Consider the following 56,745-nt stretch of genomic DNA (forward strand, 5'->3'; position numbering starts at 1 on the left):
CCTCGGCGGGCCTGGGTTCGGTCCACCACACCTCGTCCCCGACGAAGCCCAGCCATTCGGGGTGTCCGTCGTGCGCGGCCGCGAGCGCCGCGTCGATGGGCGAGGGCCAGGAACCGTATGGCGACGTCTGCACGTTCTCCCCCACTCGCTCAGGCCGTTCGCAGGAAGCGGTCGAGTACCCGCACACCGAAGTGGAGTGCTTCGACGGGGACGCGCTCGTCGACCCCGTGGAACAGGGCCTGGTAGTCGAAGCCCTCCGGGAGCTTCAGGGGCGCGAACCCGTACCCGGTGACGCCCAGCCGGGAGAACTGCTTGGCGTCCGTGCCGCCGGACATGCAGTACGGCACCACATGCCCCTCGGGCGCGAACTCCTCGACGGCGGCACGCATCCGGGCGTACGTCGGCGAGTCGACCGGCGCCTGGAGGGCGACCTCGCGGTGGCTGAACTCCCAGTTCACCTCGGACCCGGTGAGTTGGTCCAGGGTCGCGCGGAACTCGTCCTCGCCGCCGGGCAGATAGCGGCCGTCGACGTAGGCCACGGCCTCCCCCGGGATCACGTTGAGCTTGTAACCGGCCTCCAGCATGGTCGGGTTGGCGCTGTTGCGGACGGTCGCCTCGACCAGCTGGGCGGCGGGGCCCAGCTTCTCCAGCACCCGGTCCACGTCGGTGAGGTCGGTCTCGATGCCGTAGAGCGCGGCGAGTTCGGTGAGGGCCGCGCGGACGGTCGGGGTGAGCCGCAGGGGCCACTCGTGCTCGCCGATGCGGGTCACGGCGGCGGCGAGCCGGGTGACCGCGTTCTCGTTGTTGACCTTGGAGCCGTGTCCGGCGCGGCCGCGCGCGGTGAGCTTGAGCCAGCCGGTGCCCCGCTCCCCCGCCGCGATGGGGTAGATCTGCTGCCCGGCGCCGTCGTGGAAGGTGAACGCCCCCGACTCGCTGACCCCCTCCGTGCAGCCCTCGAAGAGCTCGGGGTGCTCGTCGGCGAGGAACCCGGAGCCGTCCTCGGCGCTGGCCTCCTCGTCGGCGGTGAACGCGATCACGAGGTCCCGCCGGGGCCGGACGCCCTGCCGTGCCCACGCCCGCACCACGGCCAGGATCATCGCGTCCATGTTCTTCATGTCGACCGCCCCGCGCCCCCAGACGACCCCGTCGCGGACCTCCCCGGAGAAGGGGTGCACGCTCCAGTCCGCGGCCTCGGCGGGCACCACGTCCAGATGACCGTGGACGAGCAGCGCGTCCGCCGACGGGTCGGTGCCCTCGATACGGGCGACGACGTTCGTACGGCCCTTGGTGCGCTCCAGCATCAGGGGCACGAGGCCCGCCCCGGCCAGCTGCTCGGCCGCGTACTCGGCGGCGGGGCGTTCCTGGCAGTCGCCGCCGCCCCGGTTGGTGGTGTCGATGCGGATGAGGTCGGAGGTGAACCGGACGACCTCGTCCAGTGCCTGCTGGTCAGCCATACTGCTCCTCCACGGCGGCCGAGACGATGGTGGTGACCGCCTTGAACGTGCGGATTCCCGCGTACATGGTCTCGCTGGTGTACGCCACCTTCCGCGCCCCGATCCGCCGCACGCCCGGCACCACGGTGGCGGCCATGGCGAGGTGCTCGGCGTCGAACTCGACGGCGATCGTGAACGGCCCTGCCTGCACGGGCTCCTGACGGACCGCCAGCTGGGCCGCTTCCTTGGCCGCGGCCCTGATGTCCGCGGCGGTGCGGGCCGGTGTGCGGCACACGGCGGCATAGCGGGAGACGTGGTCCTTGACGGCGACCTTCAGCGCCTCGGGGGCGTAGCCGAGGGCGTCCTCGCAGGCCACATCGTCCCCGGTGACGAGGACGACGGGCACGCCGTACTCCGCCACCACCTGCGCGTTGAGGTACCCCTCGCTCGCGGGCACGTCGTTCAGCCAGACCCCGGTGATGGAGTTGGCGAGGTAGGTGTGGGCGAGGACGCCCTCCTGGCCGGCGCCCGCGTGGTAGCCGAGGAACGCGATGCCGTCGACGTCGCCGTGCTGGACGCCCTCGACCATGGAGAGGTCCTTGTGCCGTCCGGTGAGCATCTGCGCCCGCTCGTCGAGCCGCTCCAGGAGCAGGTTGCGCATGGTCCAGTGGGCCTCGTTGACGAGCACCTCGTCGGCGCCTCCGTCGAAGAAGCCCAGCACGGCGGCGTTCACATCCGAGGTGAACATCGACCGGCACCGCTCCCACTGCGGTGTGCCCGGCAGCACGTCGGCCGGCCAGGTCACGCCGGTGGCGCCCTCCATGTCGGCGCTGATCAGGATCTTCATGGTCCGCCACGTTACGCGTCGCGGAGGTTTGCGTCGCCCGCAAGGGGTCAGGCGAGCCCCATGGCGCTCACCCCTGCCGCACAGGTAACTCCCAGGAGACGCGTATCCTCCCTCGCGGATTCCATAGGAGACGGTCGAGGAGAAGAGTGAGCGACACTGCACAGCCGGTCCGGCCGGCACGGCCCACGACGGCGACCGCCGCGCCGGGAAGCGCGCCCGGACGACCGAAGCAGCGCGACGCGTTCTTCGACAACGCCAAGTACCTGGCGATCGTGCTGGTGGCCATGGGACACGCCTGGGAGCCGCTGCGCTCCGGCAGCCGTACCGTCACCGCGCTGTACACGCTCGTCTACGCCTTCCACATGCCGGCGTTCATCATCGTCTCGGGCTACTTCTCCCGCTCCTTCGACGCGAGCCCGGCGAAGATCAAGCGGCTGGTCACCGGGGTCGTCGTCCCCTACGTCGTGTTCGAGACGGCGTACACCTATTTCACCCGGTGGTCCGACGGCGTCCCGGACCGTGCGATCAGTCTGCTGGACCCGCTGTACCTGACGTGGTTCCTCGCCGCCCTGTTCATCTGGCGGCTCACCACCCCGATCTGGCGCGTCGTGCGGTGGCCGCTGCCGATCGCCCTCACCATCGCCGCGCTCGCCACGCTCAGCCCGTCCATCGGCCACGACCTGGACCTCCAGCGCACTCTGCAGTTCCTGCCGTACTTCGTGCTCGGCCTGTGTCTGCGCCCGGAGCACTTCTCGCTGGTACGCCGGTGGCGGGTGCGGCTGCTCGCGGTTCCGGTCTTCGCCGGGGCGGTCGTGTTCTCGTACTGGGCGGTCCCGCGCATGGACTACGCCTGGTTCTTCCACCGCGACGACGCCGAGCACTTCGGCGTGCCGGCCTGGTACGGGCCGCCGATGACGCTGGCGCTCTTCGCCTGCTCGCTCGTCCTGGTCGCCTGCTTCCTGTCCTGGGTGCCGGGGCGCCGCATGTGGTTCACGACGCTGGGCGCGGGCACGCTCTACGGCTATCTGCTGCACGGTTTCGTCGTGCAGGCCGGCAACCACGTCGACTGGGCCGGTCACCGGTGGGCGCACACCCCGGTCGGCGAGATCGCCGTCACGCTGGTGGCCGGTGCGGTGGTGACCGCGCTGTGCACCGCGCCCGTGCGGCGGGTCTTCCGGTGCGTGATGGAACCGCGGATGGAGTGGGCGTTCCGGAAGACCCCGCCCGGCACGGTCCGGGTGCCCTCCCAGGGGCACCGCTAGGCCGGCCGGCGCGCAGGGCGCTCAGACGGTGCGGCCCACCGCCCACCACTTCGACGGCAGTTCGATCCGGGTGCCGTCGGAGCGGTACTCGGTGGTCATGAGCGGCAGTTCACCGCCGGCCACGATCGTCAGCCCGGCCGCCCCGAGGTACACGGGCACCGCCTCGTCGGCCACCTCTCCCGGTGCGATGCCGTGCGCGAAGACGGGTGCCAGCTTGGCGGGCGGTCCGTCGGGGCTCTGCGCCAGGCCCACCAGGACGGCCTTGGCGGCCTCGGAGAGCTCGACGAGGAAGGCCCGGCCGCGCTCCCCGACGAGCGTGGCGATCCCGTCGACCAGCTGCTGCCGGTCCTCGGGCGCGACCTGGTGCAGCACGCCCCGCATGTAGACGTTGACGTCGCCGAGTTCGGCGTGCAGGTTCTCCGGCTCGCTCTTGTCGGAGGCGTCCAGCAGCCGGTAGGTCACCTGTCCCTCCGGGTCGGCGTCGCGGGCGCGGTCGAGGGCGGCGGCGGCCAGGTCGACGCCGATGACCTGGGTGAAGTGGGCGGCGAGGAAGCGGCTCTGGGTGCCGTTCCCGCAGCCCAGGTCCACGAGGGGCAGTCCCGGATCGACCAGGAGCGGCTCGAAGTGGGCGAGGTGGACTCCGGCGGTCAACACCGGTTCCGCGTCCCAGAACACGGCCCCCTGCCGCCCCGGGGCCTCCCGCCAGAAGCCCTCCCAGGACTCCCGGTACCGACCAGTCACGCTCATGCCCCAACTCCCCAGGATGTGCCACAAACCCGTCACACTTGACGGGCCAGTACGGTGTATCGCGCCGGGCTCACGCGGACAAGCGCACGGCGCATTCCTTCACTGCCAGTTCGAGAGACACGCCCCCTGTGGGGGCCGCTCAGCGGCGCGGCAGGGTCAGTTCGAACCAGACGGTCTTCCCGGCCTTCGTACGGCTCGCCCCCCACTCCCGGGCCAGTGTGCTGACCACTCTGAGCCCTCGTCCCCGCTCATCGGCGGGCCCCGCGCTCAGCAGGTTCGGCAGCTCGTGGTCGTCGTCGTCCACCTCGCACAGCAAGGTGTCCTTCCGCACGAGCCGCAGCTCGACGGGCCGGCTGTGCGAGTGCCGTACGGCGTTGGTGACCAGCTCGCTCACCATGAGCTCCGCGCCGTCCGCCAGCTTCGCCAGGCCCCAGTCGTGGAGCTGCTCCCGCACCACCGCGCGGGCCCGCCCCACCTCGGCCGGGTCGAGCAAGATCCGCCACTCGGCCACGTCGTCCGGCTCGATGCCGTTGAGCCTGGCCATGAGCAGCGCCACGTCGTCCTTGCGTCCCCCGCGCGGGTTGAGCGCACGGATGATCGCGTCGCAGGCGTCGTCCATGGACGCGGCCGGATGCGCGGCGGACTCGGTGAGCGTCGCGAGCCCCACTCCGATGTCCTCGCCCCGCACCTCCACCAGCCCGTCGGTGCACATCAGCAGCCGGTCTCCGGGCGCCACGCGCACGCGTACCGCCTCGAACGGCACCCCTCCGACGCCGATGGGCGCGCCGGTGGGCAGGTCGAGCAGCGCGCTGCGCCCGTCCGCGGCCCGCACGATCACCGGCGGGATGTGGCCCGCGTTGGCGAGGTGGAGTTCGCTGGCGATCGGGTCGTAGACGGCGTAGAGACAGGTCGCGAGGTAGGTGTCGCCGAGGCGCTGGGCGAGGTCGTCGAGGTTGCGCAGCAGCTGGGCCGGCGGCAGGTCGAGCGCGGCCATGGTCTGCACGGCCGTGCGCAACTGGCCCATCATGGCGGCCGAGTTGAGCCCGTGCCCCATGACGTCCCCGACGACCAGGGCCGTGCGCGCGCCGGGCAGCTTCACGGAGTCGAACCAGTCGCCGCCGACGCGCCCGAGGAGCGTGCCCGGCAGATAGCGGGTGGCGATGTCGCAGCCCGCCATGCGCGGCGGGATGTGCGGCAGCATGCTGTCCTGGAGGGTCTCGGCGACGGACTCCTGGAAGGTGTACATGCGCGCGTTGTCCAGCACGAGTCCCGCGCGGGCGGCGAGTTCGGCGCCGGTGACGCGGTCCATGTCGTTGAACTCGACGCGCTCGGGGTGCCGTAGCAGGATCATGAACCCGAGGACCACATTGCGGGCCTTCAGCGGGACGACGAGCATGGAGCGGCCGGTGATCAGCGGCCTGATGTCCCGCTTCTCGAACTGCGAGGCGATGGCGTGCCCCATCTGTTCGCTGATGCGCGGCACGAGGACGGGCTCACCGGTGGTCATGCACTGGAAGAACGGGGTGTGCGCGGGAAACGGCATGGCCTCGCCGACCGGCACCACGTCGTCCCAGCGGCCGGGTTCGTCGGTGTGCTCCAGAGCCACCCGGTGCCACATCGTGGTGGTGTCGGGCACACCGTCCGGGAAGCCCTCGCCGGCGACGACCTGTTCGCGCAGATAGGTGCCGGCGACGTCGGTGAAGCGGGGCACGACGGCCCTGCTGACCTCCACGATGGTCTGCGAGAGGTCGAGGGAGGTGCCGATCTTCCCGCTGACCTCGTTGAGGAACTCCAGCCGTTCGCGCACGGCGACGTACTCGAGGTCCTCGCCCTCGTCCGGCTCGTCCTGCGACACTGGCAGGCCCTGCGCGGCCGCCCGGGCCGCCCGCTCGCGGCGGGCCCTGCGCTCGGCGCGCCGGGGCACACCCCAGTCGGGGGTGACGGGCACCCGGTCGTTCTGGCTGAACTCCAGGACCGGATAGCCCAGTTCGAGGATCTGCGCGACGATGCGGGCGCTTTCGCCGACGCTCATGCTGGGCAGGATTTCGGGGAGCCGGTGGGCGAGTTCGTCGGCGCCCGGGAAGTCGGTGTGCAGGGCGAAGGCGGGTGAGATCCGCTCGACGGCCGCTCCCTGCTCGTCCGGGTCGGGATCCCGGCGGAGTCCGCTCGCGTCGGCGGCCAGCACCAGCAGACGCTCCCGGCCGGGGCCGACCAGCGGGTAGGCCCACCACAGGACGTCGACGCGATCCGCGCCGGGCACGGTGAGACGGGCGCGGCCGGCGGCCGGGTAGGACAGACCGCCGTCGAGGGAGGACTCGAGATCGGGTCCGAGTCCGTCGTAGGCGGCGTACATGCCGTAGTCCCGCTCGGGGAGGGCTCCGGAGACGGGCAGCAGGTCGGCCGCGGTGCGGCCGATGGCCTCTTCCTTGCCGGCGCCGAACAGCCGGCTCGCGCCTCGGCTCCAGTGGGAGACCAGGCCGTCGCGGTCCACCACGACCACGGCCAGCGGGACACGTCCGGCGGCGGCGGGTCCGTCCGCCACGCCGTTCCCAGCTCCGCGGCTGGGAGGTACGCCCCTCTCGGTGCCACGGTCCATGGCCCAGGCCCTCTCTCCGCAAGATCTGTGCCGCCTGCTCCACCGTACGGCGCCGGGCCGTGACGGTGTGCGGCAACGCGGGAATTGGGACGGACCGGCTCACCCCGGCGCGCGCCCCGCGCTGACGCTCCGTCAGTCCTCGTGTCCCAGCTGCAGATCCCGCTCCGTGCGGCCGCCTCCGGCCACCTGGAGGACGGTGGCGACCGGCGGGTAACCGGCGGCGATGACGGTGTACTCACCGCCGGACAGGTCGCCGAAGCGGAAGGTGCCGTCGGGGCCGGTCGTGAGGGTGTCCACCACGTTGCCGGCGACGTCCAGCAGCGTCACGCGCGCGTCCTCGACGGACCGTCCGCCACCGGCCCGCACGGTGCCGCGCAGCACGGCGCCGCCGGCGAGTTCGACGTCCAGGCGGGTGTCGCGGGAGGCCCGGACGGTGACGGGGAGCGCGACCGGGCGGAACGCGGGTGCGCCGGCGGCGAGGGTGTACTCCCCCGCGACCAGTTCGGTGATGACGTAGACGCCGTCATGCCCGCTGCGGGTGGTGGCCACGACCTGGCCGTGCGCGTCGGTGAGGGTGACGGTGGCGTCCCGCACGGGTGTGCCGTCGGTGAGCACGCGGCCGGTGAGTCGTCCGGCGCCGCCGAGGACGATGTCCAGTTCGACGGGGCGCGCGCCGATCGTGACGGAGACGGCCTGCGGCTGATGGCCACTCGCGGCGGCGATGAGGACGTACGATCCCGCGCCGGGCGTCGACAGCGCGAACCGCCCGTCCTCGCCGCTGCTGCCGCGCCCGATCTGCGCTCCGGCCATGTCGATCAGGGTGAGGGCGGCCCGGGGCACGGCGGTCCCCTCGGTGTGCCGCACGGTGCCGCACACGGCGGCCCCCGCGGTGCGTGCCGCGCGGGCGTGCGGGACGGGGGCGGTGTCCGTGTCGACGGTGGGGTGGGTCACCAGCGGTTTCTCCTTGAGGAAGAAGGCGATGAGCAGACCGAGGACGAGCACCGGCACGAGGTAGAGGAAGATCCTCGGCATGGCGTCGGCGTAGGCCCGGATGTAGCCGTCGCGCAGCGCGGGGGGCAGGGCGTGGACGAGCTGCGGGGTGATGGACTCGGAATCGGGCAGCCCCTGCGCGGTGGGGAGCCGGTGTCGCAGCGAGTCCGCGAGCCGGTCGGCGAAGAGGGTGCCGAAGATCGCCGCTCCGACGCTGCCGCCGATCTGCCGGAAGTAGTTGTTGGCGCTGGTGGCGGTGCCGAGGTCGGCCGGGCGGGCGGAGTTCTGCACGGCGAGGATCAGCACCGGCATCACCATGCCGATCCCGGTGCCGAGGACGGCCATCCAGATGCTGTAGTGCAGCCGGGGCGTGTCGACCTCGAGCCGGGACAGCAGCCACATGCCGACGGCGGAGAGGGCGCTGCCGAGGATCGGCCAGATCCGGTAGTGCCCGGTGTGGCTGATGAGCTGTCCGGCGACGACGGACGCGCCGACGATGCCCGCCATCATGGGCAGCATCAGCAGGCCGGACTCGGTGGCGCTCGCCCCGTCGACCATCTGGAGGAAGGTCGGCAGGTAGCTGGCGGCCCCGAAGAGCGCGACCCCGATCGCCAGACCCACCAGGCCGGTCACGGTGAAGACGGAGTCCCTGAACAGCCGCAGCGGGATGAGGGGTTCGGCGGCGAAGTGCTCGGCGATCAGGAAGAGGGCGGTGGAGGCCGCCGCTCCGGCTCCGAGGCCGAGGATCACGCGTGAGTCCCAGGGGTACTCGGTGCCGCCCCAACTGGTCAGCAGCACCAGGCAGGTGGACGCCGCGGCGAGCAACAGTGCGCCGAGAACGTCGAACCGGGGCCGCACCAGCGGCTTCGGCAGCTTCAGCACGGCGGTGACGACGGCCAGGGTGAGCAGTCCGAAGGGCACGTTGATGTAGAAGCACCACCGCCAGGAGAGGTGGTCCGTGAAGTAACCGCCGAGCAGCGGGCCCGCGACGGAGGCGAGTCCGAAGGCGGCGCCGATCAGGCCCATGAAACGGCCGCGCTGCCGGGGCGGCACGATGTCGGCGACGATCGCCTGCACGCCGATCATGAGGCCGCCCGCGCCGACGCCCTGCACCGCGCGGAAGGCGATCAACTGGTCCATGGTCGCGGCCCGTCCGGCGAGGGCGGAGCCGGCGACGAAGACGAGGATCGCGAACTGGAAGACGCCCTTGCGGCCGAGGATGTCGCCGAGCTTGCCGTAGACCGGCAGTCCGATGGTGGCGGTGAGCAGGTAGGCGGTGATCGCCCAGGACATCCGGTCCAGGCCGTGCAGTTCACCGACGATCCTCGGGAGCGCGGTGGCGACGATCATCTGCTCCAGCGCGGCGAGGAGCAGCGCGAGCATCAGCCCGAAGAAGACGAACCGCACCCGCCGCGGGCCGAGTTCGACGGCCGGGGCGGGGGCCTGCGGTGGCGCTTCGACCCGTTCCCCGTGCGTCGCAGTGGTCACGCCCACGTCCCGCTCCCCTCGTCGCGCCTGCCACGCATTTCCCGCATAAGGCGACAACTACGAGCAAGCGCGACGAGTTACGGCGCACCGGTGGGCCGTACGGAGATCCACTCGATCCGGTGACCGAGGGCAACATCCGGCGGGTGCTGGGGACTTACTTCTCGACCTCGGCGGCGAGCCGGTCGAGCAGGGAGTCGTAGATCCGGCCGAGGCCCTTGGGGGCGAAGGTCTTCTCGAAGAAGCCGCCGATGCCGCCGGCGCCCTGCCAGGTGGTGGTCACCACGACCCGGGACTTGCCCTCACCGGCCGGGGTGACCCGCCAGGTGGTGACCATGGAGGAGTTGCGGTCCTTCTCGACGAGCTCGCCGTCGGTGGGCTCGGTGACCTCCAGGAGGCAGTCGCGGATCCGCTTGCTGGTGGCCTGGAGCTTCCAGTGGACGAGGGTGCCCTCGCCGTCGCCGCCCTCGCGCACCTCGTACTCGCTGAACTGCTCGGGGAGCACCTTCCCGCGTGTGCCGCTGTAGTCGGCGACGGCGTCGAACACCTTCTCCGCGTCCGCCGCGACGATCCGCTCCGTAGTGGCCTCGACCTGCGCCATCGACTTCCTCCAGGACTTCGGGTTCTCGGGTGTGCTCGGGCTGGGAGCAAGCCAACCACCCCCGCCCACGGGCGCCCAAATCGGGGTTGCGCAGAAAATCGAACAAGTGTTTCACTCGAAGGGCAGTGCTACCGAGGAGGCCTCATGCGCTGGGAGAACCTCACCGAGTCCGCGGAACACGGACGGGCCGACGCCGCTCTCTTCGGCGCCGACGCGGTGGTCAGCCGTACCTTCGACACACCCGAGTTCGCCGGGATCACGTTCCACGAGATCCGGGCCCGCTCGATCATCAACCGGGTGCCCGGCGCCTCCCGCATGCCCTTCGAGTGGACGGTGAACCCCTACCGCGGCTGCTCCCACGCGTGTGTGTACTGCTTCGCCCGCAAGACCCACAGCTATCTCGACCTGGACACCGGTCTCGGCTTCGACTCGCAGATCGTGGTCAAGGTGAACGCCCCGGAGCTGCTGCGCCGCCAGCTGGGCTCGCGCCGCTGGACCGGCGACCACATAGCGATGGGCACCAACGTCGACTGCTACCAGCGCGCGGAGGGCCGCTACCGGCTGATGCCGGGCATCCTCGCCGCCCTGCGCGACCGGGCGAACCCCTTCTCGATCCTGACGAAGGGCACCCTGATCCTGCGCGACCTCGACCTGCTCCGGCAGGCCGCCGCGGTGACGGACATCGGCATCTCGGTCTCGGTCGGCTTCACCGACCCGGAACTGTGGCGCACGGTGGAGCCGGGTACGCCCGCTCCGGAGCGGCGCCTGGACGTCGTCCGGACACTGGGCGAGCACGGCATCGGGTGCGGGGTGCTGATGGCGCCGGTGATCCCGTTCCTGAGCGACAGCCCCGCGCAACTGCGGGCCACCGTGCGCGCGATCGCCGCCGCGGGCGCCACGTCGGCCACCCCTCTGGTGCTGCATCTGCGGCCGGGCGCCCGCGAGTGGTTCATGGCCTGGCTGAACCGGGAGCACCCGTACCTGGTACGCCGTTACGAGCGGCTCTACGCGGACGGCTCCTACGCCCCGAAGTGGTACCAGCGCCGGATCACCCGTCAGGTGCATGAGCTGGCCCAGGAGTACGGCCTCGGTCCCGCGGGCGCGGGGATGCCCCGGCGGACCCGGGAGCCGGAGCCCGAGGTCGAGCCGGTGTCCGAACCTGTCCAACTCACGTTGATCTGAATGCATCCGAGCGCATCAACCTGACCAATCGGGTCAACTATTGTCAGAACACGTTCTTCCGGGCGGACTTTCCGGGACGATGCGGCGTGGACCGTGACCTTCGCGGTCCGGAAACCCTCCGTCCTGGGAGGACTGCATGAGAAAACGCGCAGCCGTGCTGTGCGGTGCGGCGGTCGTCGTGGCCGGGACCTTCACCGCCGTCCCCGCCGACGCCAGCGCCCCGCAGGCCACGCCATCCGCCCAAGCCGCGAAGCTCACCTGGAAGAAGTGCGGCACCGCCGACTACCCGACGCTCCAGTGCGCCTCCCTCAAGGTGCCGCTCGATCACGCCGACCCGCGCGGGCGGCAGATCACCCTGGCACTGTCCCGCCTCCCGCACACCGCGAAGAAGTACCAGGGCCCGCTGCTGGTCAACCCCGGCGGCCCCGGCGGCAGCGGTCTGACCTTCGCCGGGTTCATCGCCTCCGGCCTGCCCAAGGCGGTCGCGGCCCAGTACGACGTCATCGGCTTCGACCCGCGCGGGGTGGGCAGGAGCAAGCCCGCCCTGGACTGCAAGCCGGGCCACTTCAACCCGGTGCGCCCGAACTCCGTGCCGAGCACACCCGCGATCGAGCGGGCCAACCTCAAGCGCGCCAAGTCCTTCGCCGCCGCCTGCGGCCGGAAGTACGCGAGCGTGCTGCCGTACATCGACACCGTCAGTGCCGTGCGGGACATGGACTCCATCCGCCGGGCCCTTGGCGCCAGGAGGATCAACTACTTCGGCTACTCCTACGGCACCTATCTGGGCGCGGTCTACGCGAAGCTCTTCCCGCACCAGGTGCGCCGCCTGGTCCTGGACTCGAGCGTGGACCCGACCGGCGTCTGGTACGACGACAACCTCGCCCAGGACTACGCCTTCAACGACCGGCACCGGGCGCTGATGGCCTGGATCGCCAAGTACGACGCCAAGTACAGGCTCGGCACCGATCCGGAGGGGATCGAGGCCAAGTGGTACGCGATGCGGGCGGCCCTCGCCAAGAAGCCGGCGGGCGGCAAGGTCGGTGCCTCCGAGCTGGAGGACACCTTCATCCCGGGCGGCTACTACAACGGCTACTGGCCCTACCTGGCCGAGGCGTTCGCCGCGTACGTGAACGACAAGAAGGCCGATCCGCTGGTCGAGGCGTACGAGAACTTCGCCGCCGTCGACGCCTCCGGGGACAACGGCTACAGCATCTATACCTCGGTGCAGTGCCGTGACGCCTCCTGGCCGCGCGACTGGCGCCAGTGGCAGAAGGACAACTGGGACGTGTACGAGAAGGCGCCGTTCATGGCCTGGAACAACGCCTGGTACAACGCGCCCTGCGCGTTCTGGCCCACGAAGTCGCTGAGCCCGGTGAACATCGCCAACGGCAAGCTCCCGCCGGCGCTGCTCTTCCAGGCGACGAACGACGCGGCCACCCCGTACGAGGGCGGTGCGACGGTCCACCGCCTGCTGGCCGACTCCAGCCTGGTCGTCGAGGAGGGCGGCGGCAACCACGGCATCACACTGAGCGGGAACAAGTGCCTGGACACGTACCTGGCCGCGTATCTGACCGACGGCAAGGTGCCGCGTGGCGGCGGCGAAGCCGACGCGGTCTGCCAGGCGCTGCCCGATCCGAAGCCGCTGACCGCCAAGGCGGCGTCGACGTCCTCGCGCGGCGCGGCGCTGCACAGGCTGCTCGGCTCCCGCGGCTGAGTGCCTGACGCTCCGTCGGGGACGGGCGTTGTCAGTGCCGTGGTCCACCATGGACGCATGAGTGAGCTGACCAGGATTCCCGCCCCCGACGGCGTCGCCCCCGCGGCCCAGTACTCCCACGTGGTGCTGGGCCGCGGCCGTTTCGTCGCGGTCTCGGGCCAGGTCGCCCTCGACGAGGACGGCAAGCTCGTCGGGGACGGCGACGCGGAGGCCCAGGCCCGCCAGGTCTTCGAGAACCTCCGGCGCTGCCTGGCCGCCGCCGGAGCGACCTTCGACGATGTCGTCAAACTGACCTACTTCGTCACGGACATGGCCCATATGCCGGCGATCCGTACGGCCCGCGCCGAGCACATACCCGACGACCGGCTGCCGGCTGCCTCGGCCGTGCGGGTGGCGGGGCTGGTGCGGCCGGAGTTCCTGATGGAGATCGAGGCGTTCGCAGTGCTCGGCGAATAACGGGAGGCCGGTGTCGGCTGAGGTTGCCTAGGGTGCCGCCATGGACGACGACCGACTCCTCATCCGACCGATGACCCTCGCCGACTGCGACCGCGTGGCCGAGATCCGTGTCTGCGGCTGGCAGAGCGCTTACCAGGGCCTGATCCCGCAGTCGTACCTCGACGCGATGAGCGTGGCGCAGGACGCCGAGCGGCACCGCAGCCGCTTCGGGCAGGGGGACGGCAGCGTGGTGAACCTCGTGGCCGAGCGGGACGGCGAGGTCCTCGGCTGGGCCTGTCACGGCCCGTACCGGGACGGCGAAGTCCGCACCCCGGACGCCGAGTTGTACGCCGTCTACGTGGACCCCCGGCACTACGGCGCCGGCATCGGACACGCCCTGCTGCTGGAGTCCCTGCGCCACCGCGCGTCCGTGGGCCACGACCGCATGTTCCTGTGGGTGCTCAAGGACAACCGTCGTGCCCGGCGCTTCTACGAGCGGACGGGCTTCGCGGCCGACGGCACCGAGGAGCCCTTCGAGGCGGACGGCGTCCCGGTGCCGGAGGTGCGGTACGCACGGGCACTCAGCGCCTGACCGCCCGCCTGCTGTGCCGGAGCACGGACATCCTCACCGCGTCCGTACCCTCCGCCGGACCACTCCCCTGCGGCGTGGGCGCGCTGCCGGGCACGGAGCTCGCCGGCGGCGCCCGACGCGGACACCCCGCCGCCCGCCGGCTCACCGCTGCTTCGGAATCCGCGCCAGCGCGTGCACCGCCGCCTCCGCGAGCGCCGGATGCGCGAGGGCCTCGTTCAGTACGGCTCTGGCGCGGGCGTCGGCCAGGGTGCCGAGGCCCTCCACGCAGGCGAGCGCCACGCGACGGTAGGGGTCGTGCGGGCGCAGCCGGCGCTCCAGCGTGGTGATGAGGGCCGGCACGGACTCGGGGGCACGCAGCTCGGCCAGCAGCCGGACCGGGTGCAAGGCGTAGGCGACCCGGAGTTCGTTGGTGGCGAGGGTGGCGGCCGCGCGGGCGGTGCGCGGGTCGTCGAGCCGGGCGAGGGCGTACGCGGCGGCTGCGCAGCGCGGTGGATCGCGATGGTTGAGGAGCAGGACGAGCGACTCGAAGGCCCGGCGGTCCCCGGCGAGGCCGAGCCGGAACGCTGCCAGCTCCCGGGCCCACAACGGCTGTCCGGGTTCGGTGAGCACTGCGGCCAGTTCGTCCAGGTCCTCGGTCGCCACGAGACGGCCGAAGGCGGCCGGTGCTCCCGACTCCTGCCGTAAGCGCTCCGTGAGCGATCGCAACTCTTCGTCCATGAACCCGAGGTTAGGCGGCCCGCCCGGGGCGCGGGACGTACATCACAAATCCGGGGGCTGGCGCGCTCGTTACCCACCGGTTAAGCTCAGACGAGCGAGTTACCCACTCGCGGAACTCCTTGCGGTGGCCTGGTGACGCAGCCGCCGCGAGAGCAGTCGGTTCGGTACCTCGAGTACCACCAGTACGACCCGGCCTGGGACAGGGCCGGTCGGTTCCACCGTTCTCCGGGCTCGTGCAGGGCCTGCGATGACGGTCCGGGCGTGTGCGCTCGCAGCCCGGCAACACCCGCATGCAGCAGCTCTCTTCACGCACCCGGTGCGCCTCTCGGCGTACCGGGTCGCGCTCCCAGTCGTCACCCTCATTCCTGGAGTTCCGCGATGGCCACTCCCCTGTCCGACCCCTCCCTGTCCCCGCTCAGGACGATCGCCGTCATCGGCCTCGGCACCATGGGCACCGGCATCGCCGAGGTCCTCGCCCGGGCCGGCCGCGAGGTCGTCGGCATCGACATCAGCGAGGCGCAGGCCGCCAAGGCCGTCGCCGTCCTGGAGACCTCGACCGCCCGCGCCGTGGAGCGCGGCAGGCTCACCGAGCAGGAGCGCGCCGGTGTCCTCGGCCGTATCCGCACCTCCAGCGACCTGCGGGCGGCGGCCGACGCCGACCTCGTCATCGAGGTGGCTCCGGAGTCGTACGAGATCAAGCACCAGATCTTCCGCGAGCTCGACGGGATCGTGCGCCCCGAGACGATCCTCGCGACCGGCACCAACGCCCTGTCCGTGACGCGGCTGGCCGCCGACTCGGCCCGCCCGGAGCGGGTGCTGGGGCTGCACTTCTTCAACCCGGCGCCCGCGATGAAGCTGGTCGAGGTGGTCTCCTCGGTGCTCACCGCCCCGGCGGCCGTCACCGCGGTCACCAACCTCGCCCTCGACCTCGGCAAGGAGCCCGTCGCGGTCGGCGACCGGCCCGGGTTCGTCGCCGACGGGCTGCTGTTCGGCTACCTCAACCAGGCGGCCGCGATGTACGAGGCGAAGTACGCCTCCCGCGAGGACATCGACGCGGCGATGCGGCTCGGCTGCGGTCTGCCCATGGGTCCCCTCGCCCTGCTCGACCTGATCGGCGTCGACACCGCGCGCACGGTCCTGGAGGCCATGTACGCCGAGTCCCAGGACCGGCTGCACGCCCCCGCCCCGATCCTCAAGCAGCTCAGCGAGGCGGGCCTGACCGGCCGTAAGTCGGGACGCGGCTTCTACACGTACGAGGCTCCGGGCAGCGCGACGGTCGTGCGGGACGCGCTGACACCGCTGGAGAGCTCGGCGGGGGTCGAGGGCCGTGAGGTCCGCTCCGTCGGGGTCGCGGGGTCCGGGACCATGGCGTCCGGTATCGCGGAGGTCTTCGCCAAGGCCGGGTACGAGGTCGTGCTTGCCGCCCGCAGCGAGGAGAAGGCGCAGACGGCCAAGGCCCGTATCGGCAAGTCTCTTTCGCGCTCTGTCGACAAGGGCCGGATGACCGCCGAGGCGGCGGCGCAGACCCTGGACCGGATCACCGCGGCGGGCTCGTACGAGTCCTTCGCGGACGTCGACCTGGCCGTCGAGGCCGTCGCCGAGGACCTGGAGATCAAGCAGCAGCTGTTCCAGGCGCTGGACAAGGTCTGCAAGCCGGGCGCGGTCCTGGCCACCACGACCTCCTCACTGCCCGTCGTCGCGTGCGCCCGCGCCACCTCGCGTCCGCAGGACGTGATCGGGATGCACTTCTTCAACCCGGCGCCGGCGATGAAGCTGGTCGAGGTCGTGCGCACGGTCCTGACGGCCGAGGACGTCCACGCGACGGTCCGCGAGGTCTGCGTCAGAATCAAGAAGCACGCCGTGGACTGCGGCGACCGCGCGGGCTTCATCGTGAACGCCCTGCTCTTCCCGTACCTCAACAACGCGATCAAGATGGTGCAGGAGCACTACGCGTCCCTCGACGACATCGACGCGGCGATGAAGCTGGGCGGCGGCTACCCGATGGGCCCCTTCGAACTCCTGGACGTCGTCGGCCTGGACGTCTCGCTCGCCATCGAGAAGGTCCTGCACCGCGAGTTCCGCGACCCGGGTCTGGCTCCGGCCCCGCTTCTGGAGCACCTGGTGGCCGCGGGCTGCCTCGGCCGCAAGACCGGCCGTGGCTTCCGCGAATATGCCCGCCGCTGAGCACGCCGGCGACTGGTTCACCGGCGGCGAGGACTGGGGCGGACTGCTCGATCCGGGCAGTCCTCCCCCGCCCACGGGACCCGGCGGCTCCCCGCCCGCCCCGCACGGGACAAACCCCGGACACGCGCACCAACCTGCGCACATGCAGTACGTTCGGGTCATGCCCCAGCCCGCCAAGTCGTCCCGTACACCAGCCACGCCCGATGTGCCGGAGAGCGCCGCAGGCAGCCGCGCGGCCGCCCAGCGGCTCAAGATGCGCCGCGAACTGGCCGCCGCCGCGATGGAGCTGTTCTCCACCAAGGGGTACGAGGCGACGACCGTCGACGAGATCGCGGCCGCGGCCGGTGTCGCCCGCCGCACCTTCTTCCGCCACTTCCGCTCCAAGGAAGAGGCGATCTTCCCCGACCACGACGACACCCTGGTCAGGGCGGAGGCCGTGCTCAACGCGGCCCCCGCGCACGAGCACCCGCTCGACACGGTGTGCCGCGGCATCAAGGAAGTCATGAGGATGTACGCGGCCCGGCCGGAGATCTCGGTCGCCCGCTACAAGCTGACGCGCGAGGTGCCGACGCTGCGGGAGGCGGAGATCGCCTCGGTGGCCCGCTACGAGCGGCTGTTCACGCGCTACCTGCTCGGGCACTTCGACGAGCACGCCCATGACGACGACGCCAACGACGATCCCCTGCTGGCGGAAGTCGCCGCGTCGGCCGTGGTCACCGCGCACAACCACGTGCTGCGGCGGTGGCTGCGGGCCGGCGGGCAGGGGGACGTCGAGGCGCAGCTGGACCATGCCTTCGCGATCGTGCGGAAGACCTTCGGGACGGGGATCGGGGCGGGCCGCACCACGGCCTCTGCGCAGCCGGCCGCGGCGACGCTCTCCACTCAGGGCGAGGTCCTGGTCGCGGTCGCCCGCACCGACGCCCCGCTGGACGAGGTCATGCGCACCATCGAGCAGGCGCTCAAAGAGCACTCCTGACGCACCCAAGCGTCGAGGGCCGGTACCGGGAAACCCGGGTACCGGCCCTTTCGGCGTGATCCGGCGGCTCGTGCGGCGTCGGCGGGCAGGGCTCCTCACCGGGGTCCTGCTCGCCGTGCTACTGGTGTCGGCGTTCGCGGGCGGGCTGACGGTGCGCGACGCCGGCCGGGGCGGCGCATCCTCGGAGTTCCGGCCCGAGTTTCCCGAACGGGGCCTGGTCACCAACGAGTTCGCCTACTGGCACCCCGACGCGGAGTCCGTCCGGGCCACGGACTCGGCGGTCTTCCGGCCGGCCTCGCGGCGGGACCTACGTGGCCCTCGCCACGGCGTCCGCCGTGCTCGCGCCGGATGCCTGGACCCTCGCGGTGGCCACCGCCACCGATCTCCCGGACGGCCGGGTACGCATCACGCTGGAGCTCGCGGGCCACCAGGTGCTGGACGTGACGGACGCCTCACCTGGAGGTCTCTACCAACCCTGCGGTGTCGGCATCCGCGGTGACAACACCGAGTTCATGTTCCGTGACTTCTCGGCACAGCCGGAATGACATAAACGGGACGAACACCCTACTCGCCGGTAGGTTTGATCGATCATCGCTCATTTGTTACGTAAAGATTTCATCTGAGAGCAATCTCTGGCACTCAGTGCCTTGCACGGTGGCACGCGGTGTCTTACGTTGAGGGGAGTCCGGGCGGCCGGCGTGCAGAGACCATGCGTACGCCGGCTGTCCCAGCAAGTCATCGATTTGCCCGCCCGGACGCCTGCGTCACAGGCAACCTCCCGCGCCACAAAGCGCTGCCGAACAGCATGACCGCCGAACCGACGGCACCGACGTAACCCTCAGCGTCTCCCCTCAAGACGCCATTCGCCGGAGGCAACACCGTGACCGTGAAGGACATCCTGGACGCGATCCAGTCGCCGGACTCGACTCCGGGCGACTTCGCCGCTCTGCCGCTCCCCGAGTCGTACCGCGCGATCACCGTGCACAAGGACGAGACGGAGATGTTCGCGGGTCTGGAGACCCGCGACAAGGACCCGCGCAAGTCGATCCACCTCGACGAGGTGGCCCTGCCCGAGCTGGGCCCGGGCGAGGCGCTCGTCGCCGTCATGGCATCGAGTGTCAACTACAACTCGGTGTGGACCTCGATCTTCGAGCCGCTGTCGACCTTCGGGTTCCTGGAGCGCTACGGCCGCACCAACGAGCTGGCCAAGCGGCACGACCTGCCGTACCACATCATCGGCTCCGACCTCGCGGGCGTCGTCCTGCGCACCGGCCCGGGCGTCAACGCCTGGAAGCCCGGTGACGAGGTCGTGGCGCACTGCCTGAGCGTGGAGCTGGAGTCCTCCGACGGCCACAACGACACCATGCTCGACCCCGAGCAGCGGATCTGGGGCTTCGAGACCAACTTCGGCGGTCTCGCCGAGATCGCCCTCGTCAAGTCCAACCAGCTGATGCCCAAGCCCGACCACCTGTCGTGGGAGGAGGCGGCCGCCCCCGGGCTGGTCAACTCCACCGCCTACCGCCAGCTGGTCTCCCGCAACGGCGCCGGGATGAAGCAGGGCGACAACGTCCTGATCTGGGGCGCGAGCGGCGGACTCGGCTCGTACGCCACACAGTTCGCGCTCGCGGGCGGCGCCAACCCGATCTGTGTCGTGTCCTCGCCCCAGAAGGCGGAGATCTGCCGGGCCATGGGCGCCGACGCGATCATCGACCGCAACGCCGAGGGCTACAAGTTCTGGAAGGACGAGAACACCCAGGACCCCAAGGAGTGGAAGCGCTTCGGCAAGCGCATCCGCGAGCTCACCGGCGGCGAGGACATCGACATCGTCTTCGAGCACCCAGGCCGCGAGACCTTCGGCGCGTCCGTGTTCGTCACCCGCAAGGGCGGCACCATCACCACCTGCGCCTCGACCTCGGGCTACATGCACGAGTACGACAACCGCTACCTGTGGATGTCGCTGAAGCGGATCATCGGCTCGCACTTCGCCAACTACCGCGAGGCCTGGGAGGCCAACCGGCTGATCGCGAAGGGCAAGATCCACCCGACCCTGTCGAAGGTGTACTCCCTGGAGGACACCGGCCAGGCGGCCTACGACGTGCACCGCAACCTCCACCAGGGCAAGGTCGGCGTCCTGTGCCTGTCCCCCGAGGAGGGCCTGGGGGTGCGTGACGAGGAGAAGCGCGCCCAGCACATCGACGCCATCAACCGCTTCCGCAACATCTGAGACACCCGGGGCCATAGATGACTGAGCGTCAGAAGGACCGGCCGTGGCTCATGCGCACGTACGCCGGTCACTCCACGGCCGAGGCGTCCAACGAGCTGTACCGGCGCAACCTCGCCAAGGGCCAGACCGGTCTGTCGGTGGCGTTCGACCTGCCGACGCAGACCGGCTACGACTCCGACCACGTCCTCGCCCGCGGCGAGGTGGGCCGGGTCGGTGTGCCGATCGCGCACCTCGGTGACATGCGCCGGCTGTTCCAGGACATCCCCCTGGAGCAGATGAACACCTCGATGACGATCAACGCCACCGCCATGTGGCTTCTGGCGCTCTACCAGGTCGTCGCCGAGGAGCAGGGCGCGGACATCACCCAGCTCCAGGGCACGACCCAGAACGACATCGTCAAGGAGTACCTCTCCCGGGGGACGCACGTCTTCCCGCCGGGGCCGAGCCTGCGTCTGACGACCGACATGATCGCGTACACGGTCTCCCACATCCCGAAGTGGAACCCGATCAACATCTGCAGCTACCACCTGCAGGAGGCGGGCGCCACGCCGGTCCAGGAGATCGCGTACGCGATGTCGACGGCCATCGCGGTCCTGGACGCCGTCCGGGACTCCGGCCAGGTGCCGCAGGAGCGCATGGGCGATGTCGTCGGCCGGATCTCCTTCTTCGTGAACGCGGGCGTCCGGTTCATCGAGGAGATGTGCAAGATGCGCGCCTTCGGCCGCATCTGGGACAAGGTCACCCGTGAGCGCTACGGCATCGAGAACCCCAAGCACCGCCGCTTCCGGTACGGCGTCCAGGTCAACTCGCTCGGGCTGACCGAGGCGCAGCCGGAGAACAACGTCCAGCGGATCGTCCTCGAGATGCTGGCCGTGACCCTCTCGAAGGACGCACGCGCGCGTGCCGTCCAGCTGCCGGCCTGGAACGAGGCCCTCGGTCTCCCCCGGCCCTGGGACCAGCAGTGGTCGCTGCGGATGCAGCAGGTGCTGGCCTACGAGAGCGACCTGCTGGAGTACGAGGACATCTTCGAGGGCTCGCACGTCGTCGAGGCGAAGGTGAGCACGCTGGTCGAGGAGTCCCTCGCGGAGATCGACCGGATCCAGGAGATGGGCGGCGCGATGGCCGCCGTCGAGTCGGGCTACCTCAAGTCGCAGCTCGTCTCCTCGCACGCCGAGCGCCGGGCCCGTATCGAGTCCGGGCAGGAGAAGATCATCGGCGTCAACATCTTCGAGACGACCGAGCCGAACCCGCTGACCGCCGACCTGGACACCGCCATCCAGACGGTGGACCCGGCCGTCGAGGCCCGGGTGATCGCCGGGCTCCAGCACTGGCGCGACACCCGCTACCAGCCGCCCTTCAACCACCCGCGCCCCTGCAAGGCGCTGGAGAAGCTGAAGGAGGCCGCCAAGGGCACCGCCAACCTCATGGAGGCCACCGTGGAGTGCGCCCGCGCGGGTGTCACGACTGGCGAGTGGGCCGGGGCCCTGCGGGAGGTGTTCGGCGAGTTCCGGGCGCCCACCGGCGTCTCCTCGGCGCCGGTCGCGGTTCCGGCGGAGGCGGGTTCACCCATGGCCGACGTCCGCCGCCGGGTCGAGGTGACCGCCAAGGACCTCGGCGTCGGCAAACTGCGCTTCCTGGTCGGCAAGCCGGGCCTGGACGGGCACTCCAACGGGGCCGAGCAGATAGCCGTACGCGCGCGGGACGCCGGCTTCGAGGTGGTGTACCAGGGCATCCGGCTGACCCCCGAGCAGATCGTGGACGCGGCCCTCGCCGAGGACGTGCACGCGGTCGGGCTGTCGATCCTGTCCGGCTCGCACGCCCAGCTGGTGCCGGACGTGCTCGAAAGGCTGCATGTGGCAGGCGCCACAGATGTACCTGTCATTGCCGGTGGGATCATCCCCAATGGAGACGCCGAGCAATTGCGGGCAGCCGGAGTGGCCGCTGTCTTCACCCCGAAGGACTTCGACATCACCGGCATCATCGGCCGCATCGTCGACGAGATCCGGAAAGCGAACAAGCTCGACCCCCTGGAGGTCCCCGCATGACGACCGTCAACCGCCTTCGCCCGCGGCGCTCCTGCCTGGCCGTACCGGGCAGCAACCCCCGCTTCCTGGAGAAAGCACAGGGCCTCCCGGCGGACCAGGTCTTCCTCGACCTGGAGGACGCGTGCGCCCCGCTCGCCAAGCCCGAGGCGCGGCACACCATCGTCAAGTTCCTCAACGAGGGCGACTGGACGGGCAAGACGAGGGTCGTGCGGGTCAACGACTGGACGACGGAGTGGACGTACCGCGATGTCGTCACGGTCGTCGAGGGGGCCGGCCAGAACCTCGACTGCATCATGCTGCCGAAGGTGCAGAGCGCCGAGCAGATCGTGGCGCTCGACCTCCTGCTGACCCAGATCGAGAAGACGATGGGCTTCGAGGTCGGCAAGATCGGCATCGAGGCGCAGATCGAGAACGCGCAGGGCCTCAACAACGTCAACGAGATCGCCACCGCGTCCCAGCGCGTCGAGACGATCATCTTCGGCCCGGCCGACTTCATGGCGTCGATCAACATGAAGTCGCTGGTCGTGGGCGAGCAGCCGCCCGGCTACCCGGCGGACGCCTACCACTACATCCTGATGAAGATCCTGATGGCGGCCCGCGCCAACAACCTCCAGGCGATCGACGGCCCCTACCTGCAGATCCGCAACATCGACGGCTACCGCGAGGTCGCCCAGCGTGCCGCGGCCCTCGGCTTCGACGGCAAGTGGGTGCTGCACCCGGGCCAGGTCGAGGCGTCCAACGAGATCTTCTCGCCCTCCCAGGAGGACTACGACCACGCCGAGCTGATCCTGGACGCGTACGACTACTACACCTCCGAGGCGGGCGGCAAGAAGGGCTCGGCGATGCTCGGCGACGAGATGATCGACGAGGCCAGCCGCAAGATGGCGCTGGTCATCTCCGGCAAGGGACGTGCGGCCGGCATGCAGCGCACGTCGAAGTTCGAGATCCCGGAGGCCTGAGCGCGATGCAGTTCGGACGCACCTACGAGGAGTTCGAGGTCGGGGCGGTCTACAAGCACTGGCCCGGGAAGACGGTCACGGAGTACGACGACCATCTCTTCTGTCTCCTGACCATGAACCACCACCCGCTCCACATGGACGTCAACTACGCCGAGAAGACGACGGACTTCGGCAAGAACGTCGTGGTCGGGAACTACATCTACTCCCTGCTGCTCGGCATGTCCGTACCGGACGTCTCCGGCAAGGCGATCGCCAACCTGGAGATCGAGTCGCTCAAGCACGTGGCGCCGACCTTCCACGGCGACACCATCTACGGCCAGACGACCGTGCTCGACAAGTGGCCCTCCAAGTCGAAGAACGACCGCGGGATCGTGTACGTCGAGACCAAGGGCTACAAGCAGGACGGCACGCTGGTCTGCGTGTTCCGCCGCAAGGTCATGGTGCCCACCGAGACCTACATCAAGGAGCGCGGCGGCGAACAGCCCGGCCGCCCGGAACTTCAGGAGGGCTGAGCCCATGGCACGCCTCGCCCAGACCCACGGCCTCACGGACATCCAGCAGGAGATCCTGTCCACCGTCCGGGACTTCGTGGACAAGGAGATCATCCCGGTCGCGACCGAGCTGGAGCACCGCGACGAGTACCCGCAGCAGATCGTCGACGGGCTCAAGGAGTTGGGCCTGTTCGGCCTGATGATCCCCGAGGAGTACGGCGGTCTGGGCGAGTCCCTCCTGACGTACGCGCTGTGCGTGGAGGAGATCGCCCGCGGCTGGATGTCGGTGTCCGGCATCATCAACACCCACTTCATCGTGGCGTACATGCTCAAGCAGCACGGCACGCAGGAGCAGAAGGACCACTTCCTGCCGCGGATGGCGGCCGGCGACGTGCGGGGCGCCTTCTCGATGTCCGAGCCGGGCCTCGGTTCCGACGTGTCCGCCATCACCTCCAAGGCGGTCAGAGACGGCGACGAATACGTCCTGAACGGCCAGAAGATGTGGCTCACGAATGGCGGAACGTCAACTTTGGTCGCCGTTCTCGTCCGAAGTGACGAAGGACACTCCCCCGAAGAGACGGCCGCCAAACCGCACAAGTCGATGACGACCTTCCTGATCGAGAAGGAACCCGGCTTCGGAGAGGTCCGCCCCGGCCTCACCATCCCCGGGAAGATCGACAAGATGGGCTACAAGGGCGTCGACACCACCGAGCTGATCATGGATGGCCTGCGGCTTCCGGCCGATCGGGTGCTCGGCGGGGTCACCGGCCGAGGTTTTTACCAAATGATGGACGGCGTGGAAGTCGGCCGCGTGAATGTGGCGGCGCGTGGCTGCGGTGTCGCTCAGCGTGCCTTCGAGCTGGGCGTCTCGTACGCCCAGCAGCGTCACACTTTCGGCAAGCCGATCGCTCAGCACCAGGCGATTCAGTTCAAGCTGGCCGAGATGGCTACCAAGGTCGAGGCCGCGCATGCGATGATGGTCAACGCGGCACGCAAAAAGGACTCCGGGGAGCGAAACGACCTCGAGGCAGGGATGGCGAAGTACCTCGCCTCCGAATACTGCAAGGAGGTCGTCGAAGACGCCTTCCGGATCCACGGCGGCTACGGCTTCTCCAAGGAGTACGAGATCGAGCGCCTCTACCGTGAGGCTCCGATGCTGCTGATCGGTGAAGGTACCGCCGAGATCCAGAAAATGATCATCGGTCGCAGGCTGCTCGAAGAGTATCGGTTCCAGGGCTAGATGTCCGGATACGGGGTGTTTTCTTGGAGAAGAAGATCACACCCCGTCAGGACGGTTCAGCCGCCGACTCGGCTTCCTGGCTTGCCCAGTTGTGGCCCGCGACCGGTACGATCCCGGTAAGCCGCCGTCCCCCGTCTAGTGCGCGGCATCATCCGCTACGAAGGTCATCCATGCCCCACAGCCAAACCTCTGCACCTCGCGACAGCCGGGCAGGCGTACGCCTCGCGCGCGGAGCATCGCCGTGGCTCCTGCCGACCGTCGCCACCGCAGCACTGAGCCTGGTACGCGCGCGCAAGTCCGGCGCCGCCAAGGCCGTCGCCGTGCCCGCCACCGCGCTGGCGGCGGGCATGCTGTGGTTCTTCCGCGACCCCGAGCGCGAGATCGCCCCGGGCCGGGTCATCTCGCCCGCCGACGGTGTGGTGCAGAGCATCATGCCGTGGAAGGACGGTCGCACCCGCGTCGCGATCTTCATGAGCCCGCTCAACGTCCACGTCAACCGCGCGCCGCTCTCCGGCACGGTGACGTCGGTCGAGCACATCCCCGGTGGGTTCGTTCCGGCGTTCAACAAGGAGAGCGAGAACAACGAGCGCGTCGTCTGGCACTTCGACACCGAACTCGGTGACATCGAGATGATCCAGATCGCCGGCGCGGTGGCCCGTCGCATCGTCCCCTACATCCCGCAGGGCACGAAGGTCGAGCAGGGTGACCGCATCGGTCTGATCCGGTTCGGCTCGCGCGTCGACATCTACCTGCCCGAGGGCGTGGAGGTCGCGGTCGAGGTCGGGCAGAAGACGGTGGCTGGGGTGACTCGCATTGACCGTGATTGATCCTGAGACCCAGGCGGGCTGGGTGCCCGAGGCCGACGAGGTCGACGACGACGAGGAGATGCCTCTTTCTCTCCGCCTGTCGATAGCGGACACCCTCACCCTCGGCAACGCCACGTGCGGCTTCATGGCGGTGTACTTCACCACCACCGGCATCCTGATCCCGCACCTGACCGACAGCCAGGAATCCGGCATGGCGCGCAACAGCGCGGCCACGGCGGTCATCCTGATGCTGTGCGCGGCGGTCTTCGACCTCTTCGACGGCCTGGTGGCGCGCAAGCTGCGCTCCTCGCCGATGGGCGCCGAGCTGGACAACCTCTCGGACCTGATCAGCTTCGGCCTCGCGCCGGCGTACTTCGTGCTCGTCTACGGCATGGTCGCCGACGACGCCTCGCAGCGGGTGGCGGCGGTGGGTGCCGTGGTGGTGCTGCTTGCGGTGGTCCTCCGGCTGGCCAGATTCTCCTGTGTGACCGTGGCGAACGGCATGTTCCAGGGCATGCCGTCCCCGTTCGGCGCGCTCACGGTGGTCGCGATCGTGCTGCTGGAGCTGCCCTTCGTGGCGACGCTCCTGGCGATCCTGGGCACCGCGTGGCTGATGGTGAGCCGGGTGGAGTACCCGAAGCCGCGGGGGCGGCTCGCGGTGGCGATGCTCTCCTGGATCGTGCTGGCGATGGGGCTGCTCGCGGCCTGGGCCTTCGGCGCTCCCAGCGGCCAGCTCCTGCTCCAGACCGGCTGCGCCCTGCAGCTCGTCATGGGCGCCGTGATCCCCTTGTTCGCCACGGCACGCCGGGTGAACAACTTCCGGGGCAACCGGCGCGAGGCGCGGGCGGCGCAGCTGCCGTAGCGGTTGTTGATGCGTGAGGGGCTCGAACCGACGCCGGTTCGAGCCCCTCAGCCGTTCTCAGGCTCCCGGGTTGTACGTCCTGGCCACCTCCGAAGCCCCCGCCTCCCGTACGACCTTCATGCCGCCCGTGACGCTCTTGTCCGGCTGGAGGATCACGCTCTCGCGGGAGGACGGGGACGCGGGGTCGGTGAAGTCCTGACTGACGCCGAAGCCGATGTCGTAGGAGTCGATCGACAACAGGGCCTTGTCCACCCCCTCCCTGCTGAGGTCCTTGTTGGAGCAGGCCTTCTTCAGCGCCTCGCCGAAGGCCGACGCGGCGGTCCAGCCGGCGACGATGCCGTTGTCCAGCGAGGCGTCCGGATAGGCGGCCCGGTAGTCGGCGACCAGCTTCTTCGCCTGCGGGGTGTCAGCGCCGATGGGGAGCGAGGGCGAGGCCACGTAGTAGTTCTTCGTCAGGGCCGGGCCCGCCTGGGTGGCGAGGAGCTGCGGTGCGAAGGCGGAGTTGTTGCCGATGACCGGTACGGCGAAGCCGCTCGCCGCCGCCACCCCGACCAGCGAGGCCGCCTGGCGCGGGCCCGCGCTGAGCACGATCGCCTTGACGCCGGCCTGCTTGAGGGCGGTGACCTGGGCGGTCATGTCGTTGTCGGTGGGCTTGATCTTCTGCTCGACGACGGTCAGCCCGGCCTGCTTCGCGATGTGTTTCGAGCCGGCCAGCGCGCTCTCGCCGTAGTCGCCCTCGAAGTAGACGTGGCCGATCCTGTCGCCCTTCTTCAGTCCCTTCTCCTTGATCAGGAAGTCGACCGCGTTGATGGTCTCGATGTCGTAGGTGGATCCGATGACCCGGATGTACGGGCTGCCGAGCAGCGCGGCCGACCATGCCTGCGGGAGCACCAGCCCCTTGTCCTGGCCGTCGATGCGCTGCTTGACCGCGGCGACGAAGGGCGAGCCGATGAACTGGGTGAAGCCCAGCACCTTCGGTTCCAGCTCGGTGTAGCCGGAGACGGCCTTCTGCGGGTCGTAACCGTGGTCGCGGACCGAGAGGGCCACGTTGTAGCCGCAGACGCCTCCGGCGGCGTTCAGCTGCTTCACGTACAGCTGCTGGGCCTGGGTGACGCTCTTACCGAGAGTCGCGTAGACGCCGGTCATGTCGGTGAGCGCGCCCAGCGTGATCGTCTTCCCGGAGACGCCCTTGCCGGTCTTCACCCCGCCCGCGGCCGCCTTGTCACCGTCCCCGCTGTCGGAGTCCTTGGCCTTGGAGCTGCATCCGGCCAGCACCAGCAGCGCGGCGAGCGCGCCCGCGGCGGCCCTGGCGCCGTATGTCCTGATCATCGTTTCTCCCCTGGATGGGTGGTGACTCGACGCCGTACGGCCGTCCCGGTCAGGCCGCCGGGCAGGAACAGCACCACCAGCACGACGGCGGCGCCGTAGAGGTACCGGGATGCCTCGCCCGGTGCGATGCCGCCCGTGCCGGGGGCGGAGACCAGCGGCAGCGCGTCGCTGTAGCGGGTCAGCAGCTGTGGCAGCAGGGACACGAACACGGCCCCGGCGACCGCCCCGGAGACCGAACCGAGCCCGCCGATGACGATCATCGCGAGGTATTCGAGCGAGAGGGTGATGCCGAAGTAGTCGGGCACCGTCCGCTGGAAGACCAGCGCGAGCAGTACGCCCGCGAGGCCCGCGTACATCGACGACAGCACGAAGACCGCGGCCCGCTGCCGGGCGACCGGCACGCCGAGCACACCGGCGGCGATGCGGTGGTCGCGGATCGCGTTCATGGCCCGGCCCGGTCGGCCGCGCAGCACGCCCCGCGCGAACAGGGCGCCTGCCGCCAGCAGGACCAGACCCGCGTACCAGAGCTTCTCGGCCGACCCGAACGGCACGGCGGCGACGAGGAGTTCACGGTCGTCGAAGGTGAGGCCGAACAGGCTCAGGGGCGGGACGTCACGGCCGCTGGCGCCGCCGGTCAGGTCGTGGGCGTTGAACATGACGTGCTGGCCGATGAAGACGAGCGCGAGCGTGGCGATGCCCAGGTAGGCGCCGCTGAGCCGCCCGGAGATGGGGCTGAACAGTCCGCCCGCGACGCCCGTGACCCCGACCGCGAGCACGGCCGCGAGCCAGGTCGGCAGCCCGAGTCCGGTCAGCCCGTCACCGCCGTCCGCCGCGAACACGCAGTAGCCGTAGGCACCGACGGCGAGGAAGAAGGAGTGCCCCATGGAGAGCTGGCCGGTCGCGCCGGTGAGGAGGTTGATGCCGATCGCGCCGAACGCGGCGGCCATCGCGAACAGGCCCGCCTGGAGCCAGAAGCGGTCCAGGTAGAAGGGCAGGGCCAGGAGAAGGACGGCTGCCGCGGTCCAGACGTACGTCCGCGTGCTCAGGAGCCTGAGCGGTCTCGCCAGGGCTTCAGACACGGGCGAGCTCCTTCGTGCCGAACAGCCCGGCGGGCCGCACGAGCAGGATCGCGACCATCACGAGGTAGGGGGCGAGGTCCCCCAGCCCGCGGCCCAGGAAGGTCAGATCGCTCTGGTAGCCGGTCGCGAGGGACTCCGTGACGCCGACCAACAGGCCACCCACCAGCGCGCCCGTCGTGGAGTCGAGGCCGCCGAGGATGGCGGCCGGGAACGCCTTGAGCGCGGCCAGCGAGGTCGCCCGCTCCAGACCCGGCGTCGGGAACACGGTGAGGAACAGGGCGGCCACGGCGGCGAGTCCGCCCGCCACCGCCCAGGCGCCCAGCGACACCCGTCCCAGCCGCACCCCCATCAGCGCGGCCGTCTCCGGGCTCTCCGCCGCCGCCCGCATCGCGACTCCCCACGAGGTGTGGCGGAAGGCCAGCAGGAAAGCGGTGATGAGCAGCGCGGCGGCCACGAACGCGGCGATCCGGGTGTGGGCCAGGGAGACCGGCCCGAGCCTCAGCACCGCGTCGCCCCACGGGTCGCCGAGCGTCAGGACGTCCGTGCCGATACGGCGGGTCAGTTCGGTGGTGAGCAGGATGTCCACGCCGATGGTGACGATGGCCAGGACGCTGTGGTCGCCGCCCCGGTAGCGCCGCATCACCAGGAACTCCACGGCGGCCCCGACCAGCGCGGCACCCGCGATCCCGACGAGCAGCGCGGGCCAGAAGCCCAGGTCGTCGTGGAGGACCGCGGTGACGTATCCGCCCGCCAGCAGCAGGGACGCGTGGGCGAAGTTGACGACCTCGGTGGCCCGGAAGATCACCACGAAGCCGAGTGCGATGAGCGCGTACACCGACCCCAAGGAGAGGCCGTTCAGCAGAATCTCGGCGAAGGTGCTCATGACGCGGCCCCCAAGTAGGCCTGTACGACGGCCGGATCGTTCTGTACGTCGGCGGGGGCGCCGTCGGCGATCCGGCGCCCGAAGTCCAGTACGGTCACCGCGTCCGCGAGCCGCATCACCACCCCCATGTCGTGTTCCACCAGCACGATCGAGATGCCGAGGGAGTCGCGAACCCCCGCGATCACGGCGGCCGTCCGGCGCCGCTCGTCGGCGGTCATGCCCGCGACCGGCTCGTCCAGGAGCAGCAGGCGCGGTTCCATGCAGAGCGCGCGGGCGAGTTCGGCGAGCTTCTGCCGCCCGTACGGCAGGGAGCCCGCCGGCTGTGCCAGACAGTCCGCGATGCCGACGAACTCGGCGATCTCCCGGACGCGTTCGCGGTGCAGCCGTTCCTCGCGGGCCGCCGACGGCAGCCGGAGTCCCGCGGCGAGGAAGCCGGTCCGGGTGAGCCGGTGCCGGCCGAGGAAGAGGCAGTCCTCGACCGAGGCGCGGGGCGGCAGCGCGAGGTTCTGGAAGATGCGGGCGACGCCGAGGGCGGCGATGCGGTGCGCGGGCATGCCGGTCAACTCGTGCGCGCCGAAGCGGACGCTGCCGGCGGTGGCCCGGTGGACACCGGACAGGACGTTGAAGCAGGTGGACTTTCCGGCGCCGTTGGGGCCGATGAGGGCGTGGACGGTGCCGGGGCGGACGGTGAAGCCGACATCGTCGAGGGCGGTGAGTCCGGCGAAGCGGACGGTCAGGCCCCGGACCTCCAGAGCATCCCCCTGGATCTGCGGGGATTCCATCGCCGTCACCCCTTCCATCGTGTGAGGGTCCGGCCCGTCGCCCGGTCCGCGTCGGCGGCCGCGTCCTCGTCGACCACGCCCAGGTAGCGGCGGCGGACCTCGTCGGAGGCGGACAGTTCGGCGGCCGGGCCCGACAGGGTGACCTCGCCGACTTCGAGGACGTACGCGTGTGTGGCGAGCCCCAGGGCGAGGGCCGCGTTCTGCTCGACGAGGAGGACCGAGGTGCCCTGGGTGTTGATCTCACGGACGGTGTCGGCGATCCGCCGGGCCATGAGCGGGGCGAGGCCGAGGGAGGGCTCGTCGAGCAGCAGCACGCGCGGGGCGGCCATCAGGGCGCGGGCGACGGCGAGCATCTGCTGTTCGCCGCCGGAGAGGAGTCCGGCGCGCTGCGCGGCGCGTTCGGCGAGTACCGGGAACAGTTCGTGGACGCGGGCGAGGGCCGCGGACCGTCCCTGACGGGTGCCGCCCAGGGCGCCCGCGCGCAAATTGTCGGCGACCGTCATGCGGGCGAACACCCGTCGCCCCTCGGGTACCTGGCAGACGCCGGCGGCGACCACCCGGTCCGGGCTCAGCCCGTCGAGACGGCGGCCGTCCAGGGTGACCGTGCCCTCGGTGACCGCGCCGCCGTGGAAGGCGAGGGTCCGGCTGATCGCGCGCAGCAGTGTGGACTTGCCCGCGCCGTTGCCGCCGAGCACCGTCACCACGGCGCCCGCGGGTATTTCCAGGGACACCCGGCGCAGGGCGCGCACGGGGCCGTATCCGACCGACAGGTCTCGGACGACCAGTCCGGCTCCGGTCATGGACTCCCCCCTTGTCCGACTCGGTGTGGCGCTCACCCCAGCACCGGCGCGGGCGTGCGTCCACGGCCCGCGGAACAATCGCTGCGGGTGCCCAGCGGGCCGGTGCCGCCGTTGTGCGCGCGCACAACACCGCGTGTCAGGGGCCTGTGCGCGGGCGGGTCCGGGTGGCATCCTCCGGGCATGGGAGGGCGACGGCCGCGGACCGGTCATGACTGGAAGCTGCTCGCGGAGTCCTGCACGGCGCTGCTGGATCGGGTGCCGGAGCTGGTCGACGAGCACCTGCGACAACTCACCGACCACTCCCCCCTCTACGGGCAGGTGCTGGCGTACGACCAGCAGTGGCGGGAGGCGGAGGAGGCGATACGCATCGGCATCGAGACGATCTCCGCGCCCCGGGACTCACCGCGGCGCGACCTGGAGTACGCCGAGGACGCGGGCCGGCGCCGGGCCCACCAGGGGCTGCCGCTGGACCTCCTGGTGCACGCCTACCGGAACGCCGGCTATCTGGTGTGGGACGCGCTCGTGGAGGGGACGGCCGGGCGGGAGCCGGAGCGGCTCGCGGCGCTGATGCGGTCGACGACGATGGTGTGGTCGGCGGTGGACGCGCAGGCGCAGGCGGCGTCGGAGGCGTACCGGGCCACCGAGGCGGAGCTCAGACGGCGTACCGACGAACAGCTCCAGGCGCTCCTCGACGCCCTGCTGGAGGGCCAGGCGACTCCCGGGCTCGCGGCGCGGGCGGCGGCGGGGCTCGATCTGCCGGAGCACGGGCGGTACGCGGTGGTGGTGCTGCGGGCCGAGCGGCGGGAGGCGGCCGAGCGGCCGGTGCGGGGGGCCGGGTTCCGGTTCATCTGGCGGATGCGGGCGGACGGCGAGGTGGCGGTGGTGGCGCTCGCGCCCGGGCAGGGCCTGGACGGGGTGGCGCGTGCGCTGGAGGGGCGCTGTTCGGGGCCGGGCGGGATCAGTCCGGTGGTGCCGGGGCTGGCCGAGCTGGGCCGGGCCCGGCGGCTCGCCGAGCTGGCGCTGCGCACGTGTCCGCCGGACGCCACCGCGGTCGTACGCCTCGATCAGCGGATGCCGACTGCGCTGGTGGTGAGCCAGCCGGAGCTGGCCGACCGGCTGGTGAAGGACGTGTTCGGCACCCTCCTGGAGCTGGAGCCCGCCGACCGGGCCGTACTCCTGGAGACCCTCGACGTGTGGCTGGTCTGCGAGGGTTCGGCGGGCCGGGCCGCGGGACGGTTGTACTGCCACCGCAACACGGTCTTCAACCGCCTGCGCCGCCTGGAACAACTCACGTCCCGCTCCCTGGCCCGCCCCCGGGACCTGATCGAGCTGACACTGGCATTGGACGCGTATCGGTTGTCGGGGGTGCGGGGGTGAATGTGGGGCGCTGGGGGGCGGGCGGGTGGGTCCGGTGGGTCTGCGGGGGGCGCTGCTGGGCGCGGGGCGTGAGTGCGTGACTGGGCGCGGGGGTGTGTCTGGGCGCGGGGGCGTGCCTGGGCCTGAACGCGCGGCTCGGCGCGGGGGCGTGCCTGGCGCGGGGGCGTGCCTGGGCGTGAACGCGCCGCTCGGCTTGGACGGGCGGCTGGGCCTGGACGGCGGCTCAGCTCGGGCACCGGCTGGCTTCCGGGGTGCGGCTCGGCGTGGATGGCCGCTGCGTCTGAACATCCGGTCCGGCCGAGACGGCAGCTCAGCTTTGACACCGGCTCAGCTCGGCTCCCAGCAGCGACTCCGCCCGGACCACAGGTCAGCCCCCGACACCGCTCGCCTCCAGGCAGCGGCTCGGCCCGGACAGCGCCCGCGCATGAACACCCGGCCCGGCCCGACCCAGCACAGCCCCCACACCGGCTCGGGTCCAAGCAGCAACTCGGCCGGGATCACGGGCCAGCCCCGGTACCGCTCGCCTCCAGGCAGCGGCTCGGCCCGGACGGCGCCCGCGCATGAAGGCCCCAGACGACGGCTCAGCTTTGGCACCGGCTCGGCTCCGCGCAGCGGCTCGGCCCGAACGGCGCCCGCGCATGAACACCCGCCCCGGCCCGGACCACGGGCCAGCCCCGGCACCGCTCGCCTCCAGGCAGCGGCCCAGCCCGGAAGGCGCCCGCGCCTGAACACCCGGCCCGGACCGGACCGGACGGCGGCACAGCCCCCGCATCGACTCGGCACCAAGCAGCGACCCGGGGGCCCCGACCACGGGGCAGCCCCGGCACCGGCTCGACTCCAGGCAGCGGCTCGGCCCCGTCAGGAGAGCAACGCCGCCAACAACCCGACCGGGCCGGCAGCTCGGGTCGGCCGCCGGCTCAGCGCAGCTGTCCGCTCGGCCCGGGCAACGGCTCGCCCCGAGGATCGTGCACGCGTTCAGATCAGGAAGTCGCGGCCGATCTGCTCCGCCACGTCCTCCAGGATCGGGCCCGCCTCGGTGATGCACTTCTGGATGTCGGGCTCGGCGTCGGTGAGTGGGTAGGCGCGGCGGATGCCCGCCCGGCCGAGGGCCTCCGGGGGCAGGGCGAGGCGGCCGCAGACGGCGACGACCTCCTTGTCCTTCGCGCGGGCGGCCGCGGCGACGCCCGCCGGGGCCTTGCCGTGCAGGGTCTGCTCGTCGAGGGAGCCCTCGCCGGTGATCACCAGGTCCGCCCACTCCAGCGCGGGCGCGAAGCCGAGGACGTCGAGCATGACCTCGATGCCGGGCCGGAACGCGGCGCCGACGAGGAGGGCGCCGTAGCCGATGCCGCCGGCCGCGCCCGCCCCCGGTGCGGCGGCGTACTCTGCGGCCTTCGCACCGACGGTCTCCTCCAGCACCTTCGCGTAGTGGGCGAGGGCGCCGTCCAGGGCCTCCACGTCGTCCGGGGAGGCACCCTTCTGCGGGCCGTAGACCGCCGGGGCGCCCTTGGGGCCGGTCAGCGGGTTGTCGACATCGCTGGCCAGGATGAACTCGACGGCTGCGAGCCGCGGGTCCAGGCCCGAGAGGTCGGCCGAGGCGAGGTCGGCGAGGCCTTCGCCGCCGGGGGCCACGGGCTCGCCGTCGGCGTCCAGGAAACGCGCGCCGAGCGCGGAGAGCATGCCGGCGCCGCCGTCGGTGGTGGCGCTGCCGCCGACGCCGAACACGATGGTGCGGGCACCGGCGTCCAGCGCCGCGCGCAGGAGCTCTCCGGAGCCGTACGTGGACGCCGTGAGCGGGGCGAAGACGCCCGCGGGCAGCCGCTGGAGCCCGCTGGCCTCGGCCATCTCCACCACGGCGGTGTCCGCGCGTACCGCGAACGCGGCCGTGATCTCCTGGCCCAGGGGCCCCGCGACCGCCACTTCCCGGCGCTCGAAACCGGCCGCGACGGCCGCGGCGACGGTGCCGTCACCGCCGTCGGCGACGGGCAGCGACTCCACCTCCAGGTCCGGCACGACCCGGCGCAGCCCGGCCGTCACCCGCTCGGCGACCTGTACGGCCGTGAGCGAGCCCTTGAACTTGTCCGCGGCGATGAGCACGCGCTGTGTCACGTCTTCCCCTTGCTCTCCGGGCCTCGCGCACGTCAAGGCCAGTCGCGCCGCTGCGACCTTAACCGGAGACGCCCCCCGGCGTCATGCGCGGCCCAGAGGCTGAGAAGGCCCTGCGAACCGTCTGTGCGGTGCGCCGGAATGGGGTAAACCGGTGCTATGACCCTTGTGGGCACTGAGCCGGAACTCGCCGACCGCATCCTCGGAGGCTGGCTCGGCCGGATCGCGGGCAACATGCTCGGCAAGCCGGTCGAGCAGGGCGACCTGTGGACGCGGGACCGGATCGACCGCTATCTGCGCCAGGCCGCCGCGCTGCCCCTGACCGACTACCTTCCCGAGCCCGTCGGCGAGAGCGACGGTTTCGAGCTGCGGCCCGAGTGGCGCGAGTGCGTGCGCGGCCGCATCCACGGCAGCTGCCGCGACGACGACGTCGACTACGCCATCCTGGGCCTCGACCTCCTGGAGACCCACGGCTTCGCCTTCAGCACCGAGCAGGTGGGTGACCTGTGGCTGCTGAGGCTGCCGTATCTGCAGACGTTCACCGCGGAGCGGGCCGCCTACCGCAACCTCGCCAACGGGCTGAAACCGCCGCTGACGGCGACGTACGACAACCCCTGTCAGGAGTGGATCGGGGCGCTCATCCGCGCCGACATCTACGGCTGGACCTGCCCCGGCGCCCCGCAGCGCGCCGCCTCCCTGGCCCGCCGGGACGCGGTGCTGTCGCACACCGGGAACGGCGTGTACGGGGCGATGTGGGCGGCGGCGCTGATCTCGGCGGCGTTCACCGTGGAGACCGTGCGGCAGGCGGTGGACCAGGCGCTCGCGGTGATCCCCCCGAGCAGTCGCCTCGCCCGCACGGTACGCCGGGTGGCGTCCCTGCACGACACCCGGATGAGCTGGGAGGACACGCTGACCACGGTCTCGGAGGAGACCGCCGGGCTCGGCTGGATCCACAGCGTCCCGAACGTGGCCGTCCTGACCGCCGGGCTGCTCTACGGCGACGGCGACTTCACCCGCACCATCACGCTCACCGTCCGGGGCGGCCTGGACACCGACTCCAACGGCGCCACCGCGGGCTCGGTGGCCGGGGTGCTCTCCGGGGCGGACGCGATCCCGGACCAGTGGAAGGAGCCGCTGGAGGACCGGGTGCGCAGCGCGGTGTTCGGTTTCGACGGGGTCCACATCACCGAACTGGCCGAGCGGACGGTGCGCTTGGCGGGGGTGGAGGCCACCCGCTGAGCGGGCGAGGGCGGCCGCCGATGCTCGTTACCCTTCGAGGATGACCACCACTCCTGACTTCGCCACGTACATCGCCGGTCTTCCCCGGATCCTCGCCGGTGCCGCCGCTCTCTTCCGTGACGCCTCGAGCCGGGTCCTGCTCGTCGAGCCCAACTACCGTGAGGGCTGGGCGCTTCCGGGCGGCACGATCGAGTCCGACGAGGGTGAGACCCCGCGGCAGGGCGCGCGTCGCGAGACGCTGGAGGAGATCGGCCTGGACCGCGAGCTCGGGCGGCTGCTGGCGGTGGACTGGGTGCACGGGACGGCCCGCCCCCCGCTGGTCGCCTACCTTTACGACGGCGGTGTCCTCGGCGACGACGACCTCAAGGCGATCCGGCTCCAGGAGGAAGAGCTGCTGTCCTGGCGCCTCGTGCCGCGCGAGGAGCTCGCCGACCATCTGCCGGGGGCCCTGGGCCGCCGCGTCGTGGCCGCGCTGGACGTCCTGGCGGACGGCTCGGGCACCGTGGAGTTGGAGAACGGCCACCGGGTGGGCTGATCCCGCGCGCTGTCGGTGCTCCTGACGGCTCGCGCCCCGGCGGTGGGAAATCCACTCGCCGCACCCGGATCACCCGCCCTACCCTCGAAACCATGGCCAAGCCCCTCGTCGCGCTTCTCAGCGGCGCCGGTATCTCCACCGACTCCGGGATCCCCGACTACCGCGGCCCGAACGGGCTGTGGCGCAAGGATCCCGAGGCCGAGAAGCTGGTGACGTACGACTACTACATGGGTGATGCGGAGATCCGCCGCCGCTCGTGGCAGATGCGGCGGTCGAACCGCGCGCTGAACGCCGAGCCCAACGCGGCGCACGTGGCGGTGGCCGAGCTGGGAAGTCCGGGGTGCCGGTGCGGGTGATCACGCAGAACGTGGACGGACTGCACCAGCTCGCCGGGATGCCCGCCCGCAAGGTCCTCGCACTGCACGGCACGGCTCGCCAGGTGGTCTGTACGAAGTGCCCACGCCCGCGGTCCGATGGAGGACGCGCTCGCCCGGGTCGAGGCAGGCGAGGCGGACCCGCCATGCCTGACCTGCGGCGGCATCCTCAAGTCGGCAACCGTGATGTTCGGCGAGCGTCTCGACCCCGTCGTCATGGGCGAGGCCGTCGCCATCACCAAGGCCTGCCAGATCTTCATCGCCGTCGGCACCACCCTCCAGGTCCAGCCGGCCGCGGGCCTCGCGGGTGTCGCCGCCGACCACGGCGCCCGGCTCGTCATCGTCAACGCCGAGCCGACTCCGTACGACGACCGCGCCGACGAGGTGATCCGGGAGCCGATCGGCACGGCGCTGCCCGAACTCATGCACAGGATCAGGTCGTCCGCGGAGCTGTGACCGATGCCGTTGGACCGGCGGCAAGCTGCGGGCAGATCTCGCGACCCGTGTCGGGAGTTACAGCCCGATGGCGTGGAGGACGGAGTCACCGACCGGCCCCAGCCAGGCCGCGAGGGAGGACAGGGCTCCGGCGAGGGTCCCGCCGGCGGTGACGGCTGCACCCGCAGCGGTCACCAGTCTGGTGATCTGTACCAGACGCTGGGCCATGGTGGTGCGATCAGGAGCAGGGGAGGCGAGTTCGGCATCCAGGGACGCGACTTCGGCGTTCACCTGGCTCGCGACATCGGGCGGGAGGGCCAGGCGGTCGAGCTCCGAATGCAGCAGACCGAGCATGGCACGCGGATCCGTGGTCATCGCGAATTGTCCGTGCTGGCCACCGTGAATGGTCTGGTCGCCGGCGACGTTGTTGATGTTGCCCTGTTGGCTGCCGATATTGAAGCTCACTGGATGTCCCCTCGCATGAGTCACTGGCGGCGCACGGCCGCGTCGAACGAGCGTTGACGGGATGCGGCGATGACGTGCATCACCAGCCCGGCCGTCATCAGGACCGTGCCGACGCCGGCGGCTGCCCAGCCGAGGAGGAACACCGGAAAGCCACCGATCTCGGTGCCGAACATATCTCCCGGGTCGGGCCATTCATTGGGATCCTCGGACACGGGGTCCCCGATATGACCCATGAACCGCAGAATTCCATAGGCGAAGACAGCGAAGCCGATCAAGAAGAGTACGAAGCCGAACAGAATGATTCTTCGTGCTCTCGTGCGAGCTGCCGCGATCTGCCGGAAAAAGCTCTCTTGCCTTTGATCGACATACTGGTGCCCACCCACGTTGTTGATGTTGGCGCCGTACTGGTCACGCATGTCGAAGCGCGGGGCACTGTTCACTTCCGGCATCAGGACGGTGCCCTGTGCGGTTTCACGCTCTTGCGGAGCCCTGCCGGGCCATTCGTAGCGGATGCTCACACTCCCCAAGGTGAGCACATCACCGTCATGCAGCGCCTGCGGTGCGGCGAGAGGACGATCGTTCACCGAAGTGCCGTTGGCGGAACCGAGGTCTTCCAGGACCACGTCCGCTCCCGAACGGCTCAGGATTGCGTGCCTGCCGCTCACATACGGATCGTCTATCCGAATGTCGCAGCCGGGATCTCGACCGAGGACCGACTTGGCGGCGGACAGACGGAGAGGGGACCCATACAGGCGCGATGGACGAATGAACGTGAGCTGGGGATCGGAGCGATCTGGATAACTCGCCATAATCCCACCCCCGTGAGGACTGGACGAAGGAATCGTTGTATTCGTGGCGGTTTATTCATAACCCGCACAGAAACACCATTCCTCACCCATAATACACCGATAAGCGAGGAGTGCCGAGGTGAACACCGATGCCCGAGCTGAAGCGGCTGCGCGCTGATCACGCCCCTGCCGTGCCGGCCTTCGAGGTGGTCAACCGCGCCTTTTCGCCGCGTCCGACTCCGACCGCGGCGATAAGGCAGGCTTCTGCGCCTTCCACGTGCTCGTCGCCGAGGACGGTTCGGTTCTCGGCAGGTTCAACCTCGTCGACATCGAGAACGGCACCGCGGACCTCAGCCACGAGAACATCGCGTCCCAGCGGCTGCTGGCCAAGGCGGGCTTCACCCCGGCCCGCCCGGCGGACCCGGCCGGTCCGGGGGGAACCACCGGGTACCGGTCAGAACAGTGCCGCTCCCCTCTCGAAGTCCAGCAGTCGCTGCTTGCGCTCCAGTCCGCCGCCGTAGCCCGTGAGGCTGCCGTCGGCGCCGACCACGCGGTGGCAGGGGACGATGATGCCGATCGGGTTCCTGCCGTTGGCGAGGCCGACCGCGCGGGAAGCCTTGGGGTTGCCGAGGGTGTCGGCGAGTTCGCCGTAGGTGCGGGCCTCGCCGTGCGGGATCCGGCGCAGCTGTTCCCAGACCGTGCGCTGGAACGGCGTTCCGTGCAGGCGAATTTCCAGGGTGAACTCCTTCAACTCGCCTTGGAAGTAGGCCTTCAGCTGTTCCTCGGCCCCCTTGGACCACCCGTCGTCCGGCGTGCCGAAGGTCTCCTCCGGCGGACGGTGGCGTTGGTCGGTCATGTAGAGGCCGCACAGGACACCGTCGTCGGCGACGAGGGTCAGGGGGCCGTAGGGGCTGTCGATCACGGTGTGGTGTCTCACTGAACGTCCTTATACGGGAAGAAAGTTGATCGGGTGACTGTCGGTCGCCCACAGGTACTGGACCGCGTAGGCCCGCCAGGGCCGCCAGGCCGCCGCGCGGGCCGTCAGTGCGGCCGGGGTCGAGGGCAGGCCCAACCCCTGGGCGGCGCGGCGGATTCCGAGGTCGGTCGGGAGGAAGGCGTCCGGGTCGCCGAGGGCACGCATGGCGATGACATCGACCGTCCAGGGACCGAAGCCCGGCAGCGAGAGCAGCCGGGCGCGGGTCTCCGACCAGTCACTTTCGACGCCCAACTGAAGTGATCCGTCGGCTAGTTGGCCGACCAGGGTGGTGAAGGTCGTCCGGCGGGTGCGGGGCATCGCGAGCGTGGCGGGGTCGAGCGCGGCCAGCGCCTCAGGAGACGGGAAGAGGTGGGTCAGGCCGCCCTCGGGGTCGTCGACGGGGTCACCGTGGGCCGTGACCAGACGGGCCGCGTGGGTGCGGGCCGCCGCCGTGGAGACCTGCTGGCCCAGCACGGCCCGTACCGCGAACTCCGCCTCGTCGACCGTGCGCGGAACGCGTCGGCCGGGCGCCTTGTCCACCAGGGGCGCAAGGAGCGGGTCCGTGCGCAGCTGGTCGTCGATCGCGACCGGGTCGGCGTCCAGGTCGAGCATGCGGCGGCAGCGGCTGATGGCCACGGTCAGGTCGCGCAGGTCGCTCAGCGTCAACCGGCAGGCGATGTGGTCGGGGCGGGGCGTGAGGGCCACCACGCCGTGCCCGTACGGCAGTCGCAGTGTGCGCCGGTACGCGCCGTCGCGCCACTCCTCCACGCCCGGGACGGCGGTGGCCGCGAGGTGACCGAAGAGGTTGTCGGGGTTGAGGGGGGTGCGGAACGGCAGGCGCAGGGACAGGGAGCCGGGGGTGTCCGGCGTGTCCGGCGTGGTCCTCTTCGCGGCGCGTGTGCGCAGCTCGCCCGGCGCGAGCGCGAAGACCTCGCGCACGGTGTCGTTGAAGGTGCGGATCGCGGAGAAGCCGGCCGCGAAGGCGATGTCCGCCATCGGCAGCACGGTGGTCTCGATGAGGATCCTCGCGGTCTGGGCGCGCTGGGCGCGGGCGAGGGCGAGCGGGCCGGCACCGAGTTCGGCGAGCAGTTGGCGTTCGATCTGCCGGGTGCTGTAGCCGAGGCGGGCGGCGAGGCCGGGCACGCCCTCGCGGTCGACCACGCCGTCGGCGATCATCCGCATCGCGCGGGCCACGAGGTCGGCGCGCTGGTTCCACTCCGGGGAGCCCGGGCTGGTGTCGGGCCGGCACCGCTTGCAGGCGCGGAAGCCCGCCTGCTGGCAGGCGGCCGCGCTCGGGTAGAAGGTCATGTTCTCGGGCTTGGGCGGGACGACCGGGCAGCTCGGCCGGCAGTAGATCCGGGTCGTCAGAACGGCCGTGAAGAACCATCCGTCGAACCGCGCGTCCTTGGACTGCACTGCGCGCACACAGCGCTCGGTTTCGGCGTACATCCCCGTCTGCATGCGTCCAGCATCGACCACCCGCCCCACCGGGGCTGGCGAGAATCCGACATCAACCTCGCGTGCCCTGCGACGGCATCTGTCCCGGTCGCCACGCGGACTCGCGCAGCAGCCGCAGTCCGTTGAGGCCGACGAGCACCGTCGAGCCCTCGTGCCCGGCGACCCCGAGGGGCAGCGGGAGGTGGCCGAGGAGGTCCCACAGGACGAGCCCGGTGATGAAGGCGCCCGCGATGACCAGGTTCTGGACGACCAGTCGGCGGGCGGTCCGGGACAGTCGTACGACCGCCGGTACGGTCGCCAGCTCGTCCCGTATCACGACCGCGTCCGCGGTCTCCAGCGCGAGGTCGGAGCCCGCGCGGCCCATCGCGATGCCGGAGTGGGCGGCGGCGAGCGCGGGTGCGTCGTTGACGCCGTCCCCGACGAACAGCACCTTGCGTCCGGCGTCCTGTAGCTCCCGTACGGCGTCCACCTTGCCCTGGGGCAGCAGTTCGGCGCGGACGTCCACCAGGCCGGTGGCCTCGGCGACCTTGGCGGCGGCCCGCGCGTTGTCGCCGGTGAGGAGGACGGGGGCGGTGCCGGTCAGGGCGGTGAGCGCGGCGGTGGCGGCCGGGGCGTGGGGGCGCAGGCGGTCGGTGAGCGCGAGGGTCCCGAGGGGGACGCCGTCGCCGGTCACCAGGACGACGGTGTCGCCGTCCTCGCTGCCGGGGAGGGCCGCGCGAGGCGGTTCGGCATGCACGGCCGCGGTCTCGTCGGCGTCGGCATCTACGATCTCGGTCACCGGGGCACCCGCCCGCCCGACCCCGATCACCCGCCCCTCGACCAGCGCCGTCACCCCGCTCCCGGGTACGGCTGCGAAGTCCCGCGCGTCAGCGATCCGCAGCCCCCGCTCCTTCGCCGCCCTCACCACCGCCCGCCCCAGCGGATGCTCGCTGGGGTACTCGGCCGCGGCGGCCAGCGCGAGGAGGGCGTCCGGAGTCAGCCCGGAGCCCGGCAGCGGCCGTACCGCCGAGACCTCCGGGGAACCCTCGGTCAGCGTCCCCGTCTTGTCGAGGGCCACGGCGTCCACCTCGCCGAGCCGTTCCATCGCGACCGCCGACTTCACCAGGACTCCGTGGCGCCCGGCGTTGGCGATGGCGGACAGCAGGGGCGGCATGGTCGCGAGGACGACCGCGCACGGCGAGGCGACGATCATGAAGGTCATCGCGCGCAGCAACGCGTCCGTGAGATCGGCCCCGAACACCAGCGGCACCCCGAACACGGCGAGTGTGGCGATGACGATGCCCACCGCGTACCGCTGCTCGATCTTCTCGATGAACAGTTGCGTCGGCGCCTTGGTCCGGGATGCCTCCTCGACCAGGGTGACGATGCGGGCGATCACGGAGTCGGCGGGGTCGCGCTCGACGCGGACGCGCAGGGTGCCGGTGCCGTTGAGGGTGCCGGCGAAGACCTCGTCGCCGGGGCCCTTGGCGACCGGAAGGGGTTCGCCGGTGATGGTGGCCTGGTCGGCCTCGCTCGCGCCGTCCAGGACCCGGCCGTCGGCGCCGATGCGCTCGCCCGGCCGGATCAACAGGACGTCGCCCGCGGTGAGTTCGCCCGTCGGGACCGGTTCCTCGCCGTCGTCCGTCACCCGGGTCGCCATCGTGGGCGCGAGGTCGAGCAGGCCGCGTACCGAGTCGGCGGTGCGGGCGGTGGCCAGGGCCTCCAGGGCACCGGACGTGGCGAAGATGACGATCAGCAGGGCGCCGTCCAGGACCTGACCGATCGCGGCTGCGCCGAGGGCGGCGACGATCATCAGCAGGTCGACGTCCAGGATCCTCTCGCGCAGCGCCCTGAGCCCTTCGAGGGCCGGTTCCCAGCCGCCGGTGACATAGGCGAGCGCGTACAGCCCGCCGTAGGCCCACCACGGCAGGCCGCCGAGGTCCAGTGCGAGCGCGAGCAGGAACGCGGCGGTCGATGCCAGCGCCCAGCGGGCCTCGGGGAGGTCGAGCATCCGGGTGCGGCGGCTCGGCGCCGGGTGTGCGGCGGGCGAGGGGGCACGAACGGGGGTCAGAGTCGTGGACACCCGATCCACCATACAGGAACACATGAAGACTCATTCATCTGTTCATGAGTGGTGGGTAAGATACCGCCCATGGGTCATGGAGCCGTCACCACCGCGCAGGAAATCGCCGAGCGCGTACGTCTGGACGCGGCGAACGTGGCCAAGGTGGCCACCACCCTCCAGGCCCTCTCCACCCCCTCCCGCCTGCTGATCCTCGCGCGACTGCGCGAAGGGCCGCTGCCGGCGACGGAGTTGGCCGCCGAGGTGGGCATGGAGCAGTCGGCCTGCTCGCACCAGTTGCGGTTGCTGCGCAATCTGGGCCTGGTCGTGGGCGAGCGCCGGGGCCGGTCGGTGGTGTACGCACTGCACGACCACCATGTGGCCGAGCTGCTCGACCAGGCCGTGTACCACGTCGAACACCTGCGGCTCGGGCTCAGTGACGCCACCGAGTGAGCCGCCCCGGCGCGTGATGTGGCCGCTGTACGCGGCCGGGTTCACCACCGCCTTCGGAGCGCACGGCATCGCCGCGAACCTCGGCGCGGACTCGGCCGACGCGGTCACCTCCCTGCTGGTCCTGGGCGGCCTGCTCGCCCTGTACGACGGTGCCGAGGTCGTGCTCAAACCGGTGTTCGGCATGATCGCGGACCGGATCGGGGCGCGCCCCGTGCTCCTCGGCGGACTGGTGGCCTTCGCCGTAGCCTCCGCGCTCTACGCCCTCGCCGACAGCCCCGGCTGGCTGTGGGCCGCGCGGCTGGGGCAGGGTGCGGCGGCCTCCGCCTTCTCCCCCGCCGCGTCCGCGCTGGTCTCCCGGCTGAACCCGGCCGCCAAACAGGGGCGGGCTTTCGGGAGTTACGGCTTCTACAAGTCCGTCGGCTACACCCTGGGCCCGCTGCTCGGCGGGGTGTTGGTGTGGGCGGGCGGACTGCGGCTGCTGTTCACGGTGCTGGCGGTGCTGGGCGCGGCCGTGGCGGTGTGGGCACTGATCGCCGTACCCGTCGTTCCGCCCCTCCCGCGGGCCCGGCAGACGGTCCTCGATCTGGCGCGGCGGCTGGCCGACCCGGTGTTCCTGGTCCCGACGGCCGCGCTCGCCGGGGCGACCGCCGCGCTCTCGGTGGGCGTGGGCTTCCTGCCCGTGTCGGGCGCGGTGGCGGGTCTCGGCACGGTGGCGACGGGGGCGGCGGTGTCGGTGCTCGCGGCCTGCGCGGCGGTCGTACAGCCGCGCGCCGGGCGGGCGTTGGACGCGGGTCGGATCACGGTACGCGGTGGGCTCAGTGCCGGGTTGCTGCTGGCGGCGGCCGGTCTGGGCTGCGCGATGCTGCCGGGGCTCGCGGGTGTGCTGCTGGGTGCCGCGCTGATCGGCGTGGGCACGGGGCTGATCACCCCGCTGGGCTTCGCGGCGCTCGCGGCCTCGACCCCGCCGGAACGGCTCGGGCAGACGATGGGGGCGGCAGAACTCGGACGCGAACTCGGGGACGCGGGTGGTCCGTTGCTGGTCGCGGGCGTGGCCGCGGCGGCGACCCTGACGTATGGCTACGGGGCACTGGCGGTGCTGCTGGCGTGCGGACCGGTGCTGGCCGTAGGACTCCTTCGCAGGCGCCGGTGAGACGATCCCCGCGCCCGAAGGGGCGCGGGGAACCGCGCGACCGGCCACGACCAGGCCGTCAGGTGCCCGACGGCCTGGCCCGGCACAACCGGCGCACTACTCAGGCCGTGCCCGTCGGCCGTCGTGAGGCCGCCGTCGCCCGGCCCACGTCCGTCAGCGGCCGCAGCCGATACGTGTACGCGTAGTCCCGGTTGGCGAACAGCTTGTACTCGTCGTGGGTGTGCGCGCCCCAGCTGTTGTCGCCGCCGACGCCCATCTGCCGGTGGTTCACCCGCAGGACGACCGCGTCGCGCGGGGTGAGCTGGTAGTCGTGGCGCACGCCGTTGGACAGGTCCTCGGGTGTGAAGTGCGAGGCGTTGACCTCCAGCAGGGGCTCACCGGAGACCAGCAGTCCCACGCCGTCACGGTCGGTCAGGGCCGCCCAGCGGACATCCGTCTTGTTGCCGTTCTCCTGCGGGCGTATGTAGGAGGTCCACTGCTCGGCGACGGTCCCGGAGTAAAGGCCCACGTCCGTACCATCGTTGCGGTCCCAGTGGTTCTCCTCGGGGCCGCGGCCGTAGTAGTGCAGCCGGTCCAGGCGGCGCGGCAGGAACAGGATCGTGCCGACCTCGGGGATGTACGGCAGTGAACTCGCCCCCGGGTGCAGGGTGTTGTCGACCTTGATCTCGCCGTTGCCGAAGACCGTGTAGGTCGTGGTGTACGCCGACTCGGTCGTCGTCGGCAGCGTGCCGGTCACCTTGATCTCCACGGCCCGGTCCCGCAGCGCCCGCACGCTCACATCGGTCACCTTGCGGTTCGCACCCGCGTCGCGCCAGGTCTGGTTGCGGGTGTGCTGCCCGTTGCCGTGGTCGTTGTCGGTGGGAGCCCGCCAGAAGTTGGGCACGGGTCCGGAAGTGATCAGGCGGGTGCCGTGGGCCTTGTACGACGTGATGGTCCCACTGCCCTTGTCGACCGTGACGGAGAACTCCTTCCCCCTGACGGTGACTTGACCGGAAGCGTCCTCGTACCTCAGGGCCGGTACCTTCGCGAGCGGCACCGGCGTCACCGCCGGACTGCCCGCGTCGACGGCGAGCTGCTGCTTGGCCACCTCGAAGCCGGCCCTCGCCCAGGGGGTGGACTCCCTGATGGTGAAAGAGAGTTGGAGGAAGTACTCCCTGCCGGGCGCGGGCGCGCTCGGGAGTTTGTACGGGACGGTGATGTTCTTGCTCGACAGCGGTGCCAGGTTCAGCTGGTCCCGTGTCAGCTTCCCGCGCTGCACCACCTTGCCGTCCGCGGAGAGGGTCCACGTACCGTCGAATTCACGGAGGTTGGTGAAGAGGTACTCGTTGACCAGGGTCACCGACCCGTCCGGGGCCCAGGACGCGTTGACCGCCTGGTAGATCTGCTTGACCTCGGCGGCCTTTCCGGTGTGGCCGCGGTCGGCGGTGACGATGCCGTCCGCGACGAAGGCGCCGTCGTTGGGGTTGTCGCCCCAGTCGCCGCCGAACGCGAAGAAGGTCTTCTGGGCGGGCCGCTTCTCGGTGAGTCCCACGGTCGCCGCGTCGAACCAGAACCGCACGCTTTCGTCGCCGGGACCCCTGCTGTCGGAGGCCAGTTCGGCGGCGGTGAGGGCGCGGGCGTACACGTGCGCCTTCCGGATGGTGCCGCTGAACTCCCTCGTGGGGTTGTCGACATCGACGGCCAGGGCGAGTGGCGTGGTGTTGCTGCTGGGCCGCTGTGTGGTGGTCCGGGTCGCCCTGACCTGGCCGTCCACATGGAGGGTCAACGTGCCCGCGGTCGCGTCGAAGACACCGGCGACGTGGTGTTCCCGGCCCGTCCAGTCGTCCGGGAGCGCCCAGGTGGCGGTGATCCACTGACCGCCGCCGTAGATGAAGAACTCCAGCGACTTGCCGGACTGTTTGAGGGCGTACTGGGTGTCGCCCTTGGCGATGACCGGCTGGTGACCACCCGTCACCTTCGGGGTGAACCAGGCCTCCAGGGTCAGCGAGCCGGTGAGGTCGAGGCGGGCGTCGCGGGCGAAGACCGTACCTCCCGAGACGCCCTTGTCCCGGTCGAACCTGGCGCTCGCGGGCAGGACTTCGCCCTTCAGGGCGCCCGGTCCGCTCTCGGTCAGCAACTGGCGTACCGGGACGGGCTCGGTCAGGGACTGGTCGACGAAGTCCCAGATCCAGCCGCCCTGGAGGACGGGGTAGCGGCGGACGATGTCCCAGTACTTCTTGAAGTTGCCGTTGGAGTTCCCCATCGCGTGGCAGTACTCGATCATCACGTACGGCCGGGTGTCGGCGGTGTTCTTCGCATGCTGTTCCACGCGCGTGGGGCTGTCGTACATCTCCGAGCGGATGTCGCTGATGGTGGGCCGGTCGTCGCCCTCGTACTGGACGACGCGGGTGGTGTCGTACGACTTGATCCAGTCGCGCATGCTCACGAAGGTGCTGCCGCCGCCCGCCTCGTTGCCGAGGGACCAGATCACCACCGAGGCATGGTTCTTGTCGCGGTGGACCATGTTCTGGGCGCGCGCCACACAGGCCGCGCTCCAGTCGGGGTGGTTGCCGGGGTACTGGTCGCGGATGCCGTGGGTCTCCAGGTTGGTCTCGCCGACGAGGTAGAGGCCGTACTCGTCGGCGAGTTCGAGCCACAGCGGGTTGTTGGGGTAGTGCGAGGTGCGGACCGAGTTGATGTTCAGCCGCTTGATGATCGTGATGTCCTTCACGAGGTCCGCGCGGGTGAGCGCGGTGCCGCGGTCGGGGTGCATCTCGTGGCGGTTCGTGCCGCGGAAGGAGACGGGTTTGCCGTTGATGCGCATCAGCCCGTCCTTCAGGGCGAATTCACGCAGGCCGACGCGGTGCGAGAGCGTCTCGATCACCTTGCCCGCGGGGTCGCGCAACCGCAGGACGGCGGTGTAGAGGTTCGGATGCTCGGCCGACCACAGCTTCGGCGCGGGCACGGCCTTCGCCGCCTGTACGGTCGCCTCGCCGCCGGCGTCGAGGGCGACCGCCTGCTGGAGCGGGCGGGACCAGACCGCGTGGCCGCCCGAGTCGTAGAGCTGGGTCTCGACCGTGTAGCGGCCCTGGTTGGCGCCGCCGTAGTCGCGCACGCTCGCGGTGACCGAGAGGTCGGCGGAGGTGTAGTCGTCGCCGAGCGGGGTGTCCAGCTTGAAGTCGCGCAGGTGGACGGCCGGGGTGGAGTAGAGGTAGACCGAGCGGAAGATGCCGCTCAGCCTGATCATGTCCTGGTCCTCCAGCCAGTCGCCGTCCGAGTAGCGGTAGACCTCGACCGCGATCTGGTTGGTGCCCGGCTTCAGGTGCGGGGTGATGTCGTACTCGGCGGGCGTGTAGGAGTCCTCGTGGTAGCCGACGAGTTCGCCGTTGATCCACACGTAGTGCGCGGACTTGACGCCCTCGAAGTGCAGGAAGGTCCGCCGCCCCGACCAGTCCTTCGGCACGGTGAAGGTGCGCCGGTACTGGCCGACGGGGTTGTAGCGGGTCGGGGCGGCGGGCGGCTGCGCCTCCTCGCCGAGACCGTTGGGACCCCACCAGGGGTAGGTGATGTTGATGTAGATCGGGAAGTCATAGCCATGCACCTGCCAAACCGAGGGCACGGGAATCGTGTCCCAGTCCTTGTCGTCCACGTCGGTGCGGTGGAAGTCGGTGTCACGGTCGTCGGGGCGGTCGGCGTAGGCGAACTTCCATGTGCCGTCGAGGCTCAGCCGGTACGGCGAGCGGGTGCGGTCGGCGGCGAGCGCCTGGCCGACGTCGGCGTACGGCATGAGGGTGGTGTGCGGGGGCTGGGTGCCCACCCGGAAGAGGTCGATGGCGCCGTTCCACTCCGGGGCGCCCTCCGCCGCGTGGCCGCGGCCGGCCAGGGGCCCGGAGGAGAGGGCGAGGGCACCGAGCACGGCGGCCCCCGACTCCAGCAGACGCCTGCGGCTGATGGGGGCAGGCAGATACGGGTGGGGCATCGGTGGAACCTTCCTCGGGACGACAGTGCGGTGTACGTACTGAGGGAGCGTCAATTCCTGTGCACTATTGGTGACTTTGAGGCACAGGATGCGACTCAACCTAGATCCCGAAGACGTGTGAGGCAATGACTCTGTCGGACTTTGTGGGGTCCTGAGGGCAAGCGGACAGGCAGACATGCGGCACCCCCGCGTGCGCTCACGCGGGGGTGCCGAGGCGGCCGGGTGCCGAGGTGCCGTCGGGTCAGCCGGCGGCCGGCAAGGTGGGCAGGCCGCCGCCGAGGAGTCCGGTGACGGCTCCGACCACGCTGTCCAGGAGGCCGGTGACCGCGCCCAGCACACCGCCGATGTCCAGCGAGGTCAGCGACTCGAGCAGGGCGTCGATCGTGGACTGGATCGAGGCCAGGAGATCGTCGACGGGGTCGGCCGCCGCGACGGACCGGTCCGTACCGCTCGGCTTGCGCAGCTCTTCCTGGACCTCGGTGTTCGCCGCCTTCACGGTCTTCGCGTGGGCGGCCGCCTCGCTCGCGTCGAGGCGGGTGCCGTCGAGGGCGGTGAGGTCGGTGACGGCGTCCAGGAGGGGCTGGAGAGGCTGGAGGACACGGACGTGTTCGGCACGGTCCAGTGCCTCCAGGCGGTCCGTCAGGGTGTCCGCGTCGACGGTGCCGTACGCGGTCGCCGTCTGGGCCATACCGTGGTCCGACGCGCCGCGGCCCGCGTCGACGACGGCGGCCGCGGTGCCGACCGGGCCGAGGATCAGCGCGGCACAGACCAGAGACGGCAGGAGAAGGCCGCGGGAGACGAGGGGGCGCATGCGGGGTCCTTTCGAAGTGCTTCGTAGGGCCCACCGTGCGAACCGGCCGGGTGTCCCGCAACCGGCCGCGGGGCGTGCGACCGGCCGGTCACCTTCTCAAGAAGGCCTCTGAACAGGCACGTTCCCCGCGCGCTCCCCCGTTTTCGGCGCCCGGGGACGTTCGGCCGTCAGGGTACGGGCCCTCCGCTGTCAGGCGATCCGCTCCGCGAACGCCCGGTACGCCTTCTCGTCGAACAGCACGAACCTGACCTCCTCGACCGCGGTCTCGGTCTCCCGGACGGTCTCCACCGCGATCCGGGCGGCGTCGTCGATCGGCCAGCCGTAGATGCCGGCGGAGACGGCCGGGAAGGCGACGGTCCGGGCACCCAGTTCGTCGGCAACGCGCAGGGACTCGCGGTAGCAGGAGGCCAGCAACTGCGAGCGGTCCTCCTCGCGGCTGTAGCGGGGGCCGACGGTGTGGATCACCCAGCGCGCGTCCAGGTCGCCAGCGGTGGTGGCCACCGCCTTCCCGGTCGCCAGGCCCTTGCCGTAATGCGAGGCGCGCAGCTTCCGGCAGTCCGCCAGGATCGCGGGGCCGCCGCGGCGGTGGATGGCGCCGTCGACTCCTCCCCCACCGAGGAGGGAGGAGTTCGCGGCATTGACGATGGCGTCGGCGCTCTCCCGGGTGATGTCGCCCTGGACGAGCCTGATGGTGGTCATGACCACCACTCTCCCAGCCCGCACCGCTCAGGACTGCAGGCGCAGCTTGCGCCATACCGCCTTCGCGGCGTTGTGTCCCGACATGCCGTGCACGCCCGGGCCCGGCGGGGTCGCCGACGAGCAGATGAAGACGGCCGGGTGCGGGGTGCCGTACGGGGACAGGGAGAGCTTGGGACGCAGCATGGTCTGGAGTCCGGTGACCGCGCCGGAGCCGATGTCGCCGCCGACGTAGTTGGCGTTGCGCGTGGCCAGTTCGGGTGGGCCCGCGATGGCACGGGCGAGGACGCGGTCGCGGAAGCCCGGGGCGAAGCGCTCCAGTTGGCGCTCCATGGCGTCGGTGAGGTCGCCGGTCCAGCCGCTGGGCACATGGCCGTAGGCCCAGAACACGTGCTTCCCGGCCGGGGCCCGACTCGGGTCGACGACGCTGGGCTGCACGGTGATCATGAACGGCCTGTCGGGTGCGCGGCCCTCCCGGGCCGCGGCGCGCAGCGCGGTACCGATCTCCGCGCTGTCGGCGCCGATCTGCACGGTGCCCGCGGCGCGCGCCTCCTTCGCGGTCCACGGCACGGGGCCGTCGAGGGCGTAGTCGACCTTGAAGACACCCGGGCCGTAGCGGTAGCCCTCGTAGTAGTTGCCGAAGCCGGCGATGCGGGCCAGGGCGGTGGGCGAGGTGTCGAAGACGTAGGCGCGGGCGGGCGGCAGGTCGTCGAGCCGCTTGACCTCGTAGTCGGTGTGGACGCTCCCGCCGAGATCCTTCAGGTACCCGGCGAGCGCGTCGGAGATGGACTGGGAGCCACCGCGGGCCACCGGCCAGCCGCGGGCGTGTGCCGCGAGGGCGAAGACCAGACCGATGGCTCCGGTGGCGAAGCCGCCGAGCGGGGCCATGACGTGCGCGACGAGCCCGGCGAACAGGGTCTTGGCGCGTTCGTCGCGGAAGCGGCGCATCAGCCAGGTCGACGGGGGCAGGCCGACGAGACCGAAGCGGGCCAGGGTGAACGGGTCGCGGGGCAGCGCGGTCGCGGGCAGGGACATGAAGTCGCGGGTCAGGGTGTCCCACTTGGGCAGGAACGGCTCGACGAGCCTGCGGTACGTCCCCGCGTCGCGCGGCCCGAACGAGGCGGCCGTCTCGGCGACCGACCTCGACAGCACGGCGGCGGTGCCGTCGGTGAAGGGGTGCGCCATGGGCAGGTCGGCGTGCAGCCACTCCAGCCCGTAGCGCTCCAGGGGCAGGGCGCGGAAGGCCGGGGAGTTGATGCCGAGGGGGTGGGCCGCGGAGCACGGGTCGTGCAGGAAGCCGGGGAGGGTGAGCTCCTCGGTGCGGGCTCCACCGCCGACGGTGCCGCACGCCTCGAAGACGGCCACGGAGAAGCCGCGCCGGGCCAGCTCCACGGCAGCCGTCAGTCCGTTCGGCCCCGCACCCACTACGACCGCATCGAGCATCGACGGCACCTTCGGACCCCTTCGTCAGCCGATGGCCAGAGGATCAGGATATGCCGGGGGACCGACAGTCCCGGGGCGCGGGGGTGAGTCGCACCGCTCCGGCCCGGCGTCGCGTCAGGCCTCACCCGTCAGCAGACCCCTCACCTTGCGGGCCGTCGCCGCGTCGCGGGCCGCGGTGAAGGGGAGGGTGTTGCCGCCCCTGATGCGGAACGGTTCGCCGGTGAGGGTCAGATGGACGCCGCCCGCCTCCTCGACCAGCAGCAGGCCCGCCGCATGGTCCCAGGCCGCCTCCCAGGAGAACGCCACGGCGTCCGACTCACCCCGGGCGACGGCGAGGTACTCCAGGCCGGCCGAGCCGCACCGGCGCGGTGCGACGCCGTCCGTCCACAGTCCCTGCAGGCCGCGCTTCTGCTCGGGCGTGGTGTAGTCCGGGTGGGAGGTGGCCACTTGGAGGTCGCGGCCCGGGTCGGGGGCGCCCGCGTGCAGCCGCTCGCCGTCGAGGAACGCGCCCCGGCCGCGTATCGCCGTGGCCAGTTGGTCCCGGGCCGGTGCGTAGGTCCAGGAGGCGAGCAGCACGCCGCCCCTCGCGAGCGCGACCAGCATGCAGAAGCCGGGGTCGCCGTGCACGAACTGTCGGGTGCCGTCGACGGGGTCGACTATCCACACCGGTGTGTCGCCCTGGAGCGCCCCGTACGACGCCGGGTTGGCGTGGACCGCCTCCTCGCCGACCACGACGGAGCCGGGCAGGAGGGCGCCGAGCACCCCGGTGAGGTACTGCTCGGCCAGCCGGTCGGCGTCCGTGACCAGGTCGTGCGGGCCGGCCTTCTGGTCGACCTCGTGCGCGGCGAGCCGCCGGAAGCGCGGCATGACCTCGGCGGCGGCGGCCTTGCGCACCGCCTCTTCCACGTCACCCGCGTGCCGGTCGAGAAACTCGTCGATGGTTTCCGTGTCTTCGATCATGACTCCATGAGAGCACGCGGGACCGACAATCCCCACCCGCCTGTTGAAGGGCGAGTGGAATCGCCGTGAACATCGAGGTCCGGAGGCGACGGACGCTCAACTCGTGACACGGGGCGTGGCGTCGTACGCCTTGCCGCCGCCGTCACCGTCACCGTCACCGGCCCACCGCGTACCCCTGCATCCCCCGGGGATTGGCCGCCGCCGACAGCACTCCCGTCTCCGGATCCCGCGCCACCGCGCACAGCCGTCCCTCCGACCACGGCTCCCCCACCGTCACGTCGTGGCCCCGCCGCCGTAGCTCCTCGACCACCCCGGGATCCATGCGCGCCTCCACCGTGACGCTCCCCGGCCGCATCCCGCGCGGATAGAACGACCCGGGGAAGCTGTCGTTGTGCCAGTTCGGGGCGTCGATCGCGCCCTGGAGGTCGAGGCCGCCGCGGACCGGGGAACGCAGGGCGAGGGCCAGGAAGAAGTGGAGCTGCCACTGGTCCTGCTGGTCCCCGCCGGGTGTGCCGAAGGCCAGGACGGGCACCCCGGCGCGCAGGGCGATCGAGGGCGTGAGGGTGGTGCGGGGGCGGCGGCCGGGGGTGAGGGAGTTCGGCAGGCCCTCCTCCAGCCAGGTCATCTGGAGCCGCGTGCCGAGCGGGAAGCCCAGTTCGGGCACGACCGGGTTGGACTGGAGCCATCCGCCGCTGGGAGTCGCGGCGACCATGTTGCCCCAGCGGTCGACGACGTCGAGGTGGCAGGTGTCGCCCCGAGTGCCGCCGTCCGCACCGGTCTCGGGCTCACCCGGCACGGGTGACGTGGGGTTCTTCGCGACCGTGGGCTCCCCGACTCCCATCGGGCTGAACCCGGGCTCGTCGGTGAGGACCACACGCGCGTGTGCGCTGAGCCGCGGGGCGCGCCCGCCGGGACTGCCCGGCCGCAGCTCGTACGAGGCCTTGTCGCCGACGAGTTCACGCCGCCCCGCGTTGTACTGGGCCGACAGCAGCTCACCGAGCGGCACCTCGGCCGCGTCCCCGTACCAGGCCTCCCGGTCGGCCATGGCGAGCTTGCAGCCCTCGACCAGCAGATGGACGTACTCGGCGGACCCGTACCGGGGCAGCTCGGGCGGCAGCAGTGCGAGCTGCTGGAGGAGGACCGGGCCCTGGCTCCAGGGGCCGGCCTTGCACAGGGTCCAGCCGTTCCAGTCGTACGTCGCCGGCGCCTCGTAGGTCGTGGACCACCCGGCGAGATCGGCGGCCGTGAGCGTGCCGGTGTGGCGCGAGCCGCTGGTGTCCATGGTGGGGCGCCGCGCCTGCCGTACGAGGGCCTCGGCGATGAATCCGCTGCGCCACACCTCGCGCGCGGCCTCGATCTGCGCGACCCGGTCGCCCGCCCCCGCCACCTCGCCGATCAGTCGCTTCCAGGTGGCGGCGAGGGCGGGGTTGCGGAACAGCTCGCCGGGCCGCGGGGCCTTCCCACCTGGCAGATACACCTCCGCCGACGAGGTCCACTCCGTCTCGAACAACTCCCGTACGCTCTCGACGGTCGCGCCGACGTTCTCCACGGGCGCGTGCCCGTCCTCCGCGTACCCGATGGCGTACTTGAGCACGTCGGCGAGGGACTTGGTGCCGTGGTCGCGGAGCAGCAGCATCCAGGCGTCGAAGGCGCCGGGGACCGCGGCGGCGAGGGGGCCGGTGCCGGGGACGAGATCCAGGCCCAGCCCCTTGTAGTGGGCCACGGTCGCCCCGGCGGGCGCGACGCCCTGCCCGCACAGCACCCGCACCTCCCCACCGGCGGGCGCGAGCAGGATCGGCACCTCGCCGGCGGGCCCGTTGAGGTGCGGCTCGACGACGTGCAGCACGAAGGCACCGGCCACCGCGGCGTCGTACGCGTTGCCGCCGTCCTCCAGCACCGCCATCGCCGACTGCGAGGCCAGCCAATGGGTGGAGGACACCATGCCGAAGGTGCCCTGGAGGGTGGGGCGGGTGGTGAACATGTGGGCTCCGACTCGCTGTCCAGGTCGTTCGGGTCGTTCGGGTCGGAGCTCTCCTCCGCCCGGTCCTTCAGCAGGTTATCGATCGCGGGCGCGGGACGAGCAGCCGTCGTGGGTGCGGACGGAGGTCCTACTCCCTGTCGAGGACACCAGGGGTGTCGTGCAGGACCACGCTCTGCTGGAGCGGGACGCGTTCCCGGCCGACCGCGTTGACCGGCGCCGCCGGATCGGCCGTGCCGAAGGAGATGCCGAACAGCAGCTTGAGCTCCTCGGGAACGCCCAAAAACTCCCGGACGGTGTCGGCGTAGACGCCGAGTATGGTCTGCGGGATGCCGGCCAGCCCCCGGGCCGCCAGCGAGAGCAGGAAGTTCTGTGCGTACATGCCGATGTCCCCGGCTGTCCGTACCCCGTCACCGAGGGCCGGCATGAACAGGAGGGCGACGTGGGGCGCGCCGTAGAACTCCAGGTTCTCGCGGACCGCCGCCCGCCTGCCCTCTCGGTCGGAACGCGCTATGCCCCGGGCTCCGTAATGACTCGCGGCCAGGGCCTGGGCGCGGCTCGAGGTAGACACCCTCACCGTAGTCGGCGGTGAAGTCCGGGGAGGTCCGGCCCTCTTCCTCGGCCCGGAGGAGTTCCCCGCTCAGCGCGGACCGCTGCGCACCCGAGACGACGTGCACGGTCCACGGCTGGGTGTTGCTGTTCGAGGGGGCCGTCCGGGCGTCCTCCAGTACGCCACGGATGTCCGACGGGGACACGGGGGTGGCCAGGAAACGGCGGGGGGAGCGTCGCGCGCGTGCGATGTCGGTGAAGGGTGATGCGGTGCCGGTCAAGGCTCTTCTTCCTCTCTGTGCGACGTGGGGGGACGGCGCGCTCTTCGTGTTCGCGTCGGTGTGTGTTCGCGTTGGTGTTCGCGTTGGTGTTCGTGACGTGCCGGCGAGGCCGCTCTCGTGGCACGGCGCGGCGCGGTGTCCGCGGTGGCCTTCGCCGGGTGGTGGCTCAGCGGTGGGCGGCGCGGTTCATCTCGACGACGTCGTCGACGGTGGGGTCGGCACCGAGGGCGGCGAAGCGTTCCGGGAGGCTGTCGCGGATGGCGGCGGCCTTGGTGCGGTCGGCCGCGGCCAGGGCCGCCGGGAGCTCGTCGAGGGTCAACTCGGTGCAGTAGGCAGGGCTGTTGGGCTGCTGGCGCCAGGAGTCGGCCAGGGTACCGGCGTCGTAGGGGTCGAAGCCGGTGTCGTCCACGAGCTGCATGGCCACCTTCCGCGCCTCCTCGGAGTCGCCGGCGACGGGGATCGCGATACGGCCGGGCGTTCCTGCCGGGACGCCCTTGGCCCGCTGGGTCTCGGCCAGCGCGGCGTTCCACGCCTTGACCACGGGACGGCCGAGCTGCTCGGCGGTGTACACGCTCTCGACCTGGCCGTTGTCCACGGCCTCGATGGGCTCGCTGAGCATGCCCGGGTAGTAGTTCGAGGTGTCGATCACCACCGTCTCGGCGGGGAGCGAGGCGAACAGGTACGCCAGCTGTCCCGCCACCCCGAACGGGATCGCCAGGATGATCACGTCTCGGTCCTGGACCGACTCCTCCAGGTCCACCGCACGGACCCCGGACCCCAGCACCTCGGCCGGGACGGCCTCGGGGCCGCGTACATGGGCGACCTGGACGTCGTGACCGGCCGCGCTGAGCTTGACGGCGAGATTCCCGCCGATGGCACCGGTGCCTATAACAGTGATTTTCATGATTTGTCCTTCGAAGGGTTGCGCTGCGCCCGTGAGGGCGGAACGAGGTGACAGGTATGTGGGCCACGCCGGTCGGCCGGGCGTGGGTGGGGGCGGTTACGCCTGGGCGGGCCGTTCGCGGTAGCCGGTCGCGATCAGGGCGCGGAGCCGGTCGAGGGAGTCCTCGTCGGGACCGTTGCCCTTGATCCAGGCGAGGGAGCAGGCCGCGAGGAACAGGTCGTAGCCCCGTACCGAGGCGCGTACGTGTCCGGCGTGCTGCGCTGCTCGAACGTACTGGTCGGTGGCGGTGATGAGGATGTCGCAGGGAATCGTGAGCGGACTGTCCGGCTCGTGCGCCCGGGCCGCGGCCATGAGCGGTTCCGGAAGGCCGCTGTAGGCGCTGAAGTACTCCTCCATCGCCCGCAGCCACTGCTCCAAGGCCTCGGCGGGGTCGCCGAGTTGCTCGATGTCCGCCTGGCGGGCCACGAGTTCCTCGGAGCGGGTCTGCAGCACGGCCGCCAGCAGCGCCTC

General features: G+C 71.2%; 48 protein-coding genes and 3 pseudogenes (2 of these 51 only partly in view). 22 read left to right on the forward strand and 29 right to left on the reverse strand.

Annotation, left to right across the window (positions count from 1 at the left end; translation table 11 throughout):
- The 3 genes in view from ACZ39I_RS37870 to ACZ39I_RS37880 are tightly spaced (at most 16 nt apart) and all read right to left on the reverse strand, a layout consistent with a single transcriptional unit that may run on beyond the window.
- A protein-coding gene (locus ACZ39I_RS37870) for a dipeptidyl-peptidase 5 (RefSeq protein ID WP_467249736.1) crosses the window boundary here: on the reverse strand, positions 1–133 show its 5' portion. Its footprint begins 1,856 nt before the window's first position; 133 of the gene's 1,989 nt are visible here — the first part of the coding sequence; its start codon is at positions 131–133; its stop codon lies beyond the left edge, outside the window.
- A 16-nt stretch (positions 134–149) separates the two neighbouring features.
- Positions 150–1,454 carry a M20/M25/M40 family metallo-hydrolase gene (locus tag ACZ39I_RS37875; protein WP_467249738.1) on the reverse strand — a complete coding sequence of 435 codons (1,305 nt, stop codon included), beginning with the start codon at positions 1,452–1,454 and terminating at the stop codon, positions 150–152.
- Positions 1,447–2,280 carry a M55 family metallopeptidase gene (locus tag ACZ39I_RS37880; protein WP_467249740.1) on the reverse strand — a complete coding sequence of 278 codons (834 nt, stop codon included), beginning with the start codon at positions 2,278–2,280 and terminating at the stop codon, positions 1,447–1,449. The genes ACZ39I_RS37875 and ACZ39I_RS37880 overlap by 8 nt, the downstream gene beginning before the upstream one ends.
- A gap of 146 nt (positions 2,281–2,426) precedes the next feature.
- On the opposite strand from ACZ39I_RS37880, the gene ACZ39I_RS37885 reads away from it, so the two are divergent.
- Positions 2,427–3,542 (forward strand): acyltransferase family protein, encoded by a 1,116-nt coding sequence (locus tag ACZ39I_RS37885; RefSeq protein ID WP_467249742.1) that lies wholly within the window; start codon positions 2,427–2,429, stop codon positions 3,540–3,542.
- A gap of 21 nt (positions 3,543–3,563) precedes the next feature.
- Here ACZ39I_RS37885 and ACZ39I_RS37890 read toward each other — a convergent pair whose 3' ends face one another.
- From ACZ39I_RS37890 to ACZ39I_RS37905, 4 genes are all read right to left on the reverse strand, one after another.
- The gene (locus ACZ39I_RS37890; protein ID WP_467249743.1) at positions 3,564–4,289 is read right to left on the reverse strand and encodes a methyltransferase domain-containing protein; all 726 of its coding nucleotides are present in this window, start codon (positions 4,287–4,289) and stop codon (positions 3,564–3,566) included.
- A 139-nt stretch (positions 4,290–4,428) separates the two neighbouring features.
- Complete coding sequence (locus ACZ39I_RS37895) at positions 4,429–6,885, reverse strand: ATP-binding SpoIIE family protein phosphatase (RefSeq protein WP_467249745.1); 2,457 nt, start codon at positions 6,883–6,885, stop codon at positions 4,429–4,431.
- Positions 6,886–7,017: 132 nt separating this feature from the next.
- Entirely contained in the window at positions 7,018–9,369 is a 2,352-nt protein-coding gene (locus ACZ39I_RS37900; RefSeq protein ID WP_467249747.1) for an MFS transporter, read from the reverse strand.
- 148 nt (positions 9,370–9,517) lie between these two features.
- Entirely contained in the window at positions 9,518–9,961 is a 444-nt protein-coding gene (locus ACZ39I_RS37905; RefSeq protein WP_212670294.1) for an SRPBCC family protein, read from the reverse strand.
- 144 nt (positions 9,962–10,105) lie between these two features.
- On the opposite strand from ACZ39I_RS37905, the gene ACZ39I_RS37910 reads away from it, so the two are divergent.
- From ACZ39I_RS37910 to ACZ39I_RS37925, 4 genes are all read left to right on the forward strand, one after another.
- On the forward strand, positions 10,106–11,143 hold the full coding sequence (locus ACZ39I_RS37910; protein WP_467249749.1) for an Rv2578c family radical SAM protein: 1,038 nt from the start codon (positions 10,106–10,108) through the stop codon (positions 11,141–11,143).
- A 136-nt stretch (positions 11,144–11,279) separates the two neighbouring features.
- Positions 11,280–12,857: an alpha/beta hydrolase gene (locus ACZ39I_RS37915; RefSeq protein WP_467249751.1), complete on the forward strand. Its 1,578-nt coding sequence runs from the start codon at positions 11,280–11,282 to the stop codon at positions 12,855–12,857.
- A gap of 57 nt (positions 12,858–12,914) precedes the next feature.
- Entirely contained in the window at positions 12,915–13,313 is a 399-nt protein-coding gene (locus ACZ39I_RS37920; protein WP_467249753.1) for a RidA family protein, read from the forward strand.
- Between the two features lie 40 nt (positions 13,314–13,353).
- Complete coding sequence (locus ACZ39I_RS37925) at positions 13,354–13,884, forward strand: GNAT family N-acetyltransferase (protein ID WP_467249755.1); 531 nt, start codon at positions 13,354–13,356, stop codon at positions 13,882–13,884.
- Between the two features lie 141 nt (positions 13,885–14,025).
- Here the strand turns inward: ACZ39I_RS37925 and ACZ39I_RS37930 are convergent, their stop codons facing one another.
- Positions 14,026–14,601, reverse strand: a complete 576-nt coding sequence (locus ACZ39I_RS37930) for an adenylosuccinate lyase (protein ID WP_467249757.1) — start codon at positions 14,599–14,601, stop codon at positions 14,026–14,028.
- 378 nt (positions 14,602–14,979) lie between these two features.
- Here ACZ39I_RS37930 and ACZ39I_RS37935 point away from each other — a divergent pair, with 378 nt between their 5' ends.
- From ACZ39I_RS37935 to pssA, 10 genes are all read left to right on the forward strand, one after another.
- On the forward strand, positions 14,980–16,785 hold the full coding sequence (locus ACZ39I_RS37935; RefSeq protein ID WP_467249759.1) for a 3-hydroxyacyl-CoA dehydrogenase family protein: 1,806 nt from the start codon (positions 14,980–14,982) through the stop codon (positions 16,783–16,785).
- Positions 16,786–16,927: 142 nt separating this feature from the next.
- Positions 16,928–17,761 (forward strand): TetR family transcriptional regulator, encoded by an 834-nt coding sequence (locus ACZ39I_RS37940; protein WP_467249761.1) that lies wholly within the window; start codon positions 16,928–16,930, stop codon positions 17,759–17,761.
- Positions 17,762–18,072: 311 nt separating this feature from the next.
- Entirely contained in the window at positions 18,073–18,306 is a 234-nt protein-coding gene (locus tag ACZ39I_RS37945; protein WP_467249762.1) for a hypothetical protein, read from the forward strand.
- Between the two features lie 335 nt (positions 18,307–18,641).
- A complete protein-coding gene (gene ccrA, locus ACZ39I_RS37950) occupies positions 18,642–19,985 on the forward strand; it encodes a crotonyl-CoA carboxylase/reductase (RefSeq protein WP_467249764.1) in 1,344 nt (447 codons plus the stop codon).
- Between the two features lie 17 nt (positions 19,986–20,002).
- A complete protein-coding gene (locus ACZ39I_RS37955; protein ID WP_467249765.1) occupies positions 20,003–22,030 on the forward strand; it encodes a protein meaA in 2,028 nt (675 codons plus the stop codon).
- Positions 22,027–22,989: an HpcH/HpaI aldolase/citrate lyase family protein gene (locus ACZ39I_RS37960; protein WP_352381390.1), complete on the forward strand. Its 963-nt coding sequence runs from the start codon at positions 22,027–22,029 to the stop codon at positions 22,987–22,989. The genes ACZ39I_RS37955 and ACZ39I_RS37960 overlap by 4 nt, the downstream gene beginning before the upstream one ends.
- Before the next feature lie 5 nt (positions 22,990–22,994).
- Complete coding sequence (locus ACZ39I_RS37965; RefSeq protein WP_007385824.1) at positions 22,995–23,501, forward strand: MaoC family dehydratase; 507 nt, start codon at positions 22,995–22,997, stop codon at positions 23,499–23,501.
- A gap of 4 nt (positions 23,502–23,505) precedes the next feature.
- Positions 23,506–24,720 carry an acyl-CoA dehydrogenase family protein gene (locus ACZ39I_RS37970; protein WP_467249768.1) on the forward strand — a complete coding sequence of 405 codons (1,215 nt, stop codon included), beginning with the start codon at positions 23,506–23,508 and terminating at the stop codon, positions 24,718–24,720.
- Positions 24,721–24,890: 170 nt separating this feature from the next.
- The gene (locus ACZ39I_RS37975) at positions 24,891–25,547 is read left to right on the forward strand and encodes a phosphatidylserine decarboxylase (RefSeq protein WP_393598963.1); all 657 of its coding nucleotides are present in this window, start codon (positions 24,891–24,893) and stop codon (positions 25,545–25,547) included.
- Positions 25,548–25,569: 22 nt separating this feature from the next.
- Complete coding sequence (gene pssA, locus ACZ39I_RS37980) at positions 25,570–26,388, forward strand: CDP-diacylglycerol--serine O-phosphatidyltransferase (protein ID WP_280854046.1); 819 nt, start codon at positions 25,570–25,572, stop codon at positions 26,386–26,388.
- Between the two features lie 57 nt (positions 26,389–26,445).
- Here the strand turns inward: pssA and ACZ39I_RS37985 are convergent, their stop codons facing one another.
- Genes ACZ39I_RS37985 through ACZ39I_RS38005 form a run of 5 tightly spaced genes read right to left on the reverse strand, consistent with a single transcriptional unit; the run spans position 26,446 to position 31,261 of the window.
- The gene (locus tag ACZ39I_RS37985) at positions 26,446–27,717 is read right to left on the reverse strand and encodes an ABC transporter substrate-binding protein (protein ID WP_467249770.1); all 1,272 of its coding nucleotides are present in this window, start codon (positions 27,715–27,717) and stop codon (positions 26,446–26,448) included.
- Positions 27,714–28,796, reverse strand: a complete 1,083-nt coding sequence (locus ACZ39I_RS37990) for a branched-chain amino acid ABC transporter permease (protein WP_467249771.1) — start codon at positions 28,794–28,796, stop codon at positions 27,714–27,716. The genes ACZ39I_RS37985 and ACZ39I_RS37990 overlap by 4 nt, the downstream gene beginning before the upstream one ends.
- Positions 28,789–29,679, reverse strand: coding sequence for a branched-chain amino acid ABC transporter permease (locus ACZ39I_RS37995; protein WP_467249773.1), 891 nt, complete (start codon positions 29,677–29,679; stop codon positions 28,789–28,791). The genes ACZ39I_RS37990 and ACZ39I_RS37995 overlap by 8 nt, the downstream gene beginning before the upstream one ends.
- Entirely contained in the window at positions 29,676–30,479 is an 804-nt protein-coding gene (locus ACZ39I_RS38000) for an ABC transporter ATP-binding protein (protein WP_467249775.1), read from the reverse strand. Before ACZ39I_RS38000 ends, ACZ39I_RS37995 begins: the two co-directional genes overlap by 4 nt.
- The gene (locus ACZ39I_RS38005) at positions 30,467–31,261 is read right to left on the reverse strand and encodes an ABC transporter ATP-binding protein (RefSeq protein ID WP_467249776.1); all 795 of its coding nucleotides are present in this window, start codon (positions 31,259–31,261) and stop codon (positions 30,467–30,469) included. Before ACZ39I_RS38005 ends, ACZ39I_RS38000 begins: the two co-directional genes overlap by 13 nt.
- 180 nt (positions 31,262–31,441) lie before the next feature.
- On the opposite strand from ACZ39I_RS38005, the gene ACZ39I_RS38010 reads away from it, so the two are divergent.
- Positions 31,442–32,638, forward strand: coding sequence for a PucR family transcriptional regulator (locus tag ACZ39I_RS38010; RefSeq protein ID WP_467249777.1), 1,197 nt, complete (start codon positions 31,442–31,444; stop codon positions 32,636–32,638).
- A gap of 975 nt (positions 32,639–33,613) precedes the next feature.
- Here ACZ39I_RS38010 and ACZ39I_RS38015 read toward each other — a convergent pair.
- A complete protein-coding gene (locus ACZ39I_RS38015) occupies positions 33,614–34,732 on the reverse strand; it encodes a glycerate kinase (RefSeq protein ID WP_467249904.1) in 1,119 nt (372 codons plus the stop codon).
- Between the two features lie 168 nt (positions 34,733–34,900).
- Between ACZ39I_RS38015 and ACZ39I_RS38020 the strand changes: the two genes are divergently transcribed.
- From ACZ39I_RS38020 to ACZ39I_RS38030, 3 genes and pseudogenes are all read left to right on the forward strand, one after another.
- Positions 34,901–35,980 carry an ADP-ribosylglycohydrolase family protein gene (locus ACZ39I_RS38020; protein WP_467249779.1) on the forward strand — a complete coding sequence of 360 codons (1,080 nt, stop codon included), beginning with the start codon at positions 34,901–34,903 and terminating at the stop codon, positions 35,978–35,980.
- A 40-nt stretch (positions 35,981–36,020) separates the two neighbouring features.
- The gene (locus tag ACZ39I_RS38025; RefSeq protein WP_467249781.1) at positions 36,021–36,515 is read left to right on the forward strand and encodes an NUDIX domain-containing protein; all 495 of its coding nucleotides are present in this window, start codon (positions 36,021–36,023) and stop codon (positions 36,513–36,515) included.
- A gap of 92 nt (positions 36,516–36,607) precedes the next feature.
- Positions 36,608–37,345 (forward strand): annotated as a pseudogene (locus tag ACZ39I_RS38030) (SIR2 family NAD-dependent protein deacylase).
- Positions 37,346–37,402: 57 nt separating this feature from the next.
- Here ACZ39I_RS38030 and ACZ39I_RS38035 read toward each other — a convergent pair.
- Both ACZ39I_RS38035 and ACZ39I_RS38040 read right to left on the reverse strand, forming a co-directional pair.
- Entirely contained in the window at positions 37,403–37,789 is a 387-nt protein-coding gene (locus tag ACZ39I_RS38035; RefSeq protein ID WP_467249783.1) for a hypothetical protein, read from the reverse strand.
- A 20-nt stretch (positions 37,790–37,809) separates the two neighbouring features.
- Positions 37,810–38,598, reverse strand: coding sequence for an FHA domain-containing protein (locus tag ACZ39I_RS38040; RefSeq protein WP_467249784.1), 789 nt, complete (start codon positions 38,596–38,598; stop codon positions 37,810–37,812).
- A 128-nt stretch (positions 38,599–38,726) separates the two neighbouring features.
- On the opposite strand from ACZ39I_RS38040, the pseudogene ACZ39I_RS38045 reads away from it, so the two are divergent.
- Positions 38,727–39,025, forward strand: a pseudogene (locus ACZ39I_RS38045) (GNAT family N-acetyltransferase); the annotation flags it as partial.
- 6 nt (positions 39,026–39,031) lie between these two features.
- On the opposite strand, the gene ACZ39I_RS38050 reads toward ACZ39I_RS38045, so the two are convergent.
- From ACZ39I_RS38050 to ACZ39I_RS38060, 3 genes are read right to left on the reverse strand one after another with little or no spacing between them, the layout of a single operon-like run.
- Positions 39,032–39,514 (reverse strand): methylated-DNA--[protein]-cysteine S-methyltransferase, encoded by a 483-nt coding sequence (locus ACZ39I_RS38050; protein ID WP_467249786.1) that lies wholly within the window; start codon positions 39,512–39,514, stop codon positions 39,032–39,034.
- Between the two features lie 9 nt (positions 39,515–39,523).
- The gene (locus tag ACZ39I_RS38055) at positions 39,524–41,014 is read right to left on the reverse strand and encodes an AlkA N-terminal domain-containing protein (RefSeq protein ID WP_467249788.1); all 1,491 of its coding nucleotides are present in this window, start codon (positions 41,012–41,014) and stop codon (positions 39,524–39,526) included.
- A gap of 49 nt (positions 41,015–41,063) precedes the next feature.
- On the reverse strand, positions 41,064–43,085 hold the full coding sequence (locus ACZ39I_RS38060; RefSeq protein ID WP_467249789.1) for a heavy metal translocating P-type ATPase: 2,022 nt from the start codon (positions 43,083–43,085) through the stop codon (positions 41,064–41,066).
- A gap of 57 nt (positions 43,086–43,142) precedes the next feature.
- Here ACZ39I_RS38060 and ACZ39I_RS38065 point away from each other — a divergent pair, with 57 nt between their 5' ends.
- Positions 43,143–43,505 (forward strand): ArsR/SmtB family transcription factor, encoded by a 363-nt coding sequence (locus ACZ39I_RS38065; RefSeq protein ID WP_467249791.1) that lies wholly within the window; start codon positions 43,143–43,145, stop codon positions 43,503–43,505.
- 16 nt (positions 43,506–43,521) lie between these two features.
- Entirely contained in the window at positions 43,522–44,655 is a 1,134-nt protein-coding gene (locus tag ACZ39I_RS38070; RefSeq protein ID WP_467249906.1) for an MFS transporter, read from the forward strand.
- Between the two features lie 100 nt (positions 44,656–44,755).
- Here the strand turns inward: ACZ39I_RS38070 and ACZ39I_RS38075 are convergent, their stop codons facing one another.
- The 10 genes and pseudogenes from ACZ39I_RS38075 to ACZ39I_RS38120 all read right to left on the reverse strand — a co-directional run.
- Positions 44,756–48,613: a glycoside hydrolase family 2 TIM barrel-domain containing protein gene (locus ACZ39I_RS38075; protein ID WP_467249793.1), complete on the reverse strand. Its 3,858-nt coding sequence runs from the start codon at positions 48,611–48,613 to the stop codon at positions 44,756–44,758.
- 241 nt (positions 48,614–48,854) lie between these two features.
- A complete protein-coding gene (locus ACZ39I_RS38080) occupies positions 48,855–49,424 on the reverse strand; it encodes a hypothetical protein (RefSeq protein ID WP_467249794.1) in 570 nt (189 codons plus the stop codon).
- A 189-nt stretch (positions 49,425–49,613) separates the two neighbouring features.
- On the reverse strand, positions 49,614–50,123 hold the full coding sequence (locus ACZ39I_RS38085) for an O-acetyl-ADP-ribose deacetylase (protein WP_467249796.1): 510 nt from the start codon (positions 50,121–50,123) through the stop codon (positions 49,614–49,616).
- Positions 50,124–50,150: 27 nt separating this feature from the next.
- Complete coding sequence (locus ACZ39I_RS38090) at positions 50,151–51,563, reverse strand: phytoene desaturase family protein (protein WP_467249798.1); 1,413 nt, start codon at positions 51,561–51,563, stop codon at positions 50,151–50,153.
- 114 nt (positions 51,564–51,677) lie between these two features.
- Positions 51,678–52,523 carry an inositol monophosphatase family protein gene (locus ACZ39I_RS38095; protein ID WP_467249800.1) on the reverse strand — a complete coding sequence of 282 codons (846 nt, stop codon included), beginning with the start codon at positions 52,521–52,523 and terminating at the stop codon, positions 51,678–51,680.
- Positions 52,524–52,677: 154 nt separating this feature from the next.
- The gene (locus tag ACZ39I_RS38100) at positions 52,678–54,504 is read right to left on the reverse strand and encodes a gamma-glutamyltransferase family protein (protein ID WP_467249801.1); all 1,827 of its coding nucleotides are present in this window, start codon (positions 54,502–54,504) and stop codon (positions 52,678–52,680) included.
- A gap of 127 nt (positions 54,505–54,631) precedes the next feature.
- The gene (locus ACZ39I_RS38105; RefSeq protein ID WP_467249803.1) at positions 54,632–55,072 is read right to left on the reverse strand and encodes a nitroreductase family protein; all 441 of its coding nucleotides are present in this window, start codon (positions 55,070–55,072) and stop codon (positions 54,632–54,634) included.
- A 100-nt stretch (positions 55,073–55,172) separates the two neighbouring features.
- A pseudogene (locus ACZ39I_RS38110) lies at positions 55,173–55,256 on the reverse strand (nitroreductase); the annotation flags it as partial.
- 241 nt (positions 55,257–55,497) lie between these two features.
- Positions 55,498–56,235, reverse strand: coding sequence for an NADPH-dependent F420 reductase (locus tag ACZ39I_RS38115; RefSeq protein WP_467249805.1), 738 nt, complete (start codon positions 56,233–56,235; stop codon positions 55,498–55,500).
- Positions 56,236–56,331: 96 nt separating this feature from the next.
- Positions 56,332–56,745, reverse strand: partial view of a TetR/AcrR family transcriptional regulator gene (locus ACZ39I_RS38120; RefSeq protein WP_467249806.1) — the 3' portion only. It continues 180 nt past the right edge of the window; the window shows 414 of its 594 coding nt (coding positions 181–594); its start codon lies off the right edge, out of view — the gene reads right to left on this strand; its stop codon occupies positions 56,332–56,334.

Source organism: Streptomyces sp. NPDC024687 (assembly GCF_055559055.1).

What these genes read in the sequence shown, in the direction of transcription:
- ACZ39I_RS37875 (WP_467249738.1), bottom strand. Translation starts at nt 1,454, where the DNA reads ATGGCTGACCAGCAGGCACTGGACGAGGTCGTCCGGTTCACCTCCGAC.
- ACZ39I_RS37880 (WP_467249740.1), bottom strand. Translation starts at nt 2,280, where the DNA reads ATGAAGATCCTGATCAGCGCCGACATGGAGGGCGCCACCGGCGTGACC.
- ACZ39I_RS37890 (WP_467249743.1), bottom strand. Translation starts at nt 4,289, where the DNA reads ATGAGCGTGACTGGTCGGTACCGGGAGTCCTGGGAGGGCTTCTGGCGG.
- ACZ39I_RS37895 (WP_467249745.1), bottom strand. Translation starts at nt 6,885, where the DNA reads ATGGACCGTGGCACCGAGAGGGGCGTACCTCCCAGCCGCGGAGCTGGG.
- ACZ39I_RS37905 (WP_212670294.1), bottom strand. Translation starts at nt 9,961, where the DNA reads ATGGCGCAGGTCGAGGCCACTACGGAGCGGATCGTCGCGGCGGACGCG.
- ACZ39I_RS37910 (WP_467249749.1), top strand. Translation starts at nt 10,106, where the DNA reads ATGCGCTGGGAGAACCTCACCGAGTCCGCGGAACACGGACGGGCCGAC.
- ACZ39I_RS37915 (WP_467249751.1), top strand. Translation starts at nt 11,280, where the DNA reads ATGAGAAAACGCGCAGCCGTGCTGTGCGGTGCGGCGGTCGTCGTGGCC.
- ACZ39I_RS37920 (WP_467249753.1), top strand. Translation starts at nt 12,915, where the DNA reads ATGAGTGAGCTGACCAGGATTCCCGCCCCCGACGGCGTCGCCCCCGCG.
- ACZ39I_RS37925 (WP_467249755.1), top strand. Translation starts at nt 13,354, where the DNA reads ATGGACGACGACCGACTCCTCATCCGACCGATGACCCTCGCCGACTGC.
- ACZ39I_RS37930 (WP_467249757.1), bottom strand. Translation starts at nt 14,601, where the DNA reads ATGGACGAAGAGTTGCGATCGCTCACGGAGCGCTTACGGCAGGAGTCG.
- ACZ39I_RS37935 (WP_467249759.1), top strand. Translation starts at nt 14,980, where the DNA reads ATGGCCACTCCCCTGTCCGACCCCTCCCTGTCCCCGCTCAGGACGATC.
- ACZ39I_RS37940 (WP_467249761.1), top strand. Translation starts at nt 16,928, where the DNA reads ATGCAGTACGTTCGGGTCATGCCCCAGCCCGCCAAGTCGTCCCGTACA.
- ACZ39I_RS37955 (WP_467249765.1), top strand. Translation starts at nt 20,003, where the DNA reads ATGACTGAGCGTCAGAAGGACCGGCCGTGGCTCATGCGCACGTACGCC.
- ACZ39I_RS37960 (WP_352381390.1), top strand. Translation starts at nt 22,027, where the DNA reads ATGACGACCGTCAACCGCCTTCGCCCGCGGCGCTCCTGCCTGGCCGTA.
- ACZ39I_RS37965 (WP_007385824.1), top strand. Translation starts at nt 22,995, where the DNA reads ATGCAGTTCGGACGCACCTACGAGGAGTTCGAGGTCGGGGCGGTCTAC.
- ACZ39I_RS37970 (WP_467249768.1), top strand. Translation starts at nt 23,506, where the DNA reads ATGGCACGCCTCGCCCAGACCCACGGCCTCACGGACATCCAGCAGGAG.
- ACZ39I_RS37975 (WP_393598963.1), top strand. Translation starts at nt 24,891, where the DNA reads ATGCCCCACAGCCAAACCTCTGCACCTCGCGACAGCCGGGCAGGCGTA.
- ACZ39I_RS37985 (WP_467249770.1), bottom strand. Translation starts at nt 27,717, where the DNA reads ATGATCAGGACATACGGCGCCAGGGCCGCCGCGGGCGCGCTCGCCGCG.
- ACZ39I_RS37995 (WP_467249773.1), bottom strand. Translation starts at nt 29,679, where the DNA reads ATGAGCACCTTCGCCGAGATTCTGCTGAACGGCCTCTCCTTGGGGTCG.
- ACZ39I_RS38000 (WP_467249775.1), bottom strand. Translation starts at nt 30,479, where the DNA reads ATGGAAGGGGTGACGGCGATGGAATCCCCGCAGATCCAGGGGGATGCT.
- ACZ39I_RS38005 (WP_467249776.1), bottom strand. Translation starts at nt 31,261, where the DNA reads ATGACCGGAGCCGGACTGGTCGTCCGAGACCTGTCGGTCGGATACGGC.
- ACZ39I_RS38010 (WP_467249777.1), top strand. Translation starts at nt 31,442, where the DNA reads ATGGGAGGGCGACGGCCGCGGACCGGTCATGACTGGAAGCTGCTCGCG.
- ACZ39I_RS38020 (WP_467249779.1), top strand. Translation starts at nt 34,901, where the DNA reads ATGACCCTTGTGGGCACTGAGCCGGAACTCGCCGACCGCATCCTCGGA.
- ACZ39I_RS38025 (WP_467249781.1), top strand. Translation starts at nt 36,021, where the DNA reads ATGACCACCACTCCTGACTTCGCCACGTACATCGCCGGTCTTCCCCGG.
- ACZ39I_RS38040 (WP_467249784.1), bottom strand. Translation starts at nt 38,598, where the DNA reads ATGGCGAGTTATCCAGATCGCTCCGATCCCCAGCTCACGTTCATTCGT.
- ACZ39I_RS38055 (WP_467249788.1), bottom strand. Translation starts at nt 41,014, where the DNA reads ATGCAGACGGGGATGTACGCCGAAACCGAGCGCTGTGTGCGCGCAGTG.
- ACZ39I_RS38060 (WP_467249789.1), bottom strand. Translation starts at nt 43,085, where the DNA reads ATGGTGGATCGGGTGTCCACGACTCTGACCCCCGTTCGTGCCCCCTCG.
- ACZ39I_RS38065 (WP_467249791.1), top strand. Translation starts at nt 43,143, where the DNA reads ATGGGTCATGGAGCCGTCACCACCGCGCAGGAAATCGCCGAGCGCGTA.
- ACZ39I_RS38070 (WP_467249906.1), top strand. Translation starts at nt 43,522, where the DNA reads ATGTGGCCGCTGTACGCGGCCGGGTTCACCACCGCCTTCGGAGCGCAC.
- ACZ39I_RS38075 (WP_467249793.1), bottom strand. Translation starts at nt 48,613, where the DNA reads ATGCCCCACCCGTATCTGCCTGCCCCCATCAGCCGCAGGCGTCTGCTG.
- ACZ39I_RS38080 (WP_467249794.1), bottom strand. Translation starts at nt 49,424, where the DNA reads ATGCGCCCCCTCGTCTCCCGCGGCCTTCTCCTGCCGTCTCTGGTCTGT.
- ACZ39I_RS38085 (WP_467249796.1), bottom strand. Translation starts at nt 50,123, where the DNA reads ATGACCACCATCAGGCTCGTCCAGGGCGACATCACCCGGGAGAGCGCC.
- ACZ39I_RS38090 (WP_467249798.1), bottom strand. Translation starts at nt 51,563, where the DNA reads ATGCTCGATGCGGTCGTAGTGGGTGCGGGGCCGAACGGACTGACGGCT.
- ACZ39I_RS38095 (WP_467249800.1), bottom strand. Translation starts at nt 52,523, where the DNA reads ATGATCGAAGACACGGAAACCATCGACGAGTTTCTCGACCGGCACGCG.
- ACZ39I_RS38100 (WP_467249801.1), bottom strand. Translation starts at nt 54,504, where the DNA reads ATGTTCACCACCCGCCCCACCCTCCAGGGCACCTTCGGCATGGTGTCC.
- ACZ39I_RS38115 (WP_467249805.1), bottom strand. Translation starts at nt 56,235, where the DNA reads ATGAAAATCACTGTTATAGGCACCGGTGCCATCGGCGGGAATCTCGCC.